The sequence below is a fragment of the uncultured Limimaricola sp. genome (assembly GCF_964022235.1).
Classification (GTDB): Bacteria; Pseudomonadota; Alphaproteobacteria; order Rhodobacterales; family Rhodobacteraceae; genus Limimaricola.
Genome location: NZ_CAXHZL010000018.1, coordinates 1 through 51,111, shown reverse-complemented (window position 1 = coordinate 51,111; position 51,111 = coordinate 1). Strand labels below are relative to the sequence as shown.

General features: G+C 65.2%; 50 protein-coding genes and 2 pseudogenes. 20 read left to right on the top strand and 32 right to left on the bottom strand.

Annotated elements, in window-relative coordinates; translation table 11 throughout:
* Nucleotides 1–40: 40 nt before the first annotated feature.
* Nucleotides 41–667, top strand: coding sequence for an AIPR family protein (locus tag AADJ02_RS17610; RefSeq protein ID WP_341214310.1), 627 nt, complete (start codon nt 41–43; stop codon nt 665–667).
* Nucleotides 664–888 (top strand): hypothetical protein, encoded by a 225-nt coding sequence (locus AADJ02_RS17605; protein WP_341214309.1) that lies wholly within the window; start codon nt 664–666, stop codon nt 886–888. Before AADJ02_RS17610 ends, AADJ02_RS17605 begins: the two co-directional genes overlap by 4 nt.
* Before the next feature lie 319 nt (nt 889–1,207).
* Here the strand turns inward: AADJ02_RS17605 and gyrB are convergent, their stop codons facing one another.
* The 9 genes from gyrB to mutM all read right to left on the bottom strand — a co-directional run bounded on the left by gyrB (nt 1,208) and on the right by mutM (nt 11,333).
* Nucleotides 1,208–3,622, bottom strand: coding sequence for a DNA topoisomerase (ATP-hydrolyzing) subunit B (gene gyrB, locus AADJ02_RS17600; protein WP_341214308.1), 2,415 nt, complete (start codon nt 3,620–3,622; stop codon nt 1,208–1,210).
* 79 nt (nt 3,623–3,701) lie between these two features.
* Complete coding sequence (locus tag AADJ02_RS17595; RefSeq protein WP_341214307.1) at nt 3,702–4,322, bottom strand: LysE family translocator; 621 nt, start codon at nt 4,320–4,322, stop codon at nt 3,702–3,704.
* On the bottom strand, nt 4,319–4,753 hold the full coding sequence (locus AADJ02_RS17590) for a VOC family protein (RefSeq protein WP_341214306.1): 435 nt from the start codon (nt 4,751–4,753) through the stop codon (nt 4,319–4,321). Before AADJ02_RS17590 ends, AADJ02_RS17595 begins: the two co-directional genes overlap by 4 nt.
* Nucleotides 4,750–5,850 carry a DNA replication/repair protein RecF gene (recF, locus tag AADJ02_RS17585; protein ID WP_341214305.1) on the bottom strand — a complete coding sequence of 367 codons (1,101 nt, stop codon included), beginning with the start codon at nt 5,848–5,850 and terminating at the stop codon, nt 4,750–4,752. Before recF ends, AADJ02_RS17590 begins: the two co-directional genes overlap by 4 nt.
* 49 nt (nt 5,851–5,899) lie before the next feature.
* Nucleotides 5,900–7,018, bottom strand: coding sequence for a DNA polymerase III subunit beta (gene dnaN, locus AADJ02_RS17580; protein ID WP_341214304.1), 1,119 nt, complete (start codon nt 7,016–7,018; stop codon nt 5,900–5,902).
* Between the two features lie 169 nt (nt 7,019–7,187).
* Nucleotides 7,188–8,567 carry a chromosomal replication initiator protein DnaA gene (gene dnaA, locus AADJ02_RS17575; protein WP_341214303.1) on the bottom strand — a complete coding sequence of 460 codons (1,380 nt, stop codon included), beginning with the start codon at nt 8,565–8,567 and terminating at the stop codon, nt 7,188–7,190.
* A 704-nt stretch (nt 8,568–9,271) separates the two neighbouring features.
* Complete coding sequence (rpsT, locus tag AADJ02_RS17570; protein WP_341214302.1) at nt 9,272–9,538, bottom strand: 30S ribosomal protein S20; 267 nt, start codon at nt 9,536–9,538, stop codon at nt 9,272–9,274.
* Nucleotides 9,539–9,650: 112 nt separating this feature from the next.
* On the bottom strand, nt 9,651–10,427 hold the full coding sequence (locus AADJ02_RS17565; RefSeq protein WP_341214301.1) for an enoyl-CoA hydratase-related protein: 777 nt from the start codon (nt 10,425–10,427) through the stop codon (nt 9,651–9,653).
* Nucleotides 10,428–10,481: 54 nt separating this feature from the next.
* Nucleotides 10,482–11,333: a bifunctional DNA-formamidopyrimidine glycosylase/DNA-(apurinic or apyrimidinic site) lyase gene (gene mutM / locus AADJ02_RS17560; protein ID WP_341214300.1), complete on the bottom strand. Its 852-nt coding sequence runs from the start codon at nt 11,331–11,333 to the stop codon at nt 10,482–10,484.
* A gap of 81 nt (nt 11,334–11,414) precedes the next feature.
* Between mutM and ubiE the strand changes: the two genes are divergently transcribed.
* Entirely contained in the window at nt 11,415–12,161 is a 747-nt protein-coding gene (gene ubiE, locus AADJ02_RS17555) for a bifunctional demethylmenaquinone methyltransferase/2-methoxy-6-polyprenyl-1,4-benzoquinol methylase UbiE (protein WP_341214299.1), read from the top strand.
* The gene (gene ubiB, locus AADJ02_RS17550) at nt 12,158–13,684 is read left to right on the top strand and encodes a 2-polyprenylphenol 6-hydroxylase (protein WP_341214312.1); all 1,527 of its coding nucleotides are present in this window, start codon (nt 12,158–12,160) and stop codon (nt 13,682–13,684) included. Before ubiE ends, ubiB begins: the two co-directional genes overlap by 4 nt.
* A 16-nt stretch (nt 13,685–13,700) precedes the next feature.
* Here the strand turns inward: ubiB and AADJ02_RS17545 are convergent, their stop codons facing one another.
* Both AADJ02_RS17545 and AADJ02_RS17540 read right to left on the bottom strand, forming a co-directional pair.
* On the bottom strand, nt 13,701–14,366 hold the full coding sequence (locus AADJ02_RS17545) for a flagellar hook capping FlgD N-terminal domain-containing protein (protein ID WP_341214298.1): 666 nt from the start codon (nt 14,364–14,366) through the stop codon (nt 13,701–13,703).
* Nucleotides 14,367–14,375: 9 nt separating this feature from the next.
* Nucleotides 14,376–14,912, bottom strand: a complete 537-nt coding sequence (locus AADJ02_RS17540) for a flagellar hook-length control protein FliK (protein ID WP_341214297.1) — start codon at nt 14,910–14,912, stop codon at nt 14,376–14,378.
* A 2,268-nt stretch (nt 14,913–17,180) separates the two neighbouring features.
* Here AADJ02_RS17540 and AADJ02_RS17535 point away from each other — a divergent pair.
* The 3 genes and pseudogenes from AADJ02_RS17535 to AADJ02_RS17525 all read left to right on the top strand — a co-directional run.
* Entirely contained in the window at nt 17,181–17,495 is a 315-nt protein-coding gene (locus tag AADJ02_RS17535) for a rod-binding protein (RefSeq protein WP_341214296.1), read from the top strand.
* On the top strand, nt 17,492–17,842 hold the full coding sequence (locus AADJ02_RS17530) for a hypothetical protein (RefSeq protein WP_341214295.1): 351 nt from the start codon (nt 17,492–17,494) through the stop codon (nt 17,840–17,842). The genes AADJ02_RS17535 and AADJ02_RS17530 overlap by 4 nt, the downstream gene beginning before the upstream one ends.
* A gap of 251 nt (nt 17,843–18,093) precedes the next feature.
* Nucleotides 18,094–18,234, top strand: a pseudogene (locus AADJ02_RS17525) (flagellin); the annotation flags it as partial.
* Between the two features lie 47 nt (nt 18,235–18,281).
* Here AADJ02_RS17525 and AADJ02_RS17520 read toward each other — a convergent pair.
* The 8 genes and pseudogenes from AADJ02_RS17520 to AADJ02_RS17485 form a co-directional block, all read right to left on the bottom strand.
* Nucleotides 18,282–19,490 (bottom strand): annotated as a pseudogene (locus AADJ02_RS17520) (flagellar hook-basal body complex protein); the annotation flags it as partial.
* Nucleotides 19,491–19,560: 70 nt separating this feature from the next.
* Complete coding sequence (locus AADJ02_RS17515; RefSeq protein WP_341214294.1) at nt 19,561–20,397, bottom strand: flagellar motor protein MotB; 837 nt, start codon at nt 20,395–20,397, stop codon at nt 19,561–19,563.
* A gap of 51 nt (nt 20,398–20,448) precedes the next feature.
* On the bottom strand, nt 20,449–20,709 hold the full coding sequence (locus AADJ02_RS17510; RefSeq protein WP_341214293.1) for an FkbM family methyltransferase: 261 nt from the start codon (nt 20,707–20,709) through the stop codon (nt 20,449–20,451).
* 81 nt (nt 20,710–20,790) lie between these two features.
* Entirely contained in the window at nt 20,791–20,976 is a 186-nt protein-coding gene (locus AADJ02_RS17505) for a hypothetical protein (RefSeq protein WP_341214292.1), read from the bottom strand.
* The gene (locus AADJ02_RS17500) at nt 20,973–21,764 is read right to left on the bottom strand and encodes a hypothetical protein (protein ID WP_341214291.1); all 792 of its coding nucleotides are present in this window, start codon (nt 21,762–21,764) and stop codon (nt 20,973–20,975) included. The genes AADJ02_RS17505 and AADJ02_RS17500 overlap by 4 nt, the downstream gene beginning before the upstream one ends.
* 78 nt (nt 21,765–21,842) lie before the next feature.
* Nucleotides 21,843–22,613: a sulfite exporter TauE/SafE family protein gene (locus tag AADJ02_RS17495; protein ID WP_341214290.1), complete on the bottom strand. Its 771-nt coding sequence runs from the start codon at nt 22,611–22,613 to the stop codon at nt 21,843–21,845.
* A gap of 21 nt (nt 22,614–22,634) precedes the next feature.
* Complete coding sequence (locus tag AADJ02_RS17490) at nt 22,635–23,507, bottom strand: ribokinase (protein ID WP_341214289.1); 873 nt, start codon at nt 23,505–23,507, stop codon at nt 22,635–22,637.
* Complete coding sequence (locus AADJ02_RS17485) at nt 23,504–25,765, bottom strand: NADP-dependent malic enzyme (protein WP_341214288.1); 2,262 nt, start codon at nt 25,763–25,765, stop codon at nt 23,504–23,506. The genes AADJ02_RS17490 and AADJ02_RS17485 overlap by 4 nt, the downstream gene beginning before the upstream one ends.
* Before the next feature lie 154 nt (nt 25,766–25,919).
* Here AADJ02_RS17485 and mutS point away from each other — a divergent pair, with 154 nt between their 5' ends.
* A complete protein-coding gene (gene mutS / locus AADJ02_RS17480; protein ID WP_341214287.1) occupies nt 25,920–28,556 on the top strand; it encodes a DNA mismatch repair protein MutS in 2,637 nt (878 codons plus the stop codon).
* Nucleotides 28,557–28,677: 121 nt separating this feature from the next.
* On the opposite strand, the gene grpE is transcribed toward mutS, so the two are convergent.
* Nucleotides 28,678–29,232: a nucleotide exchange factor GrpE gene (grpE, locus tag AADJ02_RS17475; protein WP_341214286.1), complete on the bottom strand. Its 555-nt coding sequence runs from the start codon at nt 29,230–29,232 to the stop codon at nt 28,678–28,680.
* A gap of 14 nt (nt 29,233–29,246) precedes the next feature.
* Nucleotides 29,247–30,311, bottom strand: coding sequence for a heat-inducible transcriptional repressor HrcA (gene hrcA, locus AADJ02_RS17470; RefSeq protein ID WP_341214285.1), 1,065 nt, complete (start codon nt 30,309–30,311; stop codon nt 29,247–29,249).
* A 134-nt stretch (nt 30,312–30,445) separates the two neighbouring features.
* Here hrcA and rph point away from each other — a divergent pair, with 134 nt between their 5' ends.
* From rph to hemW, 3 genes are read left to right on the top strand one after another with little or no spacing between them, the layout of a single operon-like run.
* On the top strand, nt 30,446–31,153 hold the full coding sequence (gene rph / locus AADJ02_RS17465) for a ribonuclease PH (protein ID WP_341214284.1): 708 nt from the start codon (nt 30,446–30,448) through the stop codon (nt 31,151–31,153).
* On the top strand, nt 31,153–31,758 hold the full coding sequence (rdgB, locus tag AADJ02_RS17460) for an RdgB/HAM1 family non-canonical purine NTP pyrophosphatase (RefSeq protein ID WP_341214283.1): 606 nt from the start codon (nt 31,153–31,155) through the stop codon (nt 31,756–31,758). Before rph ends, rdgB begins: the two co-directional genes overlap by 1 nt.
* Nucleotides 31,751–32,914 carry a radical SAM family heme chaperone HemW gene (gene hemW, locus AADJ02_RS17455; RefSeq protein ID WP_341214282.1) on the top strand — a complete coding sequence of 388 codons (1,164 nt, stop codon included), beginning with the start codon at nt 31,751–31,753 and terminating at the stop codon, nt 32,912–32,914. The genes rdgB and hemW overlap by 8 nt, the downstream gene beginning before the upstream one ends.
* Nucleotides 32,915–32,919: 5 nt before the next feature.
* Here the strand turns inward: hemW and AADJ02_RS17450 are convergent, their stop codons facing one another.
* From AADJ02_RS17450 to hemJ, 7 genes are all read right to left on the bottom strand, one after another.
* Nucleotides 32,920–33,801 carry a ParB/RepB/Spo0J family partition protein gene (locus AADJ02_RS17450; RefSeq protein WP_341214281.1) on the bottom strand — a complete coding sequence of 294 codons (882 nt, stop codon included), beginning with the start codon at nt 33,799–33,801 and terminating at the stop codon, nt 32,920–32,922.
* Between the two features lie 8 nt (nt 33,802–33,809).
* Complete coding sequence (locus AADJ02_RS17445; RefSeq protein ID WP_341214280.1) at nt 33,810–34,592, bottom strand: ParA family protein; 783 nt, start codon at nt 34,590–34,592, stop codon at nt 33,810–33,812.
* Entirely contained in the window at nt 34,585–35,211 is a 627-nt protein-coding gene (gene rsmG, locus AADJ02_RS17440) for a 16S rRNA (guanine(527)-N(7))-methyltransferase RsmG (RefSeq protein ID WP_341214279.1), read from the bottom strand. The genes AADJ02_RS17445 and rsmG overlap by 8 nt, the downstream gene beginning before the upstream one ends.
* The gene (gene mnmG, locus AADJ02_RS17435) at nt 35,211–37,076 is read right to left on the bottom strand and encodes a tRNA uridine-5-carboxymethylaminomethyl(34) synthesis enzyme MnmG (RefSeq protein ID WP_341214278.1); all 1,866 of its coding nucleotides are present in this window, start codon (nt 37,074–37,076) and stop codon (nt 35,211–35,213) included. The genes rsmG and mnmG overlap by 1 nt, the downstream gene beginning before the upstream one ends.
* A gap of 3 nt (nt 37,077–37,079) precedes the next feature.
* Nucleotides 37,080–38,363, bottom strand: coding sequence for a tRNA uridine-5-carboxymethylaminomethyl(34) synthesis GTPase MnmE (gene mnmE / locus AADJ02_RS17430; RefSeq protein WP_341214311.1), 1,284 nt, complete (start codon nt 38,361–38,363; stop codon nt 37,080–37,082).
* A 22-nt stretch (nt 38,364–38,385) separates the two neighbouring features.
* A complete protein-coding gene (gene rho / locus AADJ02_RS17425; RefSeq protein WP_341214277.1) occupies nt 38,386–39,660 on the bottom strand; it encodes a transcription termination factor Rho in 1,275 nt (424 codons plus the stop codon).
* A gap of 145 nt (nt 39,661–39,805) precedes the next feature.
* Entirely contained in the window at nt 39,806–40,255 is a 450-nt protein-coding gene (gene hemJ / locus AADJ02_RS17420) for a protoporphyrinogen oxidase HemJ (protein ID WP_341214276.1), read from the bottom strand.
* Nucleotides 40,256–40,673: 418 nt separating this feature from the next.
* On the opposite strand from hemJ, the gene AADJ02_RS17415 reads away from it, so the two are divergent.
* Genes AADJ02_RS17415 through dnaQ form a run of 4 tightly spaced genes read left to right on the top strand, consistent with a single transcriptional unit; the run spans nt 40,674 to nt 43,369 of the window.
* Nucleotides 40,674–41,273 (top strand): nucleoside triphosphate pyrophosphatase, encoded by a 600-nt coding sequence (locus AADJ02_RS17415; protein ID WP_341214275.1) that lies wholly within the window; start codon nt 40,674–40,676, stop codon nt 41,271–41,273.
* Entirely contained in the window at nt 41,270–42,100 is an 831-nt protein-coding gene (locus AADJ02_RS17410; RefSeq protein ID WP_341214274.1) for a shikimate dehydrogenase, read from the top strand. Before AADJ02_RS17415 ends, AADJ02_RS17410 begins: the two co-directional genes overlap by 4 nt.
* Nucleotides 42,097–42,690, top strand: coding sequence for a dephospho-CoA kinase (gene coaE / locus AADJ02_RS17405; protein ID WP_341214273.1), 594 nt, complete (start codon nt 42,097–42,099; stop codon nt 42,688–42,690). The genes AADJ02_RS17410 and coaE overlap by 4 nt, the downstream gene beginning before the upstream one ends.
* The gene (dnaQ, locus tag AADJ02_RS17400) at nt 42,683–43,369 is read left to right on the top strand and encodes a DNA polymerase III subunit epsilon (protein WP_341214272.1); all 687 of its coding nucleotides are present in this window, start codon (nt 42,683–42,685) and stop codon (nt 43,367–43,369) included. The genes coaE and dnaQ overlap by 8 nt, the downstream gene beginning before the upstream one ends.
* Before the next feature lie 3 nt (nt 43,370–43,372).
* Here dnaQ and secB read toward each other — a convergent pair whose 3' ends face one another.
* Together secB and AADJ02_RS17390 are read right to left on the bottom strand one after the other, a co-directional pair.
* A complete protein-coding gene (gene secB, locus AADJ02_RS17395) occupies nt 43,373–43,918 on the bottom strand; it encodes a protein-export chaperone SecB (protein ID WP_341214271.1) in 546 nt (181 codons plus the stop codon).
* Nucleotides 43,919–43,971: 53 nt separating this feature from the next.
* Complete coding sequence (locus AADJ02_RS17390; RefSeq protein WP_341214270.1) at nt 43,972–44,451, bottom strand: FxsA family protein; 480 nt, start codon at nt 44,449–44,451, stop codon at nt 43,972–43,974.
* A 138-nt stretch (nt 44,452–44,589) separates the two neighbouring features.
* Here AADJ02_RS17390 and AADJ02_RS17385 point away from each other — a divergent pair, with 138 nt between their 5' ends.
* The 3 genes from AADJ02_RS17385 to AADJ02_RS17375 are packed head-to-tail and all read left to right on the top strand — an operon-like array spanning nt 44,590 to nt 46,882.
* Nucleotides 44,590–45,249 (top strand): Tim44/TimA family putative adaptor protein, encoded by a 660-nt coding sequence (locus AADJ02_RS17385; RefSeq protein WP_341214269.1) that lies wholly within the window; start codon nt 44,590–44,592, stop codon nt 45,247–45,249.
* Nucleotides 45,246–46,277, top strand: a complete 1,032-nt coding sequence (locus AADJ02_RS17380) for a murein transglycosylase A (protein WP_341214268.1) — start codon at nt 45,246–45,248, stop codon at nt 46,275–46,277. Before AADJ02_RS17385 ends, AADJ02_RS17380 begins: the two co-directional genes overlap by 4 nt.
* Complete coding sequence (locus AADJ02_RS17375) at nt 46,277–46,882, top strand: Smr/MutS family protein (protein ID WP_341214267.1); 606 nt, start codon at nt 46,277–46,279, stop codon at nt 46,880–46,882. The genes AADJ02_RS17380 and AADJ02_RS17375 overlap by 1 nt, the downstream gene beginning before the upstream one ends.
* Here the strand turns inward: AADJ02_RS17375 and AADJ02_RS17370 are convergent.
* Entirely contained in the window at nt 46,879–48,126 is a 1,248-nt protein-coding gene (locus tag AADJ02_RS17370) for an MFS transporter (RefSeq protein WP_341214266.1), read from the bottom strand. The two genes, AADJ02_RS17375 and AADJ02_RS17370, sit on opposite strands and share 4 nt — an antisense overlap.
* A gap of 120 nt (nt 48,127–48,246) precedes the next feature.
* Here AADJ02_RS17370 and AADJ02_RS17365 point away from each other — a divergent pair, with 120 nt between their 5' ends.
* On the top strand, nt 48,247–49,185 hold the full coding sequence (locus tag AADJ02_RS17365; protein WP_341214265.1) for a diacylglycerol kinase family protein: 939 nt from the start codon (nt 48,247–48,249) through the stop codon (nt 49,183–49,185).
* The gene (locus tag AADJ02_RS17360) at nt 49,182–49,970 is read left to right on the top strand and encodes a metallophosphoesterase (protein WP_341214264.1); all 789 of its coding nucleotides are present in this window, start codon (nt 49,182–49,184) and stop codon (nt 49,968–49,970) included. The genes AADJ02_RS17365 and AADJ02_RS17360 overlap by 4 nt, the downstream gene beginning before the upstream one ends.
* On the opposite strand, the gene hslU is transcribed toward AADJ02_RS17360, so the two are convergent.
* Nucleotides 49,967–51,111, bottom strand: a 1,145-nt coding sequence (hslU, locus tag AADJ02_RS17355) for an ATP-dependent protease ATPase subunit HslU (RefSeq protein ID WP_341214263.1), incomplete at its 5' end; no start/stop codon positions are given. The two genes, AADJ02_RS17360 and hslU, sit on opposite strands and share 4 nt — an antisense overlap.

Here is a 51,111-nt window from a genome sequence, read left to right as displayed (position 1 = left end):
CTACCGGTCAGAACACGCTCAGTGAATTCCCTTCACCGATATGTGCAACAGCGCCTATCAGAACAATGGCATCACAATGACATGTGACAAAGTAGAGCATGGGCCATCGCGAAGATCCCCTAAGATCAAGCTCACAAACGTCCAAATCGTGAATGGAGGGCAGACATCAAACTGTCTTTTCGAAGCCGCAAAAGAAAGCAGAGAAAAAATAGAGGACGTCATTCTTCTTGTCAGGATCATTGAGACGACTTCAGAAGACGTTAAGATGTCAATCGCCGAGACGACGAATAGTCAAACACCTATCAATGTTCGCGATCTGCGCTCGAATGATCGTCAGCAAAGGCAGCTCGAGGAAGCCTTAGCAGACCTCGGATTCTACTATGAGCGAAAAAGCGGACAGCATTCCGACAAACCGTCATCCAACCGTGTTGACGCGTTGGCCGCAGGCCAAGCATACCTTGCGTTCGGCGTTGGGCTTCCAGAAACGGCGAAGAAGGATCGGGGCCGGGTGTTCGGGGATCTTTACGACACCGTATTTGCAGAGGATCTGACTGCGAATAAGCTTCTCACCTCATTTAGGTTGGCTCAACTTATTGCTGAAAGAAAGGAAATATCCGGAAAAAGATTAAGGAGAACTCTCCCCTCGAGGCTGGAGAGATGTCAATGATTGACGGTGCCTTCCACGCGCTGTTTGCTATTCGACAGATTTGCAACCTCGATCATATTGATATGTGGGACTTCGATCTTGCTAAAGATAAGGCGGATGAAGCTATCAGCTTGATATCTGATTTGTACGACAGTGCTCAGACTGAAGACGCCAACTTTTCATCGAACCGGTACTTCAAAGACGCTCGAACAAAAGATCTGATAACAAAAACTGTTGGCTGAGAATATTAGGTCATCTCGCCGCCTGCATACGGTAGAGTAGATCATCTCACTATATAGGCAGCACACCAGCGGCATCGCAGTTGTATGAAGCGCTTTGAGCTTAGTGTCAGAAGCTGCGGGAAGTGGGCCGGTACTGCTCGCGAGTTCGCAGCATAGCCTATCAAGTGAGCGGCTATGGGGTCGGGAAATAGATCTTTTTTCGACTCAGATTTTTCGGGGTAGAGGGGTGCGTGGCGGAAGTTTCCCGTCACGCATTATTTTGGGGTAACTGCGCAAAGTTTTGGTTAGAACGCAACGCTTTGCGCAACCCTACAACAGCTCAGAAGTCGAGATGCTCGACGTTGAGCGCGTTCTGCTGGATGAACTCGCGCCGTGGCTCGACCACGTCGCCCATCAGCTTGGTGAACAGATCGTCGGCCTCGAGCGAATCCTCGATCCGCACCTGCAGGAGCGTGCGCGCCTCCGGGTCCAGCGTGGTTTCCCACAGCTGATCGGGGTTCATCTCGCCCAAGCCCTTGTAGCGCTGTAGCGTCAGGCCGCGCTGGCCCTCCTCAAGGATTGCGGCAAGCAGATCGAGCGGACCGTGGATCAGCTGGGTCCGATCCTTGCGCAGCAGCGTCGCGGGCTGGTCATAGACCTCCTGCAGCGACTTGGTGAAGCTGCCGGTCTTGCGGGCCTCGCCAGAGCGCAGCATCGGCCCGTCGAGGGTGCGGACCTCTTCGACACCGCGCAGGATGCGCGCGAGGCGGATGCCGTGATCCTGGGTGATGCGACCGTGCCAGCCGCGCTCGTATTCGAGCGCGATCAGGTCGAGCCGCTTGGCCACCTTGTCGGCGACGCCTTGCAGGTCAGCATCCACCGCACCGGGCACGAAGGCGCCCGAGATCGCGGCCTGTTCGAGGATGTGGCGCGGGTAATGCGTCGGGAAGGCGTCGAGCACGCGCTTCAATTGCCGCGCTTCGTCGACGACGCGGCGCAAGTCGTTGCCCGTCAACTCCTCACCGGTGCCGAGACGCAGCGAAGTGCCCTCGGTGCCCTGCCGGATCAGGTAGTCGTCCATCGCCGCCTGATCCTTGAGATAGACCTCGGACTTGCCACGTGCGACTTTGTAGAGCGGCGGCTGCGCAATATAGAGATGCCCCGCCTCGATCAGCTCGGGCATCTGCCGGAAGAAGAACGTCAGCAGCAGCGTGCGGATATGCGCGCCGTCGACGTCGGCGTCGGTCATGATGACGATCTTGTGGTAGCGCAGCTTCTTGATGTCGAACTCGTCGCGCCCGATCCCGGTGCCAAGCGCCATCACGAGGTTGCCGATCTCCTGGCTGCCCAGCATACGGTCGAAACGGGCCCGCTCGACGTTGAGGATCTTGCCCTTGAGCGGCAGGATCGCCTGCGTGCCCCGGTCGCGGCCCGTCTGCGCCGAACCGCCAGCCGAGTCGCCCTCGACGAGGAAGACTTCGGTCTTTGAGGGATCCTTCTCGGAGCAATCCTTGAGCTTGCCGGCGAGGAAGTTCACGTCCATCGCGGTCTTGCGGCGGGTCAACTCGCGCGCCTTGCGCGCGGCTTCGCGCGCCAGCGCCGCCTCGACGATCTTGCCGACGATCTGCTTGGCAATGTTGGGATTTTCCTCGAACCACTCGGCAAGTTTCTCGCCCACGAGGTTCTCGACCGCGGGGCGCACTTCGGACGAGACCAGCTTGTCCTTGGTCTGGGACGAGAACTTGGGGTCCGGCACCTTGACCGAAAGCACACAGGTCAGGCCTTCGCGCGCGTCATCGCCGGTGAAGTTCACCTTTTCCTTCTTGGCGATGCCGGAGGTCTGGGCATAGGCGTTGATGGTGCGGGTCAGCGCGCCGCGAAAGCCCGCCATATGGCTGCCGCCGTCGCGCTGCGGGATGTTGTTGGTAAAGGGCAGCACCGTCTCGTGGTAAGTGTCGTTCCACCACATCGCCACCTCGACGCCGATGCCGTCCTTTTCGCCGGTGATATAGATCGGCTCGGGCATGACGGCGTGCTTGGAGCGGTCGAGATACTTCACGAACTCGCGCACGCCGCCCTCGTAGAAGAGTTCGGAATGCAGCGGCTGCGCGGGGCGGTCGTCTTCGAGGATGATCCGCACGCCCGAGTTCAGGAAGGCGAGCTCGCGCAGACGCTTTTCCAGCGTCGCGAAGTCATATTCGAGATTGGTGAAGGTCGTGGTCGAGGCGAGAAAGCGGACCTCGGTACCAGTCTGCTCGGTCGGTCCGACCACCTCGAGGTGTTTGACGGTATCGCCGCGCTCGAAGCGGGCGACGTGTTCCTTGCCGTCGCGCCAGATGCGCAGCTCCAGCCAGTCCGACAGCGCGTTGACGACCGAGACGCCGACGCCGTGCAGACCGCCCGAAACCTTGTAGGAGTTCTGGTCGAATTTGCCGCCCGCGTGCAGCTGGGTCATGATGACCTCGGCGGCCGAGACGCCTTCTTCGCGGTGGATGTCGGTCGGGATGCCGCGACCGTTGTCGCGCACGCTGACCGAGTTGTCGGCATGGATTTTCACCTGCACGAAGTCGGCGTGACCGGCCAGCGCCTCGTCGATACCGTTGTCGACGACTTCGTAGACCATGTGGTGCAGGCCCGAACCGTCGTCGGTGTCGCCGATATACATCCCCGGACGCTTGCGGACCGCATCTAGGCCCTTGAGAACCTTGATGGAATCGGCGCCATAAGCGTTGGGTTGCAGAGCGGGTTCAGACATGGGGGAAATCCTCGGGACGTTACCGGCGGAATATACGAATACTGGTGGGAGATGTCACGGTTTTCCCCCATATTTTGCGTCATAGCAGGGGTATGAGCAGCCCTATGCCGACCAGCATCGCCCCGGCCGCGCGATTGGTCCGCCGGAGCGCCCGGGCCGAGGTCAAAAGCGCCCGCGCGCGGTGGATCGAGGCGGCAAGAACGAGGTTACCGAAGAGCGGCACTGCAAAGGAGATCGCGCAGATCGCCACGATGTCCGGGGCGGTGAGCGCCGAGAGATCGAAGAAGCCGGGCAACATTCCCATGTAGAACAGGATCGCCTTGGGATTACCGAGGATCACCGCGAGCCCGGCGGCAAAGCCCGCCCACATGCCGGGCCGCGTGAGGCGGCTGTTGGTGGCGATGGAGGCATCCGCGTGCCGCCAAAGCAGCACGCCCATGGTCACGAACATCGCCGCCGCGACCCAGCGCAGCGCCTCCAGAAAGCCGCCGTACACCGACAGAACCCAGCTCACGCCAAGGATCGCTAGAAGCGGCCAGAGCACATCTCCCACCACCACCCCGAGCGCCAGCGGCCACGCCGCGTGAAACCCACCCGAAAGCGCCCGCGCGGTGAGCGCGACCCAGACCGGGCCGGGCGTCAGGAACAACACGAAGAGCGCCCCCGCATAAAGCGCGAGGTCGTGTGCGGCGAGGGTCATTCGGGTGTGGGCAATGTCAGCGATCCGTCCTCGCCCAATGGCCAGAACGGGTTGTGCGCGATCTCCCAGACATGGCCGTCGGGGTCGGCGTAATAGCCCGAGTAGCCGCCCCAGAACACCTCCTCGGGGGCCTTGAGCGCCGTGGCGCCCGCATCGAGCGCCGCCTGCCATGCGGCATCCACGCCCGCGCGATCCTCGAAGTTCTGCGCCAGGGTCACGGCCCCGGTGCCAAGCGCCGCGCCGGGCCGCCCCTGATCCTTGGCAAGATCGGCGAGCCCGAACAGCCCCAGAAGGGCGCCGTGCATCTGGTAGAAGGTCACCTTGTCCTGGCTCGACGGATGCGGGGTCCAGCCCAATGCGGCGTAGAAAGCGCGGGCGCGCTCCATGTCGTCAGTGCCAAGGGTGATGAGGGTCACGCGCTGCGGGGTCATGTCTCGTTCCTGATCTGCGAAATGCCGGCGGTTTCGGTCACCTCGATGCGTTGCGCGCGCTCACCCAGGGCCTCGAACAGCCCGGGCTCGGTGCCGGTCATGAAGGCCTGAAGCCCGAGCGCGCAGATCTCGTCATAGAGCGCCGCGCGGCGGCGCGTGTCGAGATGCGCCGCCACCTCGTCGAGCAAAAGCACCGGCGGCGCGCCGCCTTCGACCGACAGGGCGCGGGCATTGGCGAGGATGAGCGAAATGAGCAGCGCTTTCTGCTCTCCGGTCGAGGCATCGCGCGCCGCCACCCCCTTGGCGCGCCACAGCGCGTCGAGATCGGCGCGATGCGGACCGATCAGCGTGCGTCCTGCCGCCATGTCGCGGCTGCGCATCGCGGCGAAGGCCGCGCGCAGCGCCTCGGCCGTCTCGGGCGTCTCGTCGGGATAGGTCAGCGCCAGATCGGCTGTGGGAAAGGCGGTCTCGGTCTCGTCCTGCGCGCTCATGAGCCGCGCGATTGCGGCGCGGCGCGCGGCCGAGATCGTCTCCCCCGCCGCCGCCATGCGGCTCTCCAAGGCGCCGTACCAATGTGGATCGCGTGCCCCGTCCTTCAGGAGCCGGTTGCGTTCGCGCATGGCCTTTTCATAGTCGAGCACGGATTCGGCATGGCCGGGATCGAAGCTCAGCACCGCGCGGTCGAGAAACCGCCTTCGCCCCTCGGCCGCCTCGATCCAGAGCCGGTCCATCGAGGGCACCAGCCACAGCACCCGCAGCACGCGGGCCAGCGCCACCTGCGGCGTGGTCTTGCCATCGATCTGCACGGTGCGGCTCTGGCCCGCCTCGGCGCGGGTCTCGATCTCATGCGGCGCGCCTTCGGCTTCGACCTCGGCCCGGACCACCCATCCAAGCCGCTCGGGCCGCCGCGCAATTTCCTCGGCCCCGGCGCGCCTCATGCCGCGCCCCGGTGACAGCAGCGAAACCGCTTCGATCAGGTTGGTCTTGCCTGCACCGTTGGGACCATGGAGCGCGACGGGCCGTCCGTCGAGCGCGAGCTTGGCACGCTTGTGCGACCTGAAATGCGACAGCTCCAGCGCGGTGACGGCCGCTCTCACGCGCGGCCCTCCCCCACTTCGCTCTTCAAATACTCAGATCCTGCCCGCGTCACACGCGCATCGGCATGACGACATAGACGGCCGAGGTGTCGTCGCCCTCGCGCATCAGGGTCGGATCGCCGGAGGAGTTGAACAGGAACACCGCGTTCTCGCGATCCACCTGATTCGCGATTTCCTGCAGGTACTTGGCATTAAAGCCGATCTCGAGCCGCTCGTCGCCATAAGCCACGGCAAGCTCCTCCTCGGCCGCACCCGAATCGGGGGCGTTGACCGAGAGCACCAGCCGGTCCTCTTCGAGCGACAGTTTCACCGCGCGGCTCCGCTCGGAGCTGACGGTGGCGACCCGGTCCACCGCGCGGGCGAACTCGGCCGCGTCGACCTCGAGACGCTTGGTGTTGTTTTGCGGAATCACCCGGCTGTAATCAGGGAAGGTGCCGTCGATGACCTTGGAGGTCAGGGTGATCGACGGCGTGGCGAACCGCACCTTGGTCTCGCTGACCGAAACCTCGATCAGCGCCTCGTCGTCGTCGAGCAGCTTGCGCAGCTCGTTCACGGTCTTGCGCGGCACGATGACGCCCGCCATCTTCTCGGCCCCTTCGGGCAGCTCGGCGTCGATACGCGCAAGCCGGTGCCCGTCGGTCGCGACGCAGCGCAGCACCCGGCCGCCATCGCCCTCGGCCACGTGCATGTAGACGCCGTTGAGATAGTAGCGCGTCTCTTCGGTCGAAATCGCGAACTTGGCCTTGTCGAACAGGCGGCGCAGCACCGGCGCGGGCGCGGTGAAGCTCGCCTCGTATTCCGAGGAGGCCATGACCGGAAAGTCTTCCTTGGGCAGGGTCGCGAGCTGAAAGTTCGAGCGCCCCGCCTCGATAGTTAGCCGCCCGTTGCCGCCCTGATCGGTGAGCGTCACCAGCGCCCCGTCGGGCAGCTTGCGCACGATCTCGTTCAGCAGCACCGCGGCGACGGTGGTGGAGCCTTCGGCCTCGACCGTGGCCGGGGCCTGATCGACCACCTCGATATCGAGATCGGTGGCGCGAAAGCGGACGCGGCCGTTCTCGGCCTCGATCAGCACGTTGGCGAGAATCGGGATGGTGTTGCGCCGCTCCACGACCGACTGGGCCTGTGCCACGGCCTTGAGCAGAACGCCGCGTTCGATCGAGAATTTCATGTGCATCGCTCCGCTGTTGTCGCAGGCCTTGGCCGGGACTGGAAAACTACCTGTTTTCAGCCCGTCCTCAAGCATTTTCGGCGGTGACGCGGCTTACTCCTCGCGCCGGAGGCGCGGCTTACTCATCACGCCGGAGGCGCGGCGTGTCCATCGCGCCCGAAGGCGCCGCCTATTCCTCGAGCGCGCGGCGCAGCAGTTCGAGATCGTCGGCGATCTGGCTGTCGGTGGACTTCAGCTCTTCGATCTTGCGAACCCCGTGCATGACGGTGGTGTGGTCGCGCCCGCCAAAGCGGCGACCGATCTCGGGCAGCGAGCGCGAGGTCAGCTTCTTGGACAGATACATCGCCACTTGCCGCGGACGGGCATAGTTGCGCACCCGCTTCGGCCCGATCATGTCCGACAGGCGGATGTTGTAATGCTCAGACACCCGGCGCTGGATCTCCTCGACGGTGATCTTGCGATCGGAGGCGCGCAGGATGTCGGCAAGGCAGTCCTGCGTCATCTCGAGCGAGATTTCGCGGCCCACCAGCGAGGCGAAGGCAAAAAGCCGCGTCAGCGCGCCTTCGAGCACGCGCACGTTGTTGGAGATGCGATGCGCGAGGAATTCGAAGACGCCGGGCTGGACCACGATGCCGGGGTATTGCGCGCGGTAATAATCGGCCTTGGCCTGCAGGATGCCGACGCGCAGTTCGAAATCCGTCGGGAACAGGTCCACGACAAGGCCCGAGCCCATGCGCGAGGTGATCCGCTCCTCGACGTCCTTCATGGCACCCGGCGCGCGGTCGGCAGAGATGATGATCCGCTTTCCGGCATCGATCAGTGCGTTGAAGGTGTGGAAGAACTCCTCTTGCGTGGAATCCTTGCCGCCGAGGAACTGGATGTCATCGACCATGAGCACGTCGACCGAGCGGAACAGCTGCTTGAAGTCCATCATGCGCTTGTCGCGCAGCGCGGTGATGAAGCGGTACATGAACTGCTCGGCGGAGGTGAGCACGACCTTCAGATGCGGTTGATGCTGGCGCATCTCGTGACCGATCGCGTGCATCAGATGCGTCTTGCCCAAGCCCACGCCGCCATAAAGGAACAGCGGGTTGAAGCCGAGGCTGCCGCCTTCGGCGATCCGGCGGGCGGCGGCATGGGCCATCTCGTTGGGCTTGCCCACGACGAAGCGGTCGAAGGTGAAGCGCGGATCGAGCGTGGCCGAAGGGGTCGCGTCATCGTCGTCGGAGGCCAGCGCCGGGGCAGCGGGCTGGCCAGAGGCGTGGCCAGAGGCGGCGACGGCCGCGGGGCGGGGGGCCGCGGCGGAATTGGCGGACTGCGCGAAGATCAGGCGCTGCACGGTGATGCCGGCGCGGGCCAGCTGCGTCAGGATCTGGTCGCCGAAGTTCTGCAGGACATAGTTGCCGTGGAAGGTGGTGGGCACGTGGAAGCGCGCGACACCGTCGACCAGCGCCTCGAAGCGCAGCGGTGCGATCCAGGTGGTGTGGTTGTTGGTGCCCACCGCCTGCTTGAGCTCTTCGCTGACCTGCGCCCAGATTTCGTTCGTCATGACCTGTCCCCGACCTGCCTTCATCGTCACCCGTGCGCGCCCGCCGCGCCCGGCTTTCGCGACCCACATCGAGGCACAGATGATACGGCCGCCGGCGAGCATGCGCCGACGCTTTTCCGTACCGGACTGACCTAACCTCCGGACCCGAACGGAGACGGGCATGCCCGCCGACCGCTCTCGCAGTTCGGCCCGGGATTGGCACATGACGGCAGTGACGCCTGCCGGAATGGCAGACGCAATGCAGACAAGCGCGAGACGGCGAATGGCACGGCCAAAGCCGTGCGCCCGTCACGCTCATGAGAGCTGGCACCCGTTTCGCGGTTCCGATTGTCTCGGCCGTGCAGCTGGCCTTGGGACCACCGTGGTGCCGACTCGCCCATGTTCCCCCAGGAACGATGTGAATCGCAGGGCCAAGTTAGCGCTTGGCCTCGGAGGGCATCAACCGAACAACGCGCTTGACGACGGACTCCGCTGAATCGAATCCGGCGGGAAATTCCCGGGCCCCTGAATCCTAAGGGCGCGGCAGGAGAGGGGTGCGAAGCCGCCACAGGGGCGATTTCCAGACCCCGATATCCTAAGGGGCCAACTTGACAGTGACATGACGCAAGGGCCGCCGATTCTTTCGCAGCGGCAGCGAAACGGCATGAAAAAAAGGGCGCCCCTTTCGGGGCACCCTTTTGAATTCATTCGCCTGTCAGGCGATATCAGGCGGCGAGCGCCTTCACGCGCGACGACAGGCGCGAGATCTTGCGAGCGGCGGTGTTCTTATGAACGACGCCTTTGGTAACGCCGCGCATCAGCTCGGGCTGAGCCTCGCGGAGGGCGGTCTGAGCCGCGTCCTGCTGGCCGGAGGCGATTGCCTCTTCGACCTTGCGCAGGAAGGTACGAATGCGCGAACGGCGCATCTTGTTGATCGCGAAGCGGCGCTCGTTCTGGCGAGCGCGCTTCTTGGACTGGGGCGTGTTGGCCATGTGTCGAGAATCCACTTGCGGGGTAACTGTTCTGAAGCCGCGTCTCTAAGGCCGACTCGGTTGGTAGTCAACCTGTCGCGCCGCCTTTTCCACAGCCCTTGCGTCTCGGGTCTCAGCGGTCGCGGTACTGCGGCTCGCGCTTTTCGCGGAACGCCGCCATGCCCTCGGCCTGATCCTCGGTCGAGAACAGCGCCTCGAACAGACGACGCTCATAGGCCAGCCCCTCGCCGAGCGGCAGATCTTGGCTGCGATTCACCGCGTCCTTGATGGCGAGCACCGACATCTGGCTCTTCTCGGCGATCTTGGTGGCGGCGGCGCGGGCCTCCTGTTCGAGCTGGCGCGCGGGCACGACCCGGCTCACCAGACCGCTGCGCTCGGCCTCCTCGGCCGACATGAAACGCCCCGTGAGATGCATGTCCATCGCCTTGGGCTTGCCCACCGCGCGGGTAAGCCGCTGGCTGCCGCCCATCCCCGCCATGATTCCGAGGTTCACCTCCGGCTGGCCGAACTTGGCGCTATCGGCGGCGATGATGAAGTCGCAGGCCATGGCCAGCTCACAACCGCCGCCCAGCGCATAGCCCGCAACGGCCGCGATGATCGGTTTGCGCACCCGCGCGAGCCGCGCCATGTCGCCTGCATAAAGCGCGCGGCGATACATCTCGACAAAGCCCAGATCCGCCATCTCGGCCACGTCGGCGCCCGCGGCAAAGGCCTTGTCCGAGCCGGTCAGCACGATGCAGCGCACCTTGTCGGAGGCGTCCGCCGCCTCAAGCGCGCCCACCAGCTCGCGCAGCAGCACCGAGTTGATGGCGTTCATCGCCTCGGGGCGGTTGAGCGTGATGGTGGCGATGTCGTCGAGGGTCTCGACGAGGATGGTGCTGTAGGCCATGGGCGTCTCCGGCTGCTTTGGCGAAACCTGCCGCGCCCGACCTCGGCGATCAAGTCACCTCTGGCACCGCGCGCACAGGAAGGTGGAACGCCCCGACTGCACGATTCGCTCCACCGTGCCGCCACAATGCGGCGTGGCGCAGTTCGCCCCCTCGCGATCATAGACCCGAAACCCGTGCTGGAAGTAGCCCATCGCCCCATCCGCCTGCCGGTAATCCTTGAGCGAGGAGCCGCCCGAAGCGATTGCCTCCTCGAGCACCACGCGGATGAGCGGCACCAGCGACGCGATCCGCGCCGCCGAGATCCGCCCGGCCTTGCGGCGCGGATCGACACCGGCACGGTGCAGCACCTCGCAGACATAGATATTGCCCAGCCCCGCCACCACGCGTTGGTCCAGAAGTGCCGTCTTGATCGGCACCATCCGCCCCTTGAGCCGCTCCACGAGATAGGCCTCATCAAAGGCGTTGCCCAAGGGCTCCGGCCCGATATCGCGCAAGAGCCAATGCGCCTCGACCGTCGCGGTGGGGGCGAGGTCCATCGCCCCGAAGCGCCGAGCGTCGTTGAAGGTTACCCGCGCGCCGCCCTCCATGTCGAACACGACATGGTCGTGCTTGGCCGGGGCCGGATGCGCGTGGTGAAACCGACCCAGTTTCATGCCCGACACCGTCATCCGCCCCGACATGCCCAGGTGCACGATCAGCGTCTCGCCGCCCGAAAGGTCCGCAAGGAGGTATTTCGAGCGCCTGCGCAGCCGCTCAACCCGCTGTCCCGTCAGCCGCGCGGCCATGCCATCGGGAAACGGCCAGCGCAGATCGGGGCGGTTCACATGGGCGGTTTCAATCACCGCCCCCTCCATCGCCGGGGCAAGCCCGCGACGAACCGTCTCGACCTCGGGCAATTCGGGCATCGGTTCTTTCTTTCAGCTGCGGCGGGCTATATGCCGCCCTTGGACCCTATCAAGGGATCGTAGCGGCACGGGACAAGACCCTTGAGCGAAGACCAGACCACCCATTTTGGCTACCAGACCGTTCGCGAAGAGGACAAGGCCGACCGCGTGCGCGGCGTCTTCACCTCCGTGGCCTCGCGCTACGACGTGATGAACGACGTGATGTCGGGCGGCATCCATCGCCTCTGGAAGGATGCGATGATGGATTGGCTGGCGCCGCGGCCCGGCCAGCGCCTGCTCGATGTCGCGGGCGGCACCGGCGACGTGTCGTTCCGGTTTCTGGGCCGCGCCGGCCACGGCCATGCCACGGTCTGCGACCTGACCGAATCCATGCTGGTCGAAGGCCGCAAGCGCGCCGAGGCCGAGCGGCTCGAGAGCAGCCTCGACTGGGTCGTGGGCGACGCGATGGCCTTGCCCTTCCCGGACAACAGCTTCGACGTCTACACGATCAGCTTCGGCATCCGGAACGTGACCCGGCCGCAAAAGGCGCTGGACGAGGCCTACCGCGTGCTGCGCCCCGGCGGGCGACTTATGGTGCTGGAGTTCTCCCATATCCCCAACGACCTGATGCAGAAGGCCTACGATCTCTACAGTTTCAATGTCATCCCCGCGATGGGCCAGCTCATCGCGAACGACCGTGACAGCTACCAATATCTCGTGGAATCGATCCGCCGCTTCCCGGATCAGGAAACCTTTCTCGGCATGGTCAAACAGGCGGGCTTCGAACAGGCGAAGTATCGCAACCTGACCATGGGCGTCGCCTGCCTGCATTCGGGATGGAAGCTCTGAGAGGCCCGCACAACCTCGTTCGGCTGATCCGCACCGGCGCCACCTTCGAGCGCACCGGCGCGATGGCCGTGGTGCTCGACGCGATGGACGCGCCGAAGCCGCTGCGCGTGGCAATCCGCCTTTTCGCCGCGCCGTTCCGCTGGCTCGGCTACGAAGGCGACCCGATGATGCCGCCCGCGACCCGCGCCATCACCGCGCTTGGGCCCGCCTACATCAAGTTCGGTCAGATCCTGTCGACCCGCCCCGACGTGGTGGGCGACGAGCTGGCCGTGCAGCTGCGCGTGCTGCAAGACAGCCTGCCGCCCTTTCCGACGAGCCAGGCCAAGCGTGCGATCGCGCTCGAACTGGGCCAGCCGGTCGAGGGGCTGTTCTCCGAATTCTCCGAGCCCGTCGCCGCCGCCTCGATTGCGCAGGTGCACCGGGCGCGGTTGGCCGAAACCGGCGAAACGGTGGCCGTGAAGGTGCTGCGCCCCGGTATCGAAAAGGCGTTTCGCCGCGACATCGAGGCGTTCTATTTCGCCGCCCGGATGATCGAGCGGCTGTCGCCCGCCTCGCGCCGCCTGCGCCCGGTCGAGGTGATCGCGCATTTCGAAAGCGTGGTGCTGGGCGAGCTGGACTTGCGGCTCGAAGCCGCCGCCGCCGCCGAATTCGCCGCCAACACCGCCCGTGACGAGGGATTCGCCGTGCCAACGCTGCGCTGGCATATCTCGGGGCGGCGCGTGATGACCATGGGCTGGGTCGATGGCATCGGCGCGGCCGAGGTCATGGAGATCGACGCCGCCGGGCACGACCGCAAGCGCCTCGCCGCCCGGGTGCTGCAGCTGTTCCTCGCCCATGCGCTGCGCGACGGCTATTTCCACGGCGACATGCATCAGGGCAATCTAAAGGTCGGCCCCGACGGCACGCTGATCGCGCTCGATTTCGGGATCATGGGGCGGATCGACGAATACACGCGCAGAGTCTATGCCGAGATCATCTTCGGTTTCATCCGCAAGGATTACCGCCGCGTCGCCGAGGTGCATTTCGAGGCGGGCTACGTCCCCGCCGACCGCGACGTCGATGCCTTCGCCTCGGCCTTGCGCGCCGTGGGCGAGCCGATCTTCGGCATGGATGCGAGCCGCATTTCCATGGCGCGGCTGCTCAACTACCTGTTCGAGGTGACCGAACGCTTCGGCATGGAAACTCGCACCGAGTTGATCCTCTTGCAGCGCACCATGGTGGTGGTCGAGGGCGTGGCACGCACGCTCGACCCGCATATCAACATCTGGGAGGCCTCGCGCCCGGTGGTCGAGGACTATATCCGCGAGAGCATCGGCCCCAAGGCCGTGGCCCGCGATCTCGGCCGCACGATTCAGGTGCTGTCACGCTTTGGGCCGCGCCTGCCCGCGCTGGCCGAAGCCGCCCTCGTGCGCCAGAGCCATCCCGAGCCCGAACCGCGCCGCCGCGACCTGCCCCCCTTGGGTTGGATCGCCGTCGGGGCGGCTCTGACGGCGGCGGCGGGCTGGGTCGCCTCGCTGGTCTAGAGCGCCTCGTGCAACTCTAAAGTGCCTCGCGCAGTGCCGTGACCGCCGCCGAGGCCACCTCGCTCCCGCCATCGATCACCAGCATCGGCCCATCGGCCCCGAGCCTGACCTCGCGCACCCGGCCATATGTCTCGACGGTCTCGCGGCCGATTTCCTCGCCCTCAGCGATGCTCACCAGTTCGAACCCATAGGGGCCGGACGGCAGGGTGTATCCATCCGCGCTTACCCCGGCCCAATCGAGGCTTTGCGTCCCGGCGGACACGGCGTGGCGCCAGACCTCCCGGCCAGTGGCATCCGTCACCACCAGCTCGCCCGCCTCGGCTCCCGCTTGGGTCTTGAGATCGAGCGGGATCGGCGCGCCGTCGAACTGGGCAGGCATCGGTGCGCGCGCCTCGCGCCCGACCCAGCCCGCGATATCCGACAGCCCACCCGACCCCATGCTGGCCGCCAGCGCCGCCAGCATGTCGTTGGTCTTCACCTGCTGCTCAACCCCTGAGAACGTGGCGAGTTGAACCGCGTAATCGGCCGAATCCATCGGCTCGAGCGGGTCTTGGTTGCGGATCTGCGCGGTGAGCATCTTGAGGAACATGTCGAAGTCCGAAGCGCTGGCCGCGCTCACGGGGCTTTTCGACGAGGCGGGGCTGACCGCTGCGGCGCCGATGGTATCGGAAGTGAGGTTCATGGCGAACTCCTAGAGACGTAGATCAAGGCCGGACCCGGGCTGGCCTGCCAAGGGTGGTCGCAATGCTGGCGCCAGGGCGTCGATCTCCGGCACCGGTCGGCCCGAAGCGTCGGTGGGCACGGCGGGGATCCGGTCCTCGCCCCCTCCCGCTCCGCCTTGGGCCCCGCCCTGCCCCCCAAAGCCGATATCGACCGAGCGGTAGCCCAGCGCGCGAAACTCCTGCGCCAACTCGTGCAGATGGCGACGCAGAAGCTCCGTCGTCTCATGGCGTTCTGCGGTGATGATCAGGCTCACCCGGTCTCCGTCGGTCTGCATCTGCAGCGCCACCCGGCCCAGTTCCTCGGGATCGAGACGGATCTCGACCTGCCCGTTCGGGGCGTTGGTGATCGCCGTGCCGATCTGCTGCGTCATGGGCCGCGCCGCAGGCAAGGTTTCGGCGCGCGCCTCGAACAAGGTCGCCCCAAGCGGTCGGTCCGGCACGACGCCCGACACCTGCCCCAAAAGCGGCGCACCGTCGGGCTCCCCCCGCCCGACCTCGACCGTCACAGGCCCCGAGGCGGGCCCACTAACGGGTATGGCGTTCGCCACCGAAACGATGGGCCGCGTCGCCTCCATCGAGCGCCTGTCGGACCCAAGGGGCAGTGCTGCGATCCTTTGCGAAAGATCCTGACGGGCGGGAGCAACGTCGTCGCGTGGCGCAGGCGCAGGGGGGCCATCGAGGGACGAAGCGTCGCGGACGACGCCCATTGTTCCGGCCGCAGGAGCGGGCCAGACCCTACCCTGTCCCACGCCCCGATCCGGCTCCGGGGCCCGTTCCCGATCCGCCTGCGGGCCGGTTGGCCGAAGGCCCGCGGGAGGGCGTATCGAAGCCGTTTCACCTTGGGGCAACGGCGCTGTCGGCGCGGCCTGCCCTCCGCCTGCGAGCAGAGCCGTCCCCGAGGGCGGCAAAGAGGGCGTTATTCCCGTGAAAATTGACTGCGACGATGATCCCGAAACCCTGAACCCTTCGAGGGCAGCGGACTCTGGCAGCCTGTTGCCCTGAGACAATACGCCGGATGATCTCTCGATCACGGCCTTCGGCGCCGGCTCGAGCTGCGGGGCCTGTCCGGCGCTGCCCAGAGCACGGTTCGGCTCCGCCGTGGTTTGGGCTGTCGAAGCCGCGCCCATAGGCCCCTCCCGCGTCGGCGAAGAAGACCTGAGCGTGCCGGATATGGGCACCATCGAGATCCGATTTTCGTCGCCCGCCCCTTCGAACCGGCCTCGCGTGTCCAGCTTGGCCGCGTCGCCTGACCCCAAGTGAGTCATCTCACGGAGCACCGACCGTTCTGTGCCGCCGCTCGATGTTGTGCCCACCACATCTTCGGTTTGGATAACTCGGTTGTCCAACTGTGGCGAAGCCCCGCCCGCCGACGGCAGGGCCGTAGCAGTGTCAGGTGTCGCGATATCGGGTTTGACGGCTCCCGTTGGAATCAAGGAGGCCCGGCCTGTTTCAGCCATCGCGAACTTCTCCCGTCCCCTCACAGGCTGGATCGTATCCTGTGCGTTTTTGATCGGTGATGCGGACATGATCCCATGAGGTGCCTCGACGCCTCGGAGGGGCGTGGCACGCGTGTTCCGTACCTTGCCATCTTCGTATGCATGACCAAGGTTCGGACGGGGCTCGGCCCTTGTTTCTCGGGCCGCTGAACGGTCAGGCAATGGCTGAACAGCATAAGGAAATGTCCCTTCTCGCCTCGCGAACGCTCCGAAAGACGGCGAGGCTATGTCCGCAACCGGCGTACTCCTGGTCACAGATCCCGCGTCGGATCGCGGCGATGCGTTCAGGCCCTGCAAAACCGGAAACGCGGCGGGATCAGACGCTGGCAGCCCTTTCCGGCCTTGCATCTCCACTGGCCACTCCCGAGATTCGCTTCGTGTGTCGGGTACCGGCGGGATTTCGGCCGAGTCATGCGAAAAGGTCTCTGGCCCCCGTGAAACGGCGACGTAGGCAGAGCCAAGGCTGCCAGCAGTCGATGACGCCGCCCGTTCGACCCGGGCCTGCTGCATCGTCAGATCAGACACATCGCGGGAATGTGGATCCGTTCGCCCTTCTCTCGGCCCAATGTCGCTGAGGACTGCTCCATCGGAGCGCTCCGTCCGTAGATCACGTCGCGCCATGGGCACCGTCATGACCTCTGCGCCTGACCCCTCCTTACCCGAGCCAGGCGTGGCCTGCGGTGGCATATCTTCGGTCGTGGCCCAGATGACGGGTCCCTGCCCGGTGGCTGCTTCGAGTGGCTGAGGCTTGTTAAGTGCATAGCCGCCTCGGCCCGGAACGGCCTCTTTCGAGCCGACTGTCGGCGCCACAAAGACCACCGGTACGGCAGGCTGCTCAGCTGTGGCCTCCGGTAGGCTTCCGAGCGTGGGATCATGCTCGGGGGTTAGCGGATCGGCTTCGCGCCTCGCCGACAAGACCCGGCCCGCGGCATCCAACGGCCCCTTCGACGTTTGCTTAGGCATCGTGTCGCTGTCCGGCAAAGGAGCGGCCAACGCCTCTGCCGTCGCAACCGCCTTCGCCGAAACCATCGGCGCGCCCATCGACGGCCCTTCGGGCAACGCCGCGAACAGCCCGGCGAAATCACCCTCGGCCACGGGATCCGGGAGGCGATCGGGCCGGATCGGCACGGAGGCGTTTCGAGACCCGAGAGGGAGGGGGTCGAACATGCGCGGTCCTTTCTAGGCGGCGGCTGAGACGCAGCATGACGCACAAGGCTTACCCAATATTTACCACGCAGGCGGATTGTCGGGCCCAGCCCCAAGCAAAGGAGACCACCCATGAACCCTGCCAGCCTCATGACCCCGACACCGAGCGCGCCCCCGCCTCCGACCCTGCCGCCTGCGCCCCAACCCACCGGTTCCACCCGGACGGACCCGTTGTGGAAGGCAGCCCAGAGCCTCGAGGCGGGCTTTCTGTCAGAACTTCTGCGCCTGTCGGATCCCGGTCCGCCCGAAAGCGGCTTTGGCGGTGGTGCCGGCGAGGATCAATTCCGCTCCTTTCTCTTTCAGGCCCAAGCGGAGCGGATGGTGGCCGCGGGCGGAATTGGTCTGGCCGAACGGCTCTATGCCGGTCTTTCGGGGCGTGCGGCATGAGTGGCCAGGCCCTGATGCGCCTTGCGACGTTGCTCGCACGCGAAAAGGCGGCCCTGCTGTCCGGCGACTTTGCCGCGCTGGGCACCTTGGTCGAGCCGAAGCAAGACCTGCTCGATGCGCTGTCGAAGCCCTCGGCCGACACGACTTCCCTAGACACGATCGAGGCGCTGGAGCGCGATCTTGCGCAGACGGCACGGCTGCTCGAAGCCGCACTTGCCGGGTTGCGCGATGGCCGAGCCCGGGCCGAGGCCTTGCGCGCGGCACGCGACGGCTTTGCCACCTATGACCGCGACGGGCAGAGCCGGGGGGCCGAGGCGGCGACACCGGTTCTGCGGCGCCGCGCGTGAGGCGGCGCCGGAGCATGGCAAGTCCGAGGCGTTCGATTCGAATTTCTTGCATTCCCTTGGGGGCGTTAGGCCGCGCTTAAGCCCCGCCTGTCACAACGATCCTGTCCCCCGAATATGGGATACACGCCACGGCGGCGGGGAATGTCTCCGGTCCGCACGAAGTCAGAATGGCTGTCAGCGGCCCTGCCAAAAGCAGGGTCTTGATTGAAACCCGGCGCGCGAAGGCCGCCGAGCTTTGGGACCGCACACATATGTCCAGCATTCTGACCAACAACGGCGCCATGGTTGCGCTGCAGACCCTCAAGGGAATCAACTCCGACCTCTCCAAGACCCAGACCGAGATCTCGACCGGCAAGTCGGTCTCCTCGGCCAAGGACAACTCCACGGTCTGGATCACCTTGGCATTGGAGGAATAGGCCCTCTGGGTCTGGATCAGCTGCGTCAGCTCGGAGGCAACATCGACCGTCGATTCCTCGCGCGCGAAGCCGACGATATCGCCGGTCGGCCCGTCGCCCGCGTTCCATAGCAACATCTCGCCGCTCTCGCGGGTGAGCGAGTAGGATTGCCCGTCATGCGTCTCGAGACCGTTGGAATTGGCCACGTCGACGAGCGGCACCTGATAGATGCGCCGGCTTGCGCCATTGTCGTAATAGGCGTGGACGAACCCGCCCGGATCGACCTCGACCGAGGTGAGATTGCCGGTCGCGGCACCGTCACGGCCGACCGAGAGCGGCGCGAAGACGCCCGCGAGTTGCGATATCCCGCCAGACACCCCCGGCAGTCCTACGTCGAGTTCGATCGGGCCGCCGGCCACGTCGATGGTGAACTTCCCGGTTTCGAGATCGAAAGCCCCACCGGTGGTGGCGGTCATCGTCGCCAGCGTCCCACCCGCGCCGCGGCTGTCGTCGAAGACCATCGTATATTCCCCCACCACCGCATCGGCCGAGGCGCTGTCGGTGATCTCGAGGGTCCATTCGTTGGTCGGCGGGGCGCCGGCGGCGGGGACCGAGGGCATGAACATCAGGCTCAGCTTCTGGGTGGTGCCGAGGTTGTCGTAATACTCGACCGTCAACTCCTCGGGCAGGCCGAGCGATTCCGACTGCGTCTCGGTCGCTGGCAGGTTCACAGCAAGCGTCACCTCGGTGGTGGCCATGCCCGACAGTTCGCCCGCGGGGACGCGCACCGGCAAAAGCCCCCCGGCGGTGTCACGCGGATAGGTGCCGATCGTGCCGTCGAGTTCGGCGGGCCAGCCCAGCAGCGTCTGGCCGTCCGAGGTGCGCAGATAGCCATCCTCGTCGGCGCGGAACGACCCGGTGGTGGTCAGGCGGAAATCCTCGGTGCCGCGCTCGCCCGCCATGGCCGATGAGCTGACCGGAAGGAAACCGCGTCCGCGCACCGCAAGATCGGTGGGATTGGTGGTCGAGGACAGCGCGCCGCTTTCGTCGATGAGCCGTTGCGAGGTGGTCGAGACGCCGCCCGCGACGTATCGGCCCGATTCATTGCCCAGAACCAGCGAATGGAAATCCGTCACCGCGCGGCGATAGCCGTAGGTGGCGGAGTTGGCGATATTGTCCGAGATCGTCGCGAGGCGGTGCGCGTTGGCCGCCAGACCGGACACGCCGGCGCTGAGGGAAGAGGAGATCGTCATGGAAGACCTTTCCGCTGGATCGGGGGAGTTCGGTTGGTTGTTGGCCTAAACCAACAGGCTTAATGCGGTGCTAATGCTGCCGTAGCAGCGTCACCTCGATGCGGTCGCTGCGCGGATCGGTCGGGCCGCCGGGTGCGGGGCTGCGGTCACCCAGACCGGTGATGCGGCGCACCCGCGCGGGGGCGAGACCCGCCGCCTCCATCACCCCGCGCGCCGCCTCGGCCCGGCCCCAAGACAGGCTCCAGACCGGGTTGTGCGCCAGCACCACGGGGCGCGCGGCCAGATGCGCGGAAACCGCGACCGGGTTGTCGACCAGCGCCGCCGCCTGCGCCACGATCACCAGAAGCGTCCGGGTGACCGACAGCGGCTCGGTCTCTCCCGCGAGATAGATGGGCGCGCCGGGCCGGGCAAAGATCTCGATCACCAGCCCTTCGTCAGTGAGCTTGGTTACCACGTGGCGCAGGGCCTTGCGGGCCACGAGGCTTTCGCCGCCCCGTCCGAGCAGCATCTCCTCGATCTCCTGCAGGGCCGCCACCTCGGCCGAGGCCGCGCCCTGACCGGGGCGCACGCGCGGCGGGCTGCGGTCGGGCGGCACCGCGCCACGCAGACCGACGTTCGAGCCGGTGCCGGATTCGCTCAGCGCGTCGCTCTGATGCAGCGTGTCGCCGTCGAGCACATCGGCGCCGCCGCCCGAGGTGCGGCTGATCGCGATGGTCGGTGCAAAGTAATCGGCAAGGCCCTTCTGCTGCTGTTCCGTGGTGGCATTGAGCAGCCACATCAGCATGAAGAAGGCCATCATCGCGGTGACGAAGTCGGCATAGGCCACTTTCCACGCCCCGCCGTGGTGGCCGCCTCCGGCGACGACTTTCTTGCGCTTGATGATGATCGGCGCGTTTTGCCCGCTCATGTGTCCCTCCGTGGCCTTCGGGGCCCGAGGGAGCCAAGTAACGGGGCAATGTTAAGTCGAGGTATAATCCGGATGCGCCCAGATCTCATCGACGCCACAGAACTCGATCAACTTGTAACCTGCCGCGCGCATCACCCGGCCGATGTCGGGCCCGCCCGTGTTGTTCTCGATCGCCCAGACCCCGACGCGGTGGCGCGCGAACTCGAACGCCTCGAGCACGGCCAACTCACCGCCCTCGATGTCGAGCGACACGGAATCTAGCCGATCGAACCCCGCCTCCTCGAACCCCGCCTCCTCGAACAGTGCGGACAAGGGACGGGTGCGGAGGCTCTGCACCCTTTCGGCATGGACCGGGTTGGCGCGTACCTGCCCCAGCAACGCCTGCGCTCGCCGCTACGCGCGCAGCGCCTGATCATGCTGCCTCCGCGCGCGCAGCAAGCTGCCGAAGTTGGACCACATGATCCCGTCGTCGGGCCGCGCCGCCAACCATGCGAGATAGAGCGGCAGCGCCGCCGCGAGATCGCCGGCGCCATGCAGATCGACGATCCTGCGACGATTGAGCATGGCGCGCGCGCTCACTCCGGCCTAGTTTTGCGGGTCACCGGGGTGACCAGCGTGTCGGGGCGGCGCGCTTCGGCGGCCCCGAACAGCGAGAACGTCTGGTTGACGTAATTCACGGCGCCCGAGATCAGGTCGAGGTACTCCAACAACTCGGGCGTGCGCTGCGCCTCGACCATCGCCACGCCGCGATCCTGTGGCAATGTCTCGAACCCGACGTAGAACAGCGGATCGCCGCGCGCGATCTTCAGGGGCTTTTCCGGCTCGTGCCATTCGAACGCCCACATCAAAGGCCGCGGCCAGACGTTGATCGGAAACCGCCCGCCGAAGATCGTGCCGGGGAGGGGCTCGCGGATGTAGTGCATGAAGGGCGAGACCTGGTTGAGGTAAACCGGCTCGTCGCTCAGGAACACGTAAGGCAGGACCAGTTGCAGCGTCGGAACGCCCGGATGGCGCCATTCGGCTTCCGGGACGATGTGCAGCTTGTCACCGAGCTTGTTGGCGCGGATCGTGCTGGCGCTGCCGCTCAGATTGCGCATCCGCGGGACGCCCTTCTCGTCGCGGTCGAAGCCGATGTTGAGATCGAAGGGACAGCGGATCAGGAAATAGCGGCTTTCGAGGTTGATCACCGCCGGGCAGCGCGAGGCCGACTTGGCGTGGCGTCGATTGAGATCGGTGGAGCGGACCCGCTCTGGCGGGGCATAGATGATGCCCCCCTTCGTCTCGCTCAGGCACCAGCCGACCGTGACCGGACCGGTGCCGGGGGTGGTGGTGCCGAGCGTGTTTTCGAAGCTGACGGAGAGTTGCATCTGATGGGCCCTTGGCGATCTGCCGTTGATGCCACAGAATGCGCGGCGCATCGGGCGACTGTCAAAGGCCCGCGTGGTCTAGATCACTGCCGCGAGGCCGTCCCAACACAATTTGACCCCGACGAGCACCACCATGGTGTACATCACCGGGTAGAAGATCTCGGCGCGCATCCGGCGCACCACGAAGGCCCCCGACAGTGTCGCGACCCCCGCCAGCGGCAACAGCGCCGCCGCCGCCGTCAGATTGGCCGCGTCGAACTGACCCAGAAAGGCGTAGGGGATCACCTTGATGACGTTCACCACGGCAAAGAAAATCACGCTGGTGCCGGTATAGACCTTGGGATCGAGCCTGAGCGGCATGGCATAAACCTGGAACGGCGGCCCGCCCGCATGGGCGACGAAGCTGGTGTAGCCCGCAAGCGTCGCCCAGATCGAGGCACGGGCGGCGCTCTCGGGCCGGGGTGCGGCCCGGCGCGCGTTGCCAGAGAGCAGCCAGCGTGCCGAAAAGGCCAGCGCCACCACGCCGACGATCAAACGCACCATGCCGTCCGACACCAGAGCCGCAGTGAGCCAGCCGACGCCGATGCCGATCGCGGCCCCCGGCAGCATCCGCTTGAGCGTGCCCGCGTGATAGGTGCCGCGCCAAGCCCAAAGGCTGATCGCATCCATCATCAACAGGATCGGCAGCAGGATGCCCGCCGCCTGGACCGGCGGAATCGCCAGCGCCATGATCGGCACGCCGAGCAGGGCCAACGCGCCGCCCAAACCACCCTTTGAGAGGCCGACGAGCACCACCGCGACGCAGGCCGCAAGAAGCGCCCAAGGGTCTGAGAAGACGAAATCCTGCATGATCCGTGCCGCGCGCGTCCCTCAGAAGGTCGCCCGCTCGACCTCCTCGCGCGAGGGGATCGCATCGGCCGCGCCGCGCCGCCCGACCTTGAGCGCCCCGGCCCGGGTCGCGAGCGCGAGCGCGTCGGGCATCGCCAGCCCCTCTGACAGACCGGCTAGAAGGTAGCCGGTGAAAGTGTCGCCCGCGCCGGTGGTGTCGACGGCCGTAACGCGTGGCGCGTCGACATGGTGACGCCTGCCCGAGGCGGTCTCGATCCAGTCGCAGCCCCGCGCCCCCAGCGTCACCACCACCTGCGGCACCGGCAGCGTCTCGACCGGCGTGCCCAGCGCCTCGGACAATTGCCGCGCTTCGACCTCGTTGAGCACCAGCAGATCGAGATGCGGCAGCATCGCGCGCACGGCGTCGGCCTCGAAGGGGGCTGCGGCATAAACCACGGTGAGCCTGCGCCCACGGGCCAGCGCCGCCACCTCGACCTGACCGTTGGTCTCGTTCTGCGTCACCAGAAGATCGCCCGCTTCGGCCCCGTTCAGGGCCTGTTTCACGGCTTCGAGGTCGATCTCGCGGTTGGCTCCGGGCCAAAGCGTGATCGCGTTCTCGGCGCTGGCGTCCACGGCGATGATCGCGTGACCGCTCGAGCCGTCATGATGTTGCACATGGGTGCAATCGACACCGTAGCCCGTCAGCCGCTCGACCATCCAACCGCCGTCGGTGCCCACCGCCCCCAGATGCGCGACCCGCGCCCCTGCCCGCGCGGCGGCGACGGACATGTTCGCCCCCTTGCCGCCCAGCCCGTAGGACAGGGCAGTCGCGGCGAGGGTCTCGCCCGGTGCGGGGATATGCGGCACCGCATAGACGTGATCGGCATTGATCGAGCCCAGATTCCACAGGGTCATGCGCGGTGCGCCTTGCAGGCAGCCATCACGGCCATGTTGACGATGTCGTTCACGGTCGAGACGGTCGAGCAGATCTGGATCGGCTTGTCGACGCCAGACAGGATCGGGCCGATCACCGTGGCCCCCGCCATTTCCTGCATCAGCTTGACCGAGATTGAGGCCGAGTGCCGCGCCGGGACCACCAGCACGTTGGCGGGACCGGTCAGCCGCGAGAAGGGATAGTTCTCCTGCCCCTTGGCGTTCAGCGCCACGTCGACAGCCATCTCGCCCTCGTATTCGAAATCGACGTCGCGCCCGTCGAGCACCTCGGCCGCGCGGTACATCTTGGTCGCGCGTTCCGACACCGGGTAGCCGAAGGTCGAAAAACTGACGAAGGCTACGCGCGGCTCGAGCCCCAACTCGCGCGCCACCTGAGCGCCCTGCGTCGCGATGTCGGCGAGATCCTCCTCATCGGGCCATTCGTGTACCAGCGTGTCGGCGATCAGCACGATCCGCCCGTTGTGCATCATCACCGAGACCCCGACCGCACCATCATGCGGTCCTGCGTCGAAGACGTGGTTCACCAACTCCATCACATGGGCCGACTTGCGCGTGGCCCCGGTGATCATCCCGTCGCCGTGCCCATGCGCCAGCATCAACGAGGCAAAGACGTGCCGGTCGCGCCCGGCGAGACGGTGGATATCGTGTCGATCAAGGCCCTTACGCTGCAACCGTGCGTAGAGAAACGCCTTGTATGTATCGAGATGGGGCGTGTTGGCGGCGTTGACCACCTCCAACTCCGCCGCCGCTTCGGCCATGCCTTCGGCGGCGAGCTTGGCGGCCACGTCGTCGCTGCGGCCCACCACCAGCGCCTTGCCAAAGCCCGAGCGTTGGTACTGCACGGCAGCGCGCAGCACCCGCGGGTCGTCGCCCTCGGCAAAGATCATCGTCGCCTGCGCGGCACGGGCGCGGGCGTTCAGACCGCGCAGCACGCTCGCCGTCGGATCCATCCGGCCCTTGAGCGCCTGGGTGTAGTGCTCCATGTCCTCGATCTCGCGCCGGGCCACGCCGGTCGCCATGCCGGCGCGGGCCACGGCGGGCGGAATCCGGTGGATCAGTCTCGGATCGAACGGCGTCGGGATGATGTAGTCGCGCCCGAAGCTCAGCTTTTGGCCGTAGGCCAGCGCCACCTCGTCGGGTACCTCCTCGCGCGCCAGTTCGGCCAGCGCCTCGGCGCAGGCGATCTTCATCGCATCGTTGATGGCGCGAGCGTGGATGTCCAGCGCGCCACGGAACAAATAGGGAAAGCCCAGCACGTTGTTGACCTGATTGGGGTAGTCGGACCGCCCCGTGGCCACAATCGCATCCTCGCGCACCTCATGCGCCTCTTCGGGGGTGATCTCGGGGTCGGGGTTGGCCATGGCAAAAATCACCGGGTTCGGCGCCATCGACTTGACCATTGCCTGCGTCACCGCCCCCTTTGCCGAAACGCCGAGGAACACGTCGGCCCCGTCCATTGCCTCTTCCAGCGTGCGCAGCGGCGTGTTGGCGGCATGTGCCGACTTCCACTGGTTCATGCCCACCGTGCGGCCCTGCCAGATCACGCCCTTGGTGTCGCACATGATGCAGTTGTCGTGGCGCGCCCCCATCGCCTTGAGCAGCTCCAGACAGGCGATGCCCGCCGCGCCTGCACCGTTCAGCACGATGCGCACATCTTCGATCTTCTTGCCCGAGATGTGCAGCGCGTTGAGCAGACCCGCCGCGCAGATGACGGCGGTGCCGTGCTGGTCGTCATGGAAGACGGGGATGTCCATCTCTTCCTTCAGACGCTGCTCGATGATGAAGCACTCGGGCGCCTTGATGTCCTCGAGGTTGATGCCGCCAAAGCTCGGCCCCATCAGCCGCACCGCATTGCAGAACGCGTCCGGGTCCTCGGTGTCGAGCTCGATGTCGATCGAGTTCACGTCGGCAAAGCGCTTGAACAGCACCGATTTGCCTTCCATCACCGGCTTGGAGGCGAGCGCGCCGAGGTTGCCAAGGCCCAGCACGGCGGTGCCGTTCGAGATCACCGCGACGAGATTGCCCTTGTTGGTATAGTCATAGGCGGTCTCGGGATGCTCGGCGATCACCTCGCAGGGGATCGCGACACCGGGGCTGTAGGCGAGGCTGAGATCGCGCTGCGTGGTCATGGGAACGGTGGCCGTCACCTCCCACTTGCCCGGCGATGGGGCCTCGTGGAAGTTCAGCGCGTCCTCGCGCGTGAAACGGGGTTTGGCCATTTTCTTGTCCCTTCTGCCTTGGACGAACAGGGATAGCGGGATGCTGCGGCGCGGCGCAACGCCCTTGCGTCATAGCGCAACAGGGGCGCGTCCGGGGTTTCGCACCGGGCCCGCAAAAGCTAGTGTCGCGCCGCTGCACTCCCGGGGGATACGCATGAACACGCAGGCCGGCACCGTGACGCCGATGATGGCGCAGTATCTGGAGATCAAGGCGGCGCATCAGGGCGCGCTGCTGTTCTACCGGATGGGCGATTTCTACGAGATGTTCTTCGACGACGCGGTCGCGGCGGCCGAGGCGCTCGACATCGCGCTGACCAAGCGTGGCAAGCACATGGGCGAGGACATCGCCATGTGCGGCGTGCCCGTGCATGCGGCCGAAGGCTATCTGCTGACGCTGATCCGCAAGGGGTTTCGCGTGGCCATCGCCGAGCAGCTCGAAGACCCGGCAGAGGCGAAGAAACGCGGCTCGAAATCGGTGGTGAAGCGCGATGTCGTGCGTCTCGTCACCCCTGGCACACTGACCGAGGAGAGCCTGCTCGACGCGCGCCGCCATAACTTCCTCGCCGCCTTTTCCGAGCTGCGCGACGACTGCGCTCTGGCTTGGGTCGATATCTCCACGGGCGCGCTCTCGGTGCTGGGCTGCGACAAGCTGGCTCTGGGGCCGGAACTGGCCCGCCTCACCCCGCGCGAGCTTTTGGTCGAGGACAGCGCCGAACAGGCTCTGATCGAGGTCACTTCGGGCTTTGATCTCTCGGTCACGCCGCTGCACCGGGGCGCCTTCGACAGCGCAGGCGGGGCCGCGCGGCTGGCGGCCCTGTGGAAGGTCGCTTCGCTGGATGCGTTCGGGGCATTCTCGCGGGCCGAAGTCTCGGCAATGGCAGCGCTGGTCGAGTATCTGGAGCTGACGCAGAAGGGCAAACTGCCGCTTTTGCGTCCGCCGCATCAAGAGGCACGGATGTCGGCGATGCGGATTGACGCTGCGACGCGTCGATCGCTGGAGCTGACCCATGCGATGGGCGGCGGTCGTGACGGCTCATTGCTGCACACGATCGACCGCACTGTGACGGCGGGCGGTGCGCGGCTTCTGGAGCGGCGCGTGGCCTCGCCCTCGTGCAATCTGGACACCATCACCGCGCGGCAGGCTTCGGTGGCGCATCTGGTCGAGGATGATCGGCTGCGAGGCGATCTGCGCGCCGCCCTGCGCGGGGCGCACGATCTTGACCGGGCGCTGTCGCGCCTTGCCCTCGACCGGGGCGGCCCGCGCGACATGGCGGCGATCCGCGCTACGCTGGAGGTGGCGGGCGAGATCGGCGCGTTGACCGAGGGTCGCGACCTGCCCGGCCCCCTGACCGAGGCCATGCGGAGCCTGTCGGGGCATGAGAGGCTGCACGAGTTGCTCGATCAGGCTCTGGTGGCCGAGCCGCCGATGCTGGCGCGAGATGGGGGCTTTGTCGCTTCGGGCTATGACCCCGAGCTCGACGACGCGCGTCGTCTGCGCGACGAGGGGCGTGGCGTGATCGCTTCGATGCAGGCGGACTATGCCTCGGATACCGGTATTCAGAGCCTGAAGATCAAGCACAACAACGTGCTTGGCTACTTCATCGAGACCACGGCGACCCATGCCGCCAAGATGCTCGCACCGCCGCACTCCGAGCGGTTCATCCACCGCCAGACCACGGCCAACCAGGTACGGTTCACGACCGTCGAGCTCAACGAGATCGAGACCCGTATCCTGAACGCGGGCGGTCACGCGCTCGATCTGGAAAAGCGGGTTTTCGACAGGCTGAAGGCGGCCATTCTCGAAACGGCGGGACCGTTGGGCCAGCTGGCTCGCGCGCTGTCGGAGATCGACCTTGCCGCCGCGCTTGCCGATCTGGCGCGCGGCGCGGAGTGGTGCCGCCCCATACTCGATGACAGCCGCGCGTTTCACGTGGAAGCGGGGCGGCATCCGGTCGTGGAACAGGCGCTGCGACGCGCGGGCGAAACCTTTGTTGGCAACGACTGCGATCTTGGCGATGCGCCGCTGTGGCTGCTCACCGGTCCCAACATGGCGGGCAAATCGACCTTTCTGCGGCAGAACGCTCTGATCGCAGTGCTGGCGCAGATCGGCAGCTTTGTCCCCGCGGCCTCGGCGCATATCGGCCTTGTCAGTCAGATCTTCAGCCGTGTCGGGGCGTCGGATGATCTCGCGCGGGGGCGCTCCACCTTCATGGTCGAGATGGTCGAGACGGCGGCGATCCTCAATCAGGCCGACGACCGCGCGCTGGTGATCCTCGACGAGATCGGGCGTGGCACCGCGACCTATGACGGCCTCTCGATCGCCTGGGCTGTGCTGGAACACCTGCATGACATGAACCGCTGCCGCGGCATCTTTGCGACGCATTACCACGAGATGACCCAGCTCGCAGCCAAGCTCGACGGCGTGGCGACCGCGACGGTCGCGGTGCGTGAATGGCAAGGCGAGGTGATCTTTCTGCACGAGGTGCGACGCGGCACCGCCGACCGCAGCTATGGCGTGCAGGTGGCGCGTCTTGCGGGGCTTCCGACCTCGGTGGTGGAACGGGCGCGAGTGGTGTTGCAGGCTCTGGAGCAAGGCGAGCGGGAGGGCGGCGGACGCCGTCAGGCGTTGATCGATGATCTGCCGCTGTTTGCCGCAGCATCGCCTGCGCCCAAGGAGATGGAACCGTCGAAACTTTTGTCACGCATGCAGAAGGTGGAGCCCGACAGCCTCACACCGCGCGAAGCGCTCGATCTGCTTTACGAGCTGAAATCGCTGACGACCAAGGCCTGAAAGAGTTCCCGAAAAACTGAGAGCGCGGCTTTCGCCGCGCTCTCGAACTCGTACCGTGTTACTTGCACGAACAACGCGCCTTTGCAGAAGAGGTTCCGGCAAGTCGCTGATTTTTTCAAATTTATTTCATCGAAGAGACGCCGACCTGCGCCGGGCGCAACAGGCGGTCGTGCAGCATGAAACCTTGCGTCGCAACTTGGATGATTTCGCCGGCCTTGGTGCCCGGCACCGGGGCTTCGAACATCGCCTGATGCTGCTGCGGGTCGAACTTGTCGCCGACCTGAGGCTCGATCGGGTGGATGCCGTGCTTCTTGAAGACGCTCAGAAGCTCGCGCATCGTCAGCTCGATTCCCTCGATCAGCGCTTTTTGCGCCTCGCGCTGATCCTCGGCGATGGCGTCGAGCGCGCGGCGCAGGTTGTCGTGCACCGGCAGCAGGTCGCGCGCCAGCTTGGAGCCGCCGTAGTTCTCGGCTTCGCGACGGTCGCGCTCGGCCCGCTTACGGGTGTTCTCGGCGTCGGCCAAAGCCCGGATGAACCGGTCGCGGATTTCGTCGCGCTCGCGCTTCAGGATCTCGAGATCGTCCGAACTTTCGGGGCCTTCGGCGCTCACCTCGCCGTTCTCGTCGACCTCGGCGGCCAGCTCGTCGAGGCTGCGCGGTTCGTCCTGTTCTGCCATTGCTGTCTTTCCCTTCAGGAGCGGTCGGACACAAGTCGTCCGACCAGCTGTGCAGTGTAGTCCACAATGGGCACGATCCGCCCATAGTTGAGACGGGTCGGCCCGATGACGCCCACGGCGCCGATGATCTTACGGTCGGCGTTCATATAAGGAGAAACCACCAGAGAGGAACCCGAAAGTGAGAAAAGCTTGTTCTCGGAGCCGATGAAAATCCGCACCCCATCGCCCTCTTCTGCAAGATCAAGAAACTGCGCGATGTCACGCTTGCGCTCCAGATCGTCAAACAGCGAGCGGATGCGGTCGAGATCGGCCTCCTCTCCCGCCGCGCCGAGCAGATTGCCGCGACCGCGCACGATCAGCCTCTCGCTCTGTTCGCCGGGATTGACCCATGTGGCGAGCCCGGATTCGACCAGATCGGCGGCGAGCCGGTCGATCTCCTGCCGCCGGGTGGCGATCTCGCGCGAGATCACCCCGGCCAGTTCGCGTATCGTGTGGCCGCCTGCAATGGCGTTGAGAAAATTCGCCGCCTCGCGCATCGAGGACGGGGTCTGGCCCTTGGGCGGGGCAAAGATGCGGTTCTCGACGTGGCCGTCGGCAAAGACCAGCACAACCAACGCCCGCTCGGGCGACAGGGATACGAACTCGATATGCTTGATCGGGGCTTCGTGCTTGGGCGTGAGCACGAGGCTGGCACCATGGGTGATGCCCGACAGCGCATGACCGACCCTGTCGAGCAGCGAAGCCACGTCGCTGTCGGCCTCCTGCATCGAGGAATCGATCCGGCGGCGGTCCTCGCCATCGAGATCCCCGACCTCAAGCAGCCCGTCCACGAACATCCTGAGGCCCGTCTGGGTCGGGATGCGACCGGCGCTGATGTGCGGGCTTCCCAAGAGGCCCAGATGTTCGAGATCCTGCATGGTGTTGCGAATCGTCGCGGCCGAGACCTTTTCGGACATATGCCGGGTCAGCGTGCGCGACCCCACGGGAGCCCCGGTTTCGAGATAGCCTTCGACCACACGCCGAAACACCTCACGGGAGCGGTCGTTCATGTCCTCGATACGGGGCGATCTGTCTGGCATCGCGATCAGGGTTCCTTGAGGGGCACGGCACCTTAGGGGCGGGTCGGGGGCGAGGTCAATGCGGCCCTGCGGCGGCCTTGGATTTGTGAGCCGCAAGGCGTATGCGCATGCCCGACACATGAAAGGATGACACCATGCGCCCCTCCGGCCGGACCTTCGACGCGCTGCGCGCCGTCGAGATCGAAACGGGCTTCAACCGTCACGCGGAAGGCTCCTGCCTGATCCGTGTCGGCCATACCCACGTGATCTGCACCGCCACTGTCGAGGAGCGCGTGCCGCCCTTCAAGCGCAACTCGGGCCAAGGCTGGGTGACGGCGGAATACGGCATGCTGCCGCGCGCCACCAACAGCCGCATGCGGCGCGAGTCGAAAGACAAGCAATCGGGTCGTACGCAGGAGATTCAGCGTCTGATCGGGCGGTCCCTGCGGGCGGGCGTCGACTTTCACGCGCTTGGTGAGCGGCAGATCACCATCGACTGCGACGTGATTCAGGCCGATGGTGGAACCCGCTGCGCCGCGATCACCGGTGGCTGGGTCGCCATGAAGCTTGCCGTGCAAAAGCTGATGAGCGCAGGCCTCGTGAAGACCGATCCGCTGGTACAGCCAGTCTCGGCGGTCAGCTGCGGTCTCTATGCAGGGCAACCGGTGCTCGACCTCGACTATCCCGAGGACAGCGAAGCGGGCGTTGATGGCAATTTCGTGATGTCGGGATCCCGTCTCATCGAGGTGCAGATGTCCGCCGAAGGCTCGACCTTTAGCCGTGAGCAGATGACCCAGCTTCTGGATCTAGCCGAGGCGGGATGCGCCGAGCTGGGCCGCGCACAGCTTGCGGCGATCGCCTGATGCGCCGCTTTACTGAAACCTCTCTCGTCGTGGCCACGCATAATGCGGGCAAGCTCGATGAGTTTCGCGCGCTGCTGTCCCCCTTTGGGGTCACGGTGACGGGCAATGCCGACCACGGCCTGCCCGAGCCCGAAGAGACTGAGCAGACTTTCGTGGGCAACGCCCGGATCAAGGCCCGCGCCGCGGTCGCAGCCACCGGACTTCCGGCGCTTGCTGACGATAGCGGACTGGAGGTCTTCGATCTCGGGGGCCAGCCCGGTGTTCATACGGCCGATTGGGCCGAAACCGGTGAAGGCCGCGACTTTGACATGGCCATGGAGCGGGTGCACCGCGAGCTTGACGCTTCGGGCCGCCCTGCCCCGCATCAGGCTCGATTCTGCTGCACCTTGGTGCTTGCCTGGCCCGATGGCCATGAAGAGGTGTTCGAAGGCCATGTCGCAGGTACGGTCGTCTGGCCGATGCGCGGAGCGCGCGGTCACGGCTACGATCCGATCTTTGTCCCTGAAGGTCATGACATCACCTTTGCCGAGATGGATGTCGACGCGAAGAACGCCATGAGCCACCGCGCCCGCGCGGTAGAGAAACTGCGGGCCTGTTTTGGTTGAGGCCCCGCAGAACTGGCAAAGGGGTGGCTTTGGCCTCTACCTGCATTGGCCCTTCTGCCAGGCCAAGTGCCCCTATTGCGACTTCAACAGTCATGTGGCCCAGACGATCGATCAGGACCGCTGGGCAGCGGCCTATCTGGCCGAGATCGACCGGCTGGCAGAGGAAACCGGCGACCGGATCCTCGGGTCGGTGTTCTTTGGAGGCGGCACGCCGAGCTTGATGGAGCCGAGAATCGTGGGCGAGATCCTTGATCGGATCGGGCGGCGCTGGCGGTTGCGCAACGACGTTGAGGTCACGCTTGAGGCCAACCCGACCTCGATCGAAGCCGACAGGTTCACCGGATATCGGCAGGCGGGGGTCAATCGTGTATCGATGGGGATGCAGGCGCTTGACGATGACGACCTCAGGCGACTTGGCCGGTTGCACAGTGTGGCCGAAGGGCTGAGCGCGTTCGATATCGCGCGAAACGCCTTTGACCGGGTCAGTTTCGACCTCATCTACGCGCGTCAGAACCAGACACCGGAGCAATGGTTCGCCGAGTTGGACCGCGCGCTCGGGCTCTGTGCGGATCATCTCTCGCTGTACCAACTGACGGTCGAGGATGGCACGGCCTTTGGCGATCGTCTTGCTAGAGGCGGGCTCAAAGGTCTGCCGGACGAGGACCGCGCCGCGGAGATGTACGAGATCACCCAATCTCTGACCATGGCCGCTGGTCTGCCGGCCTATGAAGTGTCGAACCATGCCGTTCTGGGGGCCGAAAGCCGTCACAACATGGTGTATTGGCGGGCCGGCGACTGGATCGGTATCGGACCTGGCGCGCATGGCCGATTGGAGATCGGTGGTACACGGGTCGCCACCGAAGCGCCGAAAGCTCCCGGAGCCTGGCTGCGTGACGCCGAAAAGGGCGCTGGAGGCGAGGTTCCGCGCGTTTCTCTAGAGCCTGTCGAAGCCTTTGAAGAGACTATCATGATGGGGCTGAGACTTCGGGAAGGTGTGGAGGTGCCCAAGGACGGACCGGCGGATCCGCAGGATTTCGAGACCCGCGTGAAGGGGTTGGAAGATCTCGGGTTTCTGCGTCGTGAGGGTGATCGGCTGACCGCAACGGAGACGGGTCGGCCGATCCTGAACGGCGTTCTGCGCGAACTTTTGGCCTGAGTGGCTCAGGCTCCGGAAAGTAGTCTCAACAGATCATCGAGTTGCTCAAGGTCACGGTATTTCAACGTGACCTTGCCACCTTCGCCCTGCGCATCGTGGTCGATGCTCACCGGCATTTTCAGAGTTGCTGCGATATCGCTTTCGATCTGAATGGTGTCGGCATCCTTGGAAGACTTGCGTGCCGCTCTCGGGCTCGGAATTTTGCCCGGCTTGCGCACGAGAGACTCCGCGTCGCGAACCGACATGCCCTTGAGCAAAATCTGTCGCGCAAGGCTGGAGGCATGTTCATTGCCGACCAAGGTCCGCGCATGCCCCGCCGTCAGCTGGCCCGAGGTGAGCATGTCCTGCACGTCGTCAGGCAATGACAGGAGCCGCATGAGGTTGGCGATATGGCTCCGGCTTTTGCCGAGAGCGCTTGCCAGCTGCTCCTGAGTGTGACCGAAGCGGTCCATCAACTGCCTGTATCCGGCGGCCTCGTCGATCGCGTTGAGATCGGCGCGTTGGATGTTCTCGATGATTGCGACTTCGAGAACTTCGGTGTCGCTGTATTCGCGGATGAGCACGGGCAGTTCGTGCAGGTTTGCCAGCTGGGACGCCCGCCAGCGGCGCTCACCCGCGACGATCTCGAAGTAGCCTTCGCGGTTGGGGTCACGCCGGACGATCAGCGGCTGGATGACACCCTTTTCGCGGATCGAGGACGCCAGTTCGTTCAGCGCGGTTTCGTCGAAATGGCGCCGGGGCTGATCCGGGTTAGGACGGATATTCTCGATCGGAACCATCATGTCGGGGCGCCTCGCCTGCTCTGCGGTGCTTTGATCGTGGGTCACGTCGGCCATGAGAGCCGAAAGCCCCCTGCCCAGACCGCGCGCTTTTTGCTTTTCAACCATGTCCGACTTCACCCCTCCCGTTGGATCACTTCTGCGGCCAGATCGAGATAGGCCTTTGTTCCCGCACAGGCGGGGTCATAGTCGAGGACCGGCATCGCATGAGACGGTGCCTCGCTCAACCTAACATTGCGCGGGATCACTGTCGTGAACACCAGATCGCCCAATGTTTGGCGAGCGTCGGCTTCTACTTGCTGCGAGAGGTTGTTGCGCCGATCGTACATGGTCAGGACGATCCCCTCGATACGCAGTCCTTCGTTCGCGGAACCGCGCACTTCACGGAGCGTCAGCATGAGTTGTGACAGACCTTCGAGCGCGAAGAACTCGCTTTGGAGCGGCACGATGACGGACCCGGCCGCGACCATGGCGTTGATGGTAAGAAGATTGAGCGCGGGCGGGCAATCGATAAGGACATAGTGATAACCGTCCCGATCCCGAAGTAGTTCATCGAGCCGCTTTTTGAGGGTTCGGCTTCGATCGCTTGAGGCCATGAGATCGACGTCTGCGGAACTGAGGTCCGTGGTTGCGGGAATGATGTCGAGACCGTAAACCTGCGTGCCGTGGATGCCATCGCTGGCAGGATCGCTGCCGAGCAATAGATCATAGGTCGTTGAGCGGCGATCACCTCTTGCCAGACCAAGACCCGTCGAGGCGTTGCCTTGCGGATCCATATCGATCAGCAGCACCTTGCGTCCTGCTTTGGCCAAGGCTGCGCCGAGGTTGATCGCGGTCGTGGTCTTTCCGACGCCGCCCTTTTGGTTCGCCAATGCGATAATGCGGCAGGTGTCAGACATGGTGCAGATCACTTATGAGCAGGATACGCGCGGCGTCATCGGTAAGGCTGACGAAGCGTTCGACTTCGAACGACCAGCTCTTTTTGGCCTCGATGATCTCTTCGTCATGATTTCGGCCTTTCATGAACAGGCCGCGTCCGTTTGGGCCGAGATGGCGTGATGTATGCCCCAACAGCAATTTCAATGACCCCAGTGCTCGGGCGCTGACGACATCAGCATTCAACGGTTTGAGGTCTTCGGAGCGACTGGCATGGACTTTAACGTTAAGCTCAAGTGTTCTCGCTGCAGTACGTAGAAATGCGGCCTTTCGCTGATCGCTCTCAATCAGTTGAAAGCTGACCTCGGGCGATTTTTCTTTGGCGACGATCGCGAGAACAATGCCCGGGAGCCCTCCGCCGGACCCGATATCGGTCCAGTTGGCCTTGGTTTTGGGGAGAAAGTGACTCAATTGGAGGCTGTCGAGGATGTGGCGTTGCTCGAGATGTTCGAGGTCGCTTCGCGAGACTAGATTGATGGCCGGCGACCACTTTCTCACGAGCTCAGAATAGCTCGCCAACTTCTCAGCTGTTTCACGTGAAACATCAGCCGCAGTCAAAGCTCGATCAGCTGTAGCCGTCATCAAGCAGCCGCCCGGCGACTGGCGCCCATCAGCAACAACAGGCCCGCGGCAGTCATCCCTTCGATCCGCCCAGCTTCGCCGATGGAGCGCGGACGCCTGCTTTCAAGCTTGCTACGCAGCTCCGTCGACAATCCGGGGATCTCCGAATAGTTGAGATCAGCGGGCAACAGGCGACCCTCGTCGCGCCGGATCGATTCCGCGTCACGATCCTGGCGCTGCAAGTAGGCGGCGTAGGTCGCTTCGCTCTTCAGCTGAACGGCCGTCACCGGATCGATCTGTGAAAGTGTCTCATCGATGTCCAAGAGCATACCAAAGTCGACCTCGGTCAATGCGAGCGCTTCCAAACCAGTCTTGGCGCGACGATCCGGATTCAACTTCGCCCCACGCTTTGCCAGTTCAGCGGTCGCGAACTTCCTGCTTTCGAGCAAAGACTGCCCCGCCTGCAGCCGATCCATCTTCGCCTGAAACAGGCTCCAGCGCATGTCATCAATACAGCCCGCGGCGCGCCCCGCCTCGGTCAAGCGCTGGTCCGCGTTATCAGCTCTGAGGGACAGCCGGAACTCGGCTCGCGAGGTGAACATGCGATAAGGCTCCGTCACACCCCGGGTGATCAAATCATCGATCATAACCCCGATATAGGAACTGGTACGACTGAAGGAGATAGGTTCGCGCTGCAGGACAGCGGCGGCGGCGGCGGCACCCGCAGCGCAGCCCTGTGCACCCGCCTCTTCATAGCCGGTAGTGCCGTTGATCTGACCAGCCAGATATAGTCCAGGAACCTCCTTGAGTTCCAAGCTCGCGTTAAGAGCGCGCGGATCAATGAAGTCATACTCAATCGCGTAACCCGGCTGCTCGATCTCGACATTCTCCAACCCGAGCATGCTCCGGATAAAGCTTTCCTGGACGTCAAGCGGCAGCGAGGTGGAGATGCCGTTCGGATACACCGTATCTGTATCAAGCCCTTCAGGCTCAAGAAATACCTGATGGCTTTCCTTCTCCGCAAAGCGCACGACTTTGTCTTCGATCGAAGGGCAATAGCGAGGTCCGGAACCGGTGATATTGCCGCTATGCATCGCAGACTTTGCAAGGTTCGCTCGGATGATCTCGTGAGCGGCCTCGTTCGTATGCGTAATGGCGCAAGAGATCTGACGCGCCTGCGGCCGATCATTCAAGAACGAAAGCATCACCGGGTCATCGTCACCCGGTTGTAGTTCGAGCCGAGACCAGTCGATCGTGCGCCCGTTCAGTCGCGCAGGTGTTCCGGTTTTCAGCCGACCCATCTGCATACCGAAGTTCATGATGCGATCAGCCAGCCGGTTAGACGCATCGTCTCCCATACGCCCCCCGGCCCGGGTTTCTGCGCCGAAGTGGAGGATCCCCCGCAAGAAGGTACCCGTCGTGAGCACGACTGCTCCCGCCCGGATCCGCGTCCCGTCCTGCAGGTCGACTCCGCTAATCCGCCCGCTCTCTTGAACGAGATCGAATACTTCGCCTTCGATGATATCCAGCAGCTCGATCTGTGCGAGTTGGCGTTGCATCTCGTTCTGGTACAGTTTTCGATCGGCTTGAAGCCTCGGTCCTTGGACCGCCGGTCCTTTCTTGCGGTTCAAGAGGCGGAATTGGATGCCAGCGGCATCGGCCACACGACCCATCAGCCCGTCGAGAGCGTCGATTTCCCGGACCAGATGTCCTTTGCCCAGGCCACCGATGGCCGGATTGCATGACATGACGCCGATGGTCGCGGCTTTCATCGTAATCAACGCCGTGCGCGCGCCCATTCGGCTGGCGATTGCGGCGGCTTCGACGCCGGCATGGCCTCCGCCCACCACGATGATATCGTAGGTCTCATGTTTCACGTGAAACACCCCCTATTTGCCGATGCAGAAGCTCGAAAATATTTCGCCCAGGATATCTTCCACATCAACCCGACCGACCAGAGTGTCAAGCGCCCTGACCGCAAGCCGAAGCTCCTCAGCGGCTAGATCAAGAGTTTCGCTCATACCACTTACAAGCGCCAAACACCGATCCAAGTGATCGATGCCTGCGCTGAGAGCTTCGCGGTGACGCTCCCGAATGGCGACCCCGGCACCAAGTGTCCGTGCCGCCAAACGCTCGGAAATTTCCGTAAGGAGGCGATCGACCCCCTCCCCGGTCAGTCCAGAAACGCCTTCTATATCAATATCATAACGATCAGACCGTCCAACGCGAACGATATCGTTCGGACCCTGAGCAGTTTGAGAGAAATCCTCGGGGAGAACCAGATGAACCCTGACATCCGCGTCCTTGGCCCGCTGTCGCGCCCGAGCGATGCCGATCGCCTCCACTGCATCTGTCGATTCTCTGAGACCAGCAGTATCTAGAAGCGTTACAGGCAGTCCCTTGAGATCCATGCGAACCTCGATCACGTCTCGGGTCGTTCCCGGAACGTCCGAAATGATCGCCGCCTCGCGCCCGGCAAGGTGGTTGAGCAGCGTCGACTTGCCCATGTTCGGCGCACCGATGATAGCAACCTCGAAGCCGTCCCTGATCCGTTCAGCCGCGCTGACACCATCCATTTCGGTCTGCATGGCCTGCTGACACCGTCGAAGCGTCGCGGTCACCTCCGGCGTGACATCGACCGGCACATCTTCGTCGGCAAAGTCGATCACGGCCTCCAGCAGCGCCATGGCCCGAAGCAGATCGCGCTTCCAGAGGTCGGCCTTCTGGCCAAGCCCGCCCGCCATCACGCGCATCGCTTGCCGGCGCTGCGCTTCGGTCTCGGCATCGACGAGATCCGCAAGTCCCTCGACTTGCGAGAGATCGAGCCGACCGCTCTCCAACGCCTGTCGGGTGAACTCGCCAGCCTGTGCCATCCGAAGTTCCGGGGCGTCGGCAAGCTCTTTCAATACGACATCGATCACGGCTCGGCTGCCATGCAGATGCAGCTCCACAACCCGGGCGCCCGTAAAGCTGCGTCCCTCGGCAAAGGTCAGGACCAGCGCTTCGTCCAGCACCTCCCCTGCCGCATCTCGCACGAGCCGAAGGCCACGCCCATGTTCAGGAAGCGGTCCAGTCAACCGCTCGGCCGCAGCATGGGCCATTGGCCCCGAAATGCGGATCACGGCGACGCCTGCGCGCCCCCGTGCCGTCGCCAGGGCATAGATCGTATCCATGGCCATGCCTCGCGCTCTTGCGTCAGGTGTTCATGGAATCGAAGAAATCCGTGTTGGTCTTGGTCTGCTTGAGCTTCGAGATCAGGAACTCGATCGCATCCGTGGTACCCATGGGGTTGAGGATGCGGCGCAGAACATAGGTCTTCTGAAGGTCGATCTTCTCGACCAGCAGCTCTTCCTTGCGGGTGCCGGACTTGAGGATGTCCATCGCCGGGAAGACGCGCTTGTCGGCCACCTTGCGGTCGAGCACGATCTCGGAGTTGCCGGTGCCCTTGAATTCTTCGAAGATCACCTCGTCCATGCGGCTGCCGGTGTCGATCAGAGCGGTGGCGATGATGGTGAGCGAGCCACCTTCTTCGATGTTGCGAGCCGCACCGAAGAACCGCTTGGGGCGCTGCAGCGCGTTGGCGTCGACGCCACCGGTCAGCACCTTGCCCGAGGATGGCACGGTGGTGTTGAAGGCACGACCCAATCGCGTGATCGAATCGAGCAGGATCACCACGTCGCGCTTGTGCTCGACGAGGCGCTTGGCCTTCTCGATCACCATCTCGGACACCGCCACGTGCCGCGTCGCTGGCTCGTCGAAGGTCGAGGAGACGACCTCGCCCTTCACGCTGCGCTGCATGTCGGTGACCTCCTCGGGCCGCTCGTCGATGAGCAGCACGATGAGATAGCACTCGGGGTGGTTCTTCTCGATCGAGTTGGCGATGTTCTGCAGCAGCACGGTCTTGCCGGTGCGCGGCGGCGCCACGATGAGCGAACGCTGGCCCTTGCCGATCGGCGAGACGAGATCGATGATCCGCGCCGAGCGATCCTTGGTGGCGGCCTCGTTCTCGACCTCCATCTTCAGGCGCTCATCGGGATAAAGCGGCGTCAGGTTCTCGAAGGCGACCTTGTGACGTGCCCGCTCGGGATCCTCGAAGTTGATCTTCTCGACGCTGCGCAGCGCGAAATACCGCTCGGTCTCGTTCGGCTCGGCGATCACCCCTTCGACGGTGTCGCCGGTGCTTAGGCTGAACTGGCGGATCATGTCGGGGGACACATAGATGTCGTCGGGGCCGGGAAGGTAGTTGGCCTCGGGGCTACGCAGGAAGCCGAAGCCGTCTTGCAGCACCTCGAGCACGCCATCGCCACCGATGACCCAGTCTTCCTCGGCCCGCTCCTTGAGGATGGCGAACATCATGTCGCCCTTGCGCATCGTCGAGGCGTTCTCGATCTCCAGCTCTTCAGCCAGCGAGAGAAGATCCTTCGGGCTTTGCGCCTTGAGGTCGGCGAGGTTCAGGCGGTCCTGGGACATGCAACGATCCTGCGGCGACCCTCGGGCCGCTCTTGTCAGTCGTGAAAATGGAATCGCTTCGCCCGGACGGGCAAGCGCGAGAAGTCTTAGGCGTGGATAAGTCGCGCGTCAACGCCGCTGAGCGGGATGCCCCGCGACGCGCGCCTCAGAACGGCCGCACCACCACCGCCACCACGATCACCAAAAGCAGCAGCGTCGGCACCTCGTTGGCGATGCGGTAGCTGCGGCCGGTGCGGGTGTTGGTCCCGGCCGCAAACTCCTTGAGGCGCTTCGACAGCCACCCGTGCATCCCCGTCATCGCCAGCACTGCCGCCACCTTGATCCAGGGCCAGCCCTGCGACCAGTCGACGACCCCGGTGGAGATCAGCAGCCCCCCGAAGAGCCATGTCGAGATCATCGCCGGGGTCATGATCAGCTTGAGCAGCTTGCGCTCCATGATCTGGAACGTCGTATCGAGATCCGAGCCCTTCTTGGCCCGCTCCGCGTGGTAGACGAAGAGCCGTGGCAGATAGAACATTCCGGCCATCCACGCCACGAAGGACAGGATGTGTCCCGTCTTTATCCACGGATAGGCGCTGGCGAAGAATTCGGTCATCTCGATCCCTTTCTCGGACCGGCTCCTTCTCAAATGAATAAGGATAAAAGAAAAGATGATGAGGGTAGTAGGGCAGTGGATAAGCGGCAGTTGATGCCCTGTCCCCAGAGTCGTCCACAGGCTAGGTGGACTCGGCGAGGCTGCGGAACGACTCGGCTACATCGGTTAAGTATATATACTTAAGTGAAAAAAATTTACGACTTGCCGCCCTTCCGGCCCGAGTCGCAATCTTGACTCGGGTATTTGCCCACAATTGCCCCCAGCGACCCTCTTGTCCTCGTCCCCCGTGGATAACTCGCTGAGTCGCACGGGCGACTCACCCGGGTTGTCCCGAGTCCCGACAGGGGTCACAACTCTCCACCGAGTCGTCCTTATGATTCGATCCCGATTCCTCCCTAGATTCGTCCACAGGCCAGCCATGACCCAAACGCTCGTTCTCGCCTCCGGCTCGGAGATCCGCGCCAGCCTTCTCAAGGGGGCCGCGATCCCGTTCGAGATCGAGAAGGCCCGCATTGATGAGGCGGCGCTGAAGGCGGCCCTTCTGGCCGAAGGCGCGCCGCCGCGCGATCTCGCCGACAAGCTCGCGGAGATGAAGGCCCTCAAGGTCGCGGCCCGCCGCCCCGGCGCCTTGGTGCTGGGCTGCGATCAGGTTCTGGCGCTCGGCGGAGAGGTCTTTTCCAAGCCCGAAAGCCCCGAGGTCGCGCTCGATCAACTCATGCGCCTGTCCGGTCGCACGCACCAGCTTTTGTCCGCCGCGGTCGTTTGCCTCGACGGGGAGCCGATCTGGCGTCACGTCGGTGTGGTTCGGCTCGACATGGCCAAGTGCTCGGAGGATTACCTGCGCGATTACGTCGATCGCAACTGGGACTCGATCCGCCATTCGGTTGGTGGCTACAAGCTCGAGGAAGAGGGCGTGCGCCTCTTCGTGCGGGTTATGGGCGATTATTTCACGGTGCTGGGCCTGCCCTTGGTCGAATTGATCAACTGGCTGGTTCTAAGGGGAGATCTGCAACGATGAGCGCGCATCGCATTCCACTGGCCGGGGTCATCGGCGCCCCGATCGCCCACTCCCGCTCGCCCCGACTCTTTGCGCATTGGCTCGGTGCCATGGGGATCGCGGGGCATTACATACCGCTGCACATCGAGCCTGCCGATTTTGCGCAGGCCGTGCGCGCCCTGCCCCGCATGGGGTTTCGCGGCATCAATGTGACGCTGCCGCACAAGCTCGCGGCGTTCGAGATCGCCGATCATATCGGCGACCGCGCGCGCCGCATCGGTGCGGCCAACACGCTGACCTTCCGCGAGGACGGCATTCATGCCGACAACACCGACGGTTATGGCTTTGTCGAGAACCTGCGGCAATCGGCACCGGGCTGGTCCGCCGCCGATGGCCCGGCGGTAGTGCTGGGTGCGGGTGGTGCCGCGCGCGCCGTGCTCGATGCGCTGATCGACGCCGGCGCGCCCGAAATCCGTCTTACCAACCGCACCCGCGCCCGCGCCGAGGCGTTGGCCGACGCCTTCGGGCCGAAAATCCGCGTGATCGACTGGTCCGAGGCGCCTGAGGCCCTCGCCGGCACGGCCACGGTCGTCAACACCACCTCGCTGGGCATGGATGGCGCGGACCCGTTCGATCTCGACCTTTCCACCCTGCCCCGCGCGGCGCTGGTGACCGATCTCGTTTACACGCCGCTCGACACGCCGATGCTGATCGCGGCGCGGGCGCGGGGCTGCCGCACGGTCGACGGGCTTGGCATGCTGCTGCATCAGGCGGTGCCGGGGTTCGAACGCTGGTTCGGGGCAACGCCCGAGGTCACGGAGGCGACGCGCGCGGCGGTGCTGGGATGAGCTTTCGCCTCGGCCTCACCGGCTCCATTGGCATGGGAAAATCGACGACGGCCACGATGTTTGCGGACGCGGGCCTGCCGGTCTGGGACGCGGACGCCGCCGTGCATCGGCTCTATGGCCCAGGCGGTGCGGCGGTCGGGCCGATGGGCGCGGCGTTCCCCGAGGCGATCGTGGATGGCGCGGTCTCGCGTGACCGGCTCAAGGCGATCATCGCCAGCGACGCTACGGCCCTGCCCCGCATCGAGGCCATCGTGCACCCCTTGGTGCAGGCCGACCGCGAGGCCTTTGTCGCCGCGCAGACCTCCGACATCGTGGTGCTCGACGTGCCTTTGCTGTTCGAGACCGGTGGTGAGACGCAGATGGACGCGGTGGTCGTGGTCAGCGCGCCGCTCGAGGTGCAGGTGGCGCGCGTGCTCGCCCGGCCCGGCATGACGCGTGCGCAATTGGACAGGATCCTCGCGCGGCAGATGCCGGATGTTGAGAAACGCGCCCGTGCCGATTACCTGATCGAGACGGTGACCCTCGACGCGGCCCGCGCCGCCGTGCGAGATGTCATCGACCGGATCAGGAGGCAGATGCGCGATGCGTGAGATCGTTCTCGACACCGAAACCACCGGATTCGAGCCTGCCGACGGCGATCGCATCGTCGAGATTGGCGCGGTCGAGCTGCAAGGTCACATGCCTACGGGCCGCACCTACCACCAATATATCAACCCCGAACGCTCCATGCCCAAAGGCGCCTTCGAGGTGCACGGGCTGGGCGACGAGTTTCTACGCGACAAGCCGAAGTTCGCGGCCATCGCCCAGGACTTCCTCGATTTCATCGGTGACGCGCGTCTGGTGATCCACAACGCCGCTTTCGACATGAAATTCCTCAATGCCGAGCTGGGCTGGGTCAACAAGCCGAAGATTCCGATGGATCGCGCGCTCGACACCTTGGCCATCGCGCGCAAGCGGTTCCCCGGCTCGCCCGCCTCGCTCGACGCGCTGTGCCGCCGCTTTGGCATCGACAACGGCGCGCGCACGCTGCACGGCGCGCTCTTGGACAGCGAAATCCTCGCCGAGGTCTATCTGGAATTGATCGGCGGGCGGCAGCCCGACTTCGCGCTCAAGGTGGCGCAGGGTCGTGGCGGTGAGGCGGAGGCCGATTGGCGTCCGCGCCCGCGCCCGGCCCCCCTGCCGCAGCGCACCACCGCAGAGGAGGCCGCCGCCCATGCCGAATTCATCGGCAAGCTGGGCGACGGCGCGCTTTGGAAGCGGTTCAGCTAGGCCTTACGCGGTGCCCGACGGGCCCGGCTCGGCCTCTGCGGCCTTCTGGGCCTGCTGCGCCTGGGCGCGACGCTGAAGCTCGTTGCGATAAAGCTGCAGGAAATCGATCTGCTCGAGGTTCAGCGGCGGGAAGCCGCCGTCGCGCGTCACGTCCGAGACGATCCGGCGTAGGTAGGGAAAGGTCATGCGCGGGCATTCGATCAGCAGATAGGGGTGCAGCTGATCGTCCGGCACGCCGGAGATCTGGAACACGCCCGCATACTCGAGTTCGAACAGGAACAGCGGCTCGCCCGATTCCTTGGCCTTCGAGGTGATGTTGAGCTTGGTGATCACCTCGTACTGGCCCTCGGCCCCACGCTTGCGGGCGTCGAGGTTGACCTGCACCGAAACCTCGGGCTGCAGATCGCCGGTGAGGCCCTTCTGCGCCAGCGCGTTTTCGAAGGACATGTCGCGGATGTACTGCGCGACGATGCGCTGCGTCACCTTGGGCTGCTGCGCGGCCTGGTCGTTGGTCTGGGGTGCCGCGGGGGCGTCTGGCGTATCGGTCATGAAGTTCCTCCGGTGTCAGTTGGACGAATGTCTAGCAGCCCCGTGCCCCCCCCTCAATGGCGGGTCCAGCCCGAGGGATGCGTGGGCGCACGGCCCTCTCCCAGCTCCTGAAACTCGCCGTCGATCACCGTGTCGCGCGGCGCCTGCGGACCGCGCGGCGGCTGCGGACCCATCTCGAAGCTGGCGACCTTCACCTTGTCCTTGAGCATCCGGAACACCCGCGACCGCACTGCCGGCACCAAAAGCGCAAAGCCGCAGGCATCGGTGAAAAACCCCGGCGTCAGCAGCAAGGCCCCCGCGAACAGGATCATCGCCCCGTCGGCTAGCGGGCGCGACGGATCGGACAGCTCGGACATGGAACGCTTGAGCCGATCGATCGCAAGAAGCCCCTGACTGCGTACCAAGGCGGTGCCGGCGATCGCGGTCAGAACCACGATCAGCAGCGTCGGCCAGAGCCCGATCAGCCCGCCGATCTGGATGAAAAGGCCGATCTCGATCAGCGGCACGGCGAGGAAAGCGATGAAGAGCCACATGGGCGGTCTCCCGAAGGTCTGTGATCGTCCCGCCCCGCGACGATCTGCATCGGGGCGTTGGTGGACTTGAAGGTTCGCGTGGCTTACATAGGTGCCACATGGGTCCGGTGCGAGGCCCGTGCTGACAAGAGGCCCCGAATGAACTCTCCCATCATCCAGCTTCTGGTGCTCGCAGGCATCGCGATATTTCTGATCCTGCGGCTGCGCGGTGTGCTGGGCACGCGCGAGGGATTCGAAAAGCCGACCCTTCCTGCGCAGGCTGAAAAGCGCCGTCCCCGCCCCGAGTTCGAGGTGATCGAAGGCGGCCCGGATCGCGATATCACCGATCATGTGCCCGAAGGCAGCGACACCGCCAAGGCGCTCTACGCGATGAAGGCCGCCGACAGCTCGTTCAACCTTAGCGAGTTCCTGCAAGGGGCTCGTGGCGCCTATGAGATGATCCTCATGGCCTTCGAGAACGGCGATCTCGAAAGCGTGAAGCCGTTTCTGTCCGACGATGTGCACGAGGCCTTCGCCGAGGTGATCGCCGCGCGCGAGCGCGAAGGGCTCAAGGTCGAGGCGACCTTCGTGGGTCTGGGCGAGATCACGGTGCGCGACGCCAGCTTCGAGCCGGCCACTCGCGAAGGCGAGATCGCAGTGCGCTTTACCGGTGAGCTGACCTACGTGGTGCGCAACATTGCGGGCGAGATCGTCGAAGGCTCGACCTCCGAGATCAAGCGTCAGCGCGATGTCTGGACCTTCGGCCGCGTCATGGGCAACGACGATCCCAACTGGAAACTGGTGGCGACCGGGGAATGATCCGACGCGCGGCGGCACTGGCCTTGGCCCTAGGGCTGCCGCTCGTCGCCTCGGCGAGCCCCAAGCTGCTCGGGTTCGAGCAACTCAGCGGCTGGGCCGAGGATGACCACCGCGCCGCGCTCGACACCTTTCTCGAAACTTGCCGCGACCTGCGGGATCGCGACTGGAAGGCGCTGTGCGCTCTGGCCCGCGACACCGAGGACGCCCGCGCATTCTTCGAGCTGTTCTTTCTACCGGTGCAGATCGAGGACGGGCGCGAGGCGCTGTTTACCGGCTATTACGAGCCCGAACTGCGCGGCTCCGAGGTGCCCGACGGGCGCCACGTCGCGCCGGTCTACCGTGTGCCCGACGATCTGCCTTCCGAGGGGCCGTGGCTGACCCGGCAGGAGATCGATCAGGGTGGCGCGCTGTCCGGCCGTGGGCTCGAGATCGCCTATGTCGATCCGGTCGAGCTGTTCTTTCTGCAGATCCAGGGCTCCGGCCGGGTGCGGCTTCCGGGCGGCAAGGTGATCCGGCTCGGCTATGGCGCGGCCAACCGCCAGCCCTATTCCTCGATCGGTCAGGAGCTTGTGGCGCGCGGCGTCTACGAGCCGCATCAGGTCTCGGCCGACGTGATCCGCTCCTGGGTGCGGCGCAACCCGAACGACGGGCGCGAGCTGCTCTGGACCAACCGTTCTTACGTGTTCTTTCGCGAGGTGAACGAGGTGCCGCCCGAGCGTGGCCCTCTGGGGGCGATGAACCGCTCGATCACGCCGCTGCGCACGGTGGCGATCGATCCCGCCTATGTGCCGCTCGGCGCGCCGGTCTGGATCGAAACCGAGGGCGAAGACCGGTTTCGCCGCCTGATGGTGGCGCAGGACACCGGCTCCGCGATCAAGGGGGCCCAGCGCGCCGATATCTTCTTTGGCACCGGGCGCATGGCGGGCAAACGCGCGGGCCGGACCCGTGACACGGGGCGGCTGGTGGTGTTGCTGCCGATCCAGCGCGCTTGGGACATGTTGCCGCAGACGCTGGCCGACCCGGCCTGATGGCGCGCAGGCCCCGGCATCTGTCGCCCGAAGAGCGGGCGCTGTGGGACAGCGTCGCGCGCCAGGCCGCGCCGATGCACCGGCGGCGTGCGGCGCAATCCACACATGTATCCGCGCCCAAACAGCCCGCCCCCGAAGAGGCCAACCCGCCCGCGCGCTTCGATCCCCTGCCCCGGTTCCACGTGGGCCAGAAGGCCGACGCCGCGCGCCCCGATGACCTGTTGCCGGGTCTGCGCGACCGGCTGCGCGCGGCCCCCGTGGCGATGGATGCCAAGGCGCATGGCCGCATGACGCGCGGCAAGCTCAAGCCCGAGGCGCGGATCGATCTGCACGGCATGACGCTGGCCGAGGCGCATCCCGAACTCGTGGCCTTCATCCTGTCCTCCCAGGCCATGGGCCGTCGCCTCGTTCTTGTGATCACGGGCAAGGGCCGTGCGCGCGACTATGACGCGCCGATGCCGGTGCGCTATGGAGTGCTGCGTCATCAGGTACCGCAGTGGTTGGCGCTTTCGCCGCTCAAACAGGCGGTGCTGCAGATCACCCCGGCGCATATCCGTCATGGCGGCGAAGGGGCCTACTACGTCTATCTGCGCCGCGCCCGCTAGGCCGCGCGTGCCACTGTGGCAGCGTTGGGCAGCAGGCCCGCCGCCCGCCGCACGGCAAGGGTGGAGACAAGGCCCGCCAGACCCAGATAGGCCGCGATGCCCAGCATCTGATCCGGAAAATCGATGCCGTGGTCGATCAGCAGCCCGCTGATTCCCGGTCCCACCGCCGAGCCGAACACCATCACCGCTGCTGCTGCCGACTTGATCGCGCCGATATGGCGCGTGCCATAGAACTCTGCCCAGAAGGCACCTGGCAGCACCGCCTGCGCCCCTGTGCCGATCCCCAGCACCGCGAGGCCCAGCCCCGCCATGCCCAGCCCGTCAGCCTGTGACAGCACCAGAAAGGCCAACGTCCAAGGAACCATGAGGAACGGCATCAGCCGCGCCGTCCCGAACCGGTCGAGCGCGGCCCCGGTGACGAAGTTGGCGGCGATGGTCAGGGCGGTGAACAGCGGCATCAGCGCCACCCATTGCCCGAGGCTCCATGGCTTCACCTCGGCCAGATGCACCTGCTGAAAGAACAGCGCCGTGCCCCACGCCGGCGGGCCGAGCAGCGCCGGGACCATCAGCCAGAACAGCCAATGCGTCACCGCGCCGTTGCGGGTCCAGTGGCGGCCCGCCATGCCCCAGGACTGGCTCTCATGTGCGATGCTCTGCGGTGTTCGCTCCTGCCGCAGGAGCCGCAGCGCCAGCGGCATGGCCAGAAACGACAGCACGGCGGCGACGAGCCAGAGCAAGCGCCAGTCGGCCCATGCCAGACCTGCCACGAAAAGCGCGGGCAGCACCGCCTGGCCCAGCGCCACGCCCATCGAGGCCACCGACAGCGCCTTGCCCCGCCCGGCGGCGAACCAGCGCGCCATTGCGACGACCGAGATATGGATCATCATCCCCTGCACCGCAAAGCGCAGCACGAAGATCACCGGCACCAGCGCCCATGCCCAGCCACCCGGCAGCACCGCCATGCCAAGGCAGCCGAGGCCGAGAACCGCCATCGCCGCGGGACCGAGACGCCGCGCGCGAAACCGGTCGGTCAGCCCGCCCGCCCAGATCATCACCAGCGCCGAGAGCGTGGTGCCCAGCGTATAGATCCCACCCCATGCGCCGTGGCTCAGCCCGAAATCCTCGCGGATCTCACCCGCGAAGATCGAGATGAAGAAGGTCTGGCCAAAGGAGGAGCCGAAGCTCAGCAGCGCCCCGGCGGCAAGGAAGGACGCGTTGTCGTGCACGAAACGCACAAAGCTCATGGTGGACCGCCTTTCAGCGCCTTGGGGCAGCATGGAGAGCCACGGCGAAGTCCGTGCGGTTCGAAACCTTCCCCGACTCCAAGCGTTTGTCGGGCGAACCCTTCAAGGAGTCCACCGGACATGTCCGAACCGATCGCTGCCCGACCCGCCCAGGACCGGGCCGGCATCCGCGTGATCTGCAACGATCACTCGGGCCGCAATAGCCGCGAGGCCGAGGCCATCGATCTGGCCATGAAGGTGCTCGGCCCCGAGGCGGAGTTGTGCCACGTGAAGGGCAGCGACATCGCCGAAACCGCGCGAGCGGCCGTGCGCGAGGGGTATGGCACCGTGGTGGCCGCGGGCGGCGACGGCACGATCATGGCCGTGGCTTCGGCGCTCAACGGCTCGGACTGCGCGCTGGGCGTGCTGCCCTTGGGCACCTTCAACTTCTTTGCGCGCGGTTACGGCATCCCCGAAGACCCCGAGGGTGCCGCTCGCGTCATCGCCGCCGGACATTCGCAATCCATCGATCTGGGTGCGGTGAACGGGCGGCTCTTTCTCAACAACGCCAGCATCGGGGTCTATCCCGCGATCCTCAAGGAGCGTGAAACCGTCTATCGCCGCTGGGGCCGCCGCCGCATCGCGGCGCATTGGTCGGTGCTCAAGACATTCTGGCGTTTTCGCAGACCGCTCAAGGTCGAGATCGAGGTCGAAGGCCAGCGCCGCCGCTTTCGCACGCCCCTCGTCTTTGCCGCCCGCTCGGCGTTCCAGCTCGAACATTTCGGCCTTCAGGGGGCCGATTGCATACGTAACGGCGGGTTTTCGGTCTTCGTGACGCCCGATGTGGGCCGTATGGGGCTGCTGTCGGATGCGCTGCGTCTTGCGGTCAAACAGATGCGGCTGGGCGAGGATTTCGAACTGATCTGCGCCGACCGTCTGGTGATCCACACCAAGCGTCAGCGCCAGCTCGTCGCCTGCGATGGTGAGAAATTTCTCATGGAGGGACCGCTCGAGTTCACCATGGTCCGCGACGCGTTTCGCATCATTGCCCCGGCAGCTCCCGACGAGTCGGCGGCATGAGGCGTGTGCTGCATATTTCGGACCTGCATTTCGGTCGCACCCGCGAGGATCTGCTCGAGCCGTTGATCGAGACGATCAACCGGCTTGCCCCCGACGTGGTGGCGTTTTCGGGAGATCTGACGCAGCGCGCCCGCGAATGCCAGTTCGCTCAGGCCGCTGCCTTCATCGCGCAACTCGACATGCCGGTGCTTACCGTACCGGGCAACCACGACACGCCGATCGACAATCCGTGGCTGCGCTTCGTCAAACCGTTCCACCGCTACCGCAGCTTGATCAACGAAGAGCTGGAGCCCGAGTTTCTCGACGAGGAACTGGCGTTGGTCGGGGTCAACACCGTGAACCGGTTTGCCTGGCAGTCGGGCAAGATAAGCTCGCGCACCATTCGTCGGGTCTGCAACGCCTTCGAAGGCGCGGTCGACGGGCGTACGCATCTGGCGATGATGCATCACCCGCTCGAGCACGACCCCGGCACGGAAAAGCGGCTGATGCGCGGCGCGCGGGCCGCGGTTGCCTGTCTGGGCCGCTGCGGCGCCGATGTGGTGCTCTCGGGGCATCTGCACAACGCCGCCGTGGCACCGCTGACGGCTGCGCCGGGCGTGCTTCTGGTGCAGGCGGGCACCGGGCTGTCGTCGCGGCTGCGCGAGGAGACCAACAACTTCAACCTGCTCCATATCGAGCCGGACATGATCAAGGTGGAGCGATACGGGGCCGAGAACCAGCCCCGTTTCAAGGTCATCCAGACCGCCCGCTTTGCAAAGGCCAAGGGGGTCTGGCGCGAGATCTAGAGCACGTAGCGCGACAGGTCGGTCGACCGCGACAGCTCGCCCAAGTGCTCTTCGACAAAGGCCTCGTCGACCTCGATGCTCTCACCCGCGCGGTCGGGCGCGGTAAAGCTCAGCTCCTCGAACACGCGCTCAAGCACGGTATAGAGCCTGCGCGCGCCGATATTCTCGACGGCGGTGTTCACCTCAGCCGCGATCCGCGCCAGCGCCGCGATACCGCCTTTGGTGAATTCGACCGTGACCTTCTCGGTGCCCATCAGCGCCGCGTATTGCCGCGTCAGCGCGTTGTCGGTCTCGGTCAGGATGCGCACGAAGTCCTCTTCGGTGAGCGCGCGCAGCTCGACCCGGATCGGCAGGCGGCCCTGAAGCTCGGGCAGCAGGTCCGAAGGCTTGGCCACGTGGAACGCTCCGCTCGCGATGAACAGGATGTGGTCGGTGCGGATCGGCCCGTGCTTGGTCGAGACGGTCGTGCCCTCGATCAGCGGCAGCAGGTCGCGCTGCACGCCCTCGCGGCTCACGTCGGCGCCACGCGCATCGGCGCGGGCGCAGACCTTGTCGATCTCGTCGAGGAACACGATACCGTTCTGCTCGACGTTCTCGACCGCGGCCTTGGTCACGGTCTCGTCGTCGAGAAGCTTGTCGGCCTCGTCGGCGATCAGCAGCGCGTAGCTTTCGGCCACCGTGACCCGCTTCTTGACCTTGCGGCCGCCCATGGCCTTGCCGAAGAGATCGCCCAAATTCATCATGCCGCCGGGCTGGCCGGGGATGTCCATGCCCTGCATCGGGTTCGAGGTGTCGGTCACCTCGATCTCGATCATCGTGGCGTCGAGTTCGCCATCCTTCAGCTTGCGCCGGAACATCTCGCGGGTCTGGTCGCGCGCATCGGTGCCGGCGATGGCCGAGATGACGCGCGCCTCGGCGGCCTCGTGCGCCTTGGCCTTTACATCTTCGCGCATCTGCTCGCGGGTCTGGAAGATCGCCGCTTCTACCAGATCGCGAATGATTTGCTCCACGTCGCGGCCAACATAGCCCACTTCGGTGAACTTCGTCGCCTCGACCTTGAGGAAGGGCGCCTGCGCCAGCTTGGCGAGGCGGCGCGAGATCTCGGTCTTGCCGACGCCGGTGGGTCCGATCATCAGGATGT

Bases quoted from the DNA above. Each gene is read 5' to 3' on its own strand.
- AADJ02_RS17610 (WP_341214310.1), top strand. From the start codon at position 41: ATGTGCAACAGCGCCTATCAGAACAATGGCATCACAATGACATGTGAC.
- AADJ02_RS17605 (WP_341214309.1), top strand. From the start codon at position 664: ATGATTGACGGTGCCTTCCACGCGCTGTTTGCTATTCGACAGATTTGC.
- gyrB (WP_341214308.1), bottom strand. From the start codon at position 3,622: ATGTCTGAACCCGCTCTGCAACCCAACGCTTATGGCGCCGATTCCATC.
- AADJ02_RS17595 (WP_341214307.1), bottom strand. From the start codon at position 4,322: ATGACCCTCGCCGCACACGACCTCGCGCTTTATGCGGGGGCGCTCTTC.
- AADJ02_RS17590 (WP_341214306.1), bottom strand. From the start codon at position 4,753: ATGACCCCGCAGCGCGTGACCCTCATCACCCTTGGCACTGACGACATG.
- dnaN (WP_341214304.1), bottom strand. From the start codon at position 7,018: ATGAAATTCTCGATCGAACGCGGCGTTCTGCTCAAGGCCGTGGCACAG.
- dnaA (WP_341214303.1), bottom strand. From the start codon at position 8,567: ATGACGAACGAAATCTGGGCGCAGGTCAGCGAAGAGCTCAAGCAGGCG.
- rpsT (WP_341214302.1), bottom strand. From the start codon at position 9,538: ATGGCCAACACGCCCCAGTCCAAGAAGCGCGCTCGCCAGAACGAGCGC.
- AADJ02_RS17565 (WP_341214301.1), bottom strand. From the start codon at position 10,427: ATGGCCTACAGCACCATCCTCGTCGAGACCCTCGACGACATCGCCACC.
- mutM (WP_341214300.1), bottom strand. From the start codon at position 11,333: ATGCCCGAATTGCCCGAGGTCGAGACGGTTCGTCGCGGGCTTGCCCCG.
- AADJ02_RS17545 (WP_341214298.1), bottom strand. From the start codon at position 14,366: ATGAACCTCACTTCCGATACCATCGGCGCCGCAGCGGTCAGCCCCGCC.
- AADJ02_RS17535 (WP_341214296.1), top strand. From the start codon at position 17,181: ATGAACCCTGCCAGCCTCATGACCCCGACACCGAGCGCGCCCCCGCCT.
- AADJ02_RS17530 (WP_341214295.1), top strand. From the start codon at position 17,492: ATGAGTGGCCAGGCCCTGATGCGCCTTGCGACGTTGCTCGCACGCGAA.
- AADJ02_RS17515 (WP_341214294.1), bottom strand. From the start codon at position 20,397: ATGAGCGGGCAAAACGCGCCGATCATCATCAAGCGCAAGAAAGTCGTC.
- AADJ02_RS17500 (WP_341214291.1), bottom strand. From the start codon at position 21,764: ATGCAACTCTCCGTCAGCTTCGAAAACACGCTCGGCACCACCACCCCC.
- AADJ02_RS17495 (WP_341214290.1), bottom strand. From the start codon at position 22,613: ATGCAGGATTTCGTCTTCTCAGACCCTTGGGCGCTTCTTGCGGCCTGC.
- AADJ02_RS17490 (WP_341214289.1), bottom strand. From the start codon at position 23,507: ATGACCCTGTGGAATCTGGGCTCGATCAATGCCGATCACGTCTATGCG.
- AADJ02_RS17485 (WP_341214288.1), bottom strand. From the start codon at position 25,765: ATGGCCAAACCCCGTTTCACGCGCGAGGACGCGCTGAACTTCCACGAG.
- mutS (WP_341214287.1), top strand. From the start codon at position 25,920: ATGAACACGCAGGCCGGCACCGTGACGCCGATGATGGCGCAGTATCTG.
- grpE (WP_341214286.1), bottom strand. From the start codon at position 29,232: ATGGCAGAACAGGACGAACCGCGCAGCCTCGACGAGCTGGCCGCCGAG.
- hrcA (WP_341214285.1), bottom strand. From the start codon at position 30,311: ATGCCAGACAGATCGCCCCGTATCGAGGACATGAACGACCGCTCCCGT.
- rph (WP_341214284.1), top strand. From the start codon at position 30,446: ATGCGCCCCTCCGGCCGGACCTTCGACGCGCTGCGCGCCGTCGAGATC.
- rdgB (WP_341214283.1), top strand. From the start codon at position 31,153: ATGCGCCGCTTTACTGAAACCTCTCTCGTCGTGGCCACGCATAATGCG.
- AADJ02_RS17450 (WP_341214281.1), bottom strand. From the start codon at position 33,801: ATGGTTGAAAAGCAAAAAGCGCGCGGTCTGGGCAGGGGGCTTTCGGCT.
- AADJ02_RS17445 (WP_341214280.1), bottom strand. From the start codon at position 34,592: ATGTCTGACACCTGCCGCATTATCGCATTGGCGAACCAAAAGGGCGGC.
- rsmG (WP_341214279.1), bottom strand. From the start codon at position 35,211: ATGACGGCTACAGCTGATCGAGCTTTGACTGCGGCTGATGTTTCACGT.
- mnmE (WP_341214311.1), bottom strand. From the start codon at position 38,363: ATGGATACGATCTATGCCCTGGCGACGGCACGGGGGCGCGCAGGCGTC.
- rho (WP_341214277.1), bottom strand. From the start codon at position 39,660: ATGTCCCAGGACCGCCTGAACCTCGCCGACCTCAAGGCGCAAAGCCCG.
- hemJ (WP_341214276.1), bottom strand. From the start codon at position 40,255: ATGACCGAATTCTTCGCCAGCGCCTATCCGTGGATAAAGACGGGACAC.
- AADJ02_RS17415 (WP_341214275.1), top strand. From the start codon at position 40,674: ATGACCCAAACGCTCGTTCTCGCCTCCGGCTCGGAGATCCGCGCCAGC.
- AADJ02_RS17410 (WP_341214274.1), top strand. From the start codon at position 41,270: ATGAGCGCGCATCGCATTCCACTGGCCGGGGTCATCGGCGCCCCGATC.
- coaE (WP_341214273.1), top strand. From the start codon at position 42,097: ATGAGCTTTCGCCTCGGCCTCACCGGCTCCATTGGCATGGGAAAATCG.
- dnaQ (WP_341214272.1), top strand. From the start codon at position 42,683: ATGCGTGAGATCGTTCTCGACACCGAAACCACCGGATTCGAGCCTGCC.
- secB (WP_341214271.1), bottom strand. From the start codon at position 43,918: ATGACCGATACGCCAGACGCCCCCGCGGCACCCCAGACCAACGACCAG.
- AADJ02_RS17390 (WP_341214270.1), bottom strand. From the start codon at position 44,451: ATGTGGCTCTTCATCGCTTTCCTCGCCGTGCCGCTGATCGAGATCGGC.
- AADJ02_RS17385 (WP_341214269.1), top strand. From the start codon at position 44,590: ATGAACTCTCCCATCATCCAGCTTCTGGTGCTCGCAGGCATCGCGATA.
- AADJ02_RS17380 (WP_341214268.1), top strand. From the start codon at position 45,246: ATGATCCGACGCGCGGCGGCACTGGCCTTGGCCCTAGGGCTGCCGCTC.
- AADJ02_RS17375 (WP_341214267.1), top strand. From the start codon at position 46,277: ATGGCGCGCAGGCCCCGGCATCTGTCGCCCGAAGAGCGGGCGCTGTGG.
- AADJ02_RS17370 (WP_341214266.1), bottom strand. From the start codon at position 48,126: ATGAGCTTTGTGCGTTTCGTGCACGACAACGCGTCCTTCCTTGCCGCC.
- AADJ02_RS17365 (WP_341214265.1), top strand. From the start codon at position 48,247: ATGTCCGAACCGATCGCTGCCCGACCCGCCCAGGACCGGGCCGGCATC.
- AADJ02_RS17360 (WP_341214264.1), top strand. From the start codon at position 49,182: ATGAGGCGTGTGCTGCATATTTCGGACCTGCATTTCGGTCGCACCCGC.